Origin of the sequence: Streptomyces sp. B93, assembly GCF_018070565.1 — a bacterium.
Taxonomy (GTDB): domain Bacteria; phylum Actinomycetota; class Actinomycetes; order Streptomycetales; family Streptomycetaceae; genus Streptomyces.
The window spans coordinates 1-56148 of the sequence record NZ_JAGPXL010000003.1 but is presented as its reverse complement, the minus strand read 5'-3'; the positions used below and the strand labels follow the sequence as shown (position 1 = coordinate 56148).

Genomic DNA, 56148 nt, shown 5'->3' with positions numbered 1-56148 from the left:
CGCCTGCTCTACGGCAGCGTGCGCCGCATGGGCACCGCCCTGCGCTCCGCCCTGTGCACACGGATGCAGCAGCTCTCCATCGGCTACCACTCCCGGGTCAGCGCCGGTGTGCTCCAGGCCAAGGTGGTGCGTGACGTCGAGACGGTCGAACAGATGGTGCAGCAGACCGCCGAGACCGGCCTCGGCGCGGGCACCGTCCTGATCGGCGGACTGGTGATCATCGGCGTGCGCACACCCGAGTTCCTCCCCGTCTTCCTGGTCGTCGTGCCCGCCGCGGCCCTGGTGGTGGCCCGGCTCAGGGCGCGGCTGCGCACCCACAACGAGCACTTCCGGCACGAGGTGGAGACGCTGTCCTCCCGGGTGACCGAGATGACCCGGCTGATCCCCGTCACCCGCGCCCACGGCCTGGAGGGCAAGGCCCTCAACCGCATGGACGGCACCCTGCGCCGCCTGCTCAGCTCCGGAATGCGCCTCGACCTCGTCAACGGCCGCTTCGGCTCGCTGGCCTGGGTGGTGCTCAACGTGGTCGGCGTGCTGGTGCTCGCGGGCGCCGCACTGATCTCGTACTACGACGTCTGGGGCGTCACCGCGGGCGACGTCGTCATGCTCAGCGCCTTCCTGACCACCCTCACCAACTCCGTGACCACGCTGGCGGGACTGGCCCCGGTGATCACCAAGGGCCTGGAGTCGGTCCGTTCGGTCGGCGAGGTGCTCCAGGCGCCCGAACTGGAGGACAACGAGGGCAAGGCCGAACTCACCGCCGTGCGCGGCGCCGTCACCTTCCAGGACGTGGAGTACGCCTACGACGACGGACGGGCCGCCGTACGGGACTTCACCCTCTCCGTCGCGCCCGGCGAGACCGTCGCGCTCGTGGGTGCCTCCGGGGCGGGCAAGTCCACGGTGCTCAACCTCGTCATCGGCTTCATCCGCCCCACCTCGGGCCGTCTGCTGCTGGACGGTACCGACATGAACACCCTGGACCTGCGCACCTACCGGCGGTTCGTCTCCGTCGTGCCCCAGGAGTCCATCCTGTTCGACGGCACGATCCGGGAGAACGTCGCCTACGGCATGGACGACGCCGACGAGGACGCCGTACGGGCCGCGTTGCGGGACGCCAACGCGCTGGAGTTCGTCGACCGGCTGCCCGAAGGGCTGGACACCCTCGTCGGCGAGCGCGGCGCCCGGCTCTCCGGCGGGCAGCGGCAGCGGCTCGCCATCGCCCGCGCGCTGATCCGGGACCCCAAGGTGCTGATCCTGGACGAGGCTACCTCCGCGCTCGACACCCGTTCCGAGGCGCTGGTGCAGCAGGCGCTGGCCCGGCTGCTGCGCGGGCGCACCACGTTCGTGGTCGCCCACCGGCTCTCCACGGTGCGTGGCGCCGACCGGATCGTGGTGATGGGCGACGGCCGGATCCTGGAGACCGGCGGCCACGACGAACTGCTGCGCCGCGGTGGCGCCTACACGGAACTGCACAGCGGGCAGGCCGTCTGAGGCGCCCGGCACCCGTCTCCGGTGTGGGCCGTCGGCGGGGGAGCGGGCCGTCGGCTCAGCGCGTCGCGCTTCTCGGGCGAATGACCCACGGTATTAGGTCACTTGGGAGGAAAGGGCCGGAGGGCAGGAATGTTCCGGTGCTCCCCGGGCACACGCCAGCCGAAGATCGAGAGAGGGGCGCGCCGTGATCATTCCGGACCCGAAGGTCGTCAGGGAACTGCTGACCCGATACGCATCGCTGCGGATCGCGCAGGCAGAGCATGCGGTGCCCGCGGTGGCGCGGGAGTTGGAGGACGTGAGCTACACGCTGTGTGTGATGACGGGCACCAGGGGCATCCGGGAGGCGATCGCCGCCGCGGACGCCCTGCTGCTCGAGGAGGCGCGGCACAAGGAGAAGGAATCGGACGGGGAGGGCGATCTCTCGCTCGCGGTGTGAGACCCGTGCGCCGGTGTGAGGGGCGCGCGCGGAGACGGGTGTGCTCCGGGGCGGCTCCGGCGGTTTGACGCCATCCGCACCGAGGTGTGTCCGGTCGCCTACACTCGGCAGTCATGCCCATGTTCATGGGCCTCCGACTGAAAGGCGCGTTGCCGGGTGTTCCAGGATTCCCCGATCTACGACCGACTCGTGGCGGAACGCGGAGACGTTCCCGCCCACGTACGCAGCGAGGCCGAACGCGTCGGCAGGGAACTGGAGCTGGTCATGCGCCCGCTGCGCGGCCCGGGCACACCGCCCGGCGCGGAGCGGGCTGCCGCCCCGGGCGCGGGCTGGCAGCGCCAGGGGATGCTGCCCGGCCCGCGCCCGCACTGAGCCCGCCGGGGTGGCCGTGCGCTCAGCGCGCCGTGCTGTTCATGTCCTCGGCCCGCGGCGGCCGGTCCCCGGGCGGGCGGGACAGCCACTCGGCGATGGCGGCGGCGATGGGCTGACCGGTCTCCACCTCCACGAAGCCGAACTGCCCGGACTGGTTGCACTCCAGGAACCACCAGAGCCCGTCGCGGTCCTCGACGAAGTCGAAAGCGCCGTACGCCAGTTCGGCCTCCCGCAGGTAGGCGCGCACGGAGTCGGCGATGCGGTGCGGCACCTCGGCCGGGCGCCAGGGCGTGGGGGACCGGTCGAAGCGGACGTCCACCTCCTCGGGGTCGGTGTCCGCGGTCGCGTCCTTGCGGGCGGCCAGCAGCCGCTCACCGACCACGGTGAGCCGGATGTCGGCCCGCTTGGCGATCCGCCGTTGCAGCAGTGTGGGGCCGTAGGCCACCGCGGCGAAGTCCGTGTCCGGCGCCACCCGGCTGGTCGGCACCGCCCGGGGCGGCTCCTGCGGGTGGGCGCCCGAGACCGGCTTGACCACCAGGTCGGGGAAGCGTTCGGCGAACTCGCGGGCGGCTCCCGGGAAGGTGGTGATCAGGGTGGCCGGGACGGGCAGCCCGCTGTGCTGGGCGAGGCGGAGCTGCCAGGGCTTGTGACGGGCCCGGCGGGCGGCGTCGGGATGGTTCATCCAGCGTGCCCCGGAGCTGCGCAGCATGCCGTACAGCGCCTGGGCGGACTCCTCCGTCAGCCACGGCGAGGGCTGGGCGACGCGGGTGGCCGGGGTCCCCGGTCTGCGCACCCAGACCGACCGCAGGCCGTCCATGGTCAACAGACGGCCCGCGGACCAGAGGTGACCGCGGAACGAGCCGTGCACGTACTCGCCCGAGAGGGCCACCCCGCCGGTGAGATCGGCGGGGTCGAGCCGGACCACCGGGACGCCGGACGCGTTCAGGTGGACGACCACCATGTCCGCCGTCACATCCTCCTCGGAGGTCAGGATCAGTACGGTCATCGTCGACTGTCCGTGGTCAGTCGTCGAAGTGCGTCTTCGAACCGGCGGTGGACGTGGTGGTGCCCAGCTCCCTGAGCAGGGCGTGGTCGCTGGCGGCGATACGGCCGTCCATGAGCACGTTCAACTGAAGTCCGGGGTCGTAGGCGTACGGAGTGGTCACGTCCAAGTCCGCCGCCGGGCGTGCGTAGTTGAGCGCGAACGGTTGCATCGTCTCTCCCTCTTCGGTGCTCCCCCGGTCAAGGCGACGGCATGCCGTGTCGTCGCTTGGCCCGCTGGATCTCCAGGCTTTCCATGGACTTATACGAATCGAACGAGTGAATGGTTTCCCTACTCTCCGTAGTCATGGGCGAGTTGGGCCATCTGCAACCTGAGACGGTGGAGCCCCCCTTGTCGGTTGACTGTTTGTGACATGGAGCACTAAGGGGACGTGCGGTTGGTGCGCGGCGCTCACACGGGGTGACGCCCCCCGTGCCCTGAGCGTTCAGACGGCGTCCGTGGGACGCCCGGTGAGCGGGGCGCGCAGGGTGCGCAGGGCCAGGAGCAGTACGCCGACATCGTCCAGATAGACCGGATCGGGCAGCAGATCGGTGGGCAGCAGGAAGTACAGGACCGCGCCCCAGAACACCCAGCGCGGTCCGGTCGGCAGCCCGGCCCGCCGCAGTACGCGCCGCGCCCGCACCAGGCGTACCAGGAGGGCCACGGCGGCCACGAGCAGAAGCGTCGCGAGGACCAGAGCGACGACGACGAGCACTACGGTGGTCGAATCCACGGGCCCTCCTCAGTCCGGTGTCCGCTCGACGCGGGCCCCGTCTTTGTGGATTCCCGGATACGGCCCTGGTATGGCCGACGGAATACGGCCACCCACCCGAACGGGTGTATGTCCCCCGTCCACGGGGCTACTTGGGCGCCGCCCCGTCGTCGGTGCCGGGCGTGGCACGCTGCCCCTTGGGCCCGCCCCTGAGCCGCTCGAAGGTGCGGGTCAGCTGCTGGAGCGGGGAGGAGGGCTGGGCGTCGGGCCGCGGCTGCTCCGGGGCGGGCGCGGAACCGTCGCGGTAGGCGGCGAGCGCCTCATGGGCCCGTTCGGCGGCCTCCCGGTACAGGTCCCGGGACTTGGTCATCGCCTCCAGCGCCTCGGCGTACATGGCCACCAGCCGCCGCTCGCGGGCCAGCTCCTCCTCCAGCGTGAGCAGGTGCCAGTCCTCGCGCAGCGCGGTGACCGCGGCCTCGGCGCCCTCGGGCAGCGGCCTCGGCAGGGCGGCGAAGCGCGTGACGGCGTCGATCAGTTCGGTGGGTTCGGAGCCGTCCAGGAAGACCGTACGTACGGCGTAGTCCTCGGCGGTCCAACCGGTCGGGGCGGGGTCGCCCGGGAGTACTACGGCACCACCGCGCGGGACCTGGACACCGGACTCCCGCAGCGCCCAGTTCACCGGGCGGAGCTGATGGGGCGCCGCGCGGTGCTCGACCACCCGGTGCGCGAGGCCCGGCGGCAGCACGGCGGCCAGCGGACGGCGGCCCCGCTCGTCCGGGGTCATCGCCTCGTGGACGACGACGTGCACCGTCCAGGTGGCGCGGCTCGCGCCCCGCAGCAGTCGGCGCAGGTCCTTCTCGTCGGAGGGCAGGGGATTGATGTCCCGCAGGCGCAGCCCCGTGCCGGACTCGTGGTCCCAGCCCGCGTCGGCGTCATCCGGCCAGAACACGGTCGCCGGTGAGGGCCAGCGCGGGTCCCAGGCCCGCTCCGCCTCGGCCGCCAGCACCCACTCCCGGTCGTGCACCGACAGCCGGGCGCGCACGGTCACGTCCCCGGAGACCCGCCAGCGGGCCTCGAAGACGTGCGCCCCGTCCGGGTCGGCGCCGGGCGGCTCCAGGTGGCCGTCGATGGTCCCCGAGTCCCTGTGGTGCCGCAGGGCGCGGCGGACGGCGTCGGGTCCGTCGGCGCCGGTGTGACGGCCGCGGGCCAGCCACAGGGTGGGGGCAGTCGGGGGCGGGGTGGCGGCGGGACTCGGCATGGCTCCAGCTGGGAACGGGGGTGTCGGCTGTCAGCCAGTATCGCCGCTCGGGGCGGCCGAGATCACCAGGGGGCACGCGGACCGCGCGGCGGGTCCCGTGCGCCGGGAGCCGCTGTCCGTACGGTGCTCGATCCCGCGACGACCTGCCACGACCCCGCGGCGATCAGAAAGGGACAGGTCCTGGCATATTCCGAACGAAAGTGCCGAAGCGCTCCCCGTAGGTCCGACCGTCCGTAGCGTCGTCGTTCTCGCGTTCGCCGTACGGCCGTACCAGGGGGAGGGAATCCAGCGTGCCCGGAATCGACGAAAGTCTGCTGGACGCCATGCGACTGCCGGGTGCCCGGGGCGCCTCGGTCGTCGACTGGATCAGCGGGCTCGCTCTCGGAGCCGTCGGCGAGGCGCCGGGCGGCGATGGGGAGGTTGCCGCCGCGGAGACCGCCGAGCTGGCCCGGCTCGCCGCGGAGAGCGGTGCCTTCCGGCGGGCCACCGCGGGCGACGCCGCCGAACCCGGCAAGGAACCACCCGTCCAGGACGTGATCATCACCACACCGGACGACTACCACGTCATACGGTTCGTCGTCACCCCGTTCGACAGCAGCGTCGCCCTGCACCTCTGGCTCGGCCGCGCCGAGGGCAACCTCGCTCTCGCCCGGATCCGGCTCGCCGAACTCGCCCAGCGGCTGGTGCTCGGATGACCACCGCCCTCGCCCCCCGGACCACCGCAGCGGCCTCCCTGGGAGCCCTCGCCGAACGGCACGCCACCGGCGTCCTGATCGGGGCCACCGGCACCGTCTACCTCGCCGAGGGCCGCGTCGTGCACGCCGAGTCGCCCGCCGCGCCCGACCTCGGCGCCTTACTCACCCGCAGCGCCGCCGTCGACCCCGACGGCTGGCAGGACGCCCTGGACCGGGCGGGCGCCCGCCGCGGCGTCGGCCGCCACCTCGTCGACAGCGGACGGCTCGCCGCCGGAGCGCTGGAACTGTGCCACCTCGGCGCCCTGTTCGACGCCGCCTACTTCGTCCTCGGGCCCGAGGGGCCGGAACCCCGGTTCCGTCCGGGCGCCGCGCACTGGATCGGCGCCGTCCGCCCCGTACCCGTGGACGTCCTGGTCCGCGAGTGCGCCCGCCGCCGTGCCCTGCTCGACCGGATCTGGCCCCGCCCGGACGTCGACGGCGCCCCGCTCGCCCGGGTCACCGGCGGCCGGGCCCGCGCCCGCACCCTGCCCGGGCGCCGGCGACGGATCCTCGCGGAGATCGACGGTGAGCGTACGGCGGCCCAGATCGCCTCGGCCCTCGGCTGCCGCACCTTCCACACCCTCGTGGAGCTGCGCCGGCTGGCCGCGGACGGACTCGTCACCCCGGTGCCCCGGCGGGCCGCCCCCCAGGCGCCTCCGGCCGACCGGCTCCCGCCACCGGTGGACGACCCCGACACGGCGCTGCTGCGACGGCTTCGAGACGCCTTGGAGGCCCTGTGATCCGCGCGCGACGACAGCGTGCCGAAAGGAGACTGCTCATGGCCGTCGAGGCCGACGTCCTGGACGAACTGCGCCGCCTGCGCTCCCGCCTGCCCCAGCTGACGGGCTCGCTGGCCGCCAGCGTCGACGGCCTCGTCCTGGCCCAGGACACCCCGGGCACCGAACCGGAGGGCCTGGCGGCGCTCACCGCGGCGGCCCTCGGGGTGGCCCAGCGGGTGGCCGACGCCACGGCCCGCGGCGCCTTCCGCGAACTGCTCCTGCGCGGCGCCGACGGCTACGTCGCCACCTATACGGCAGGCCCCTCCGCGGTGCTCACCCTGCTCGCCGACGACCGGGTCAACGTGGGACGGCTGCATCTGGAGGGCCGTCGCAGCGGCGCCCGGATCGGCGAACTCGTCGCCGCCCGCATCGGCCCGTCCGACGACGCCCGGCACACCACCGCCGCCGTCGACGAGCCGGGGCGCCCGATCGGCACCCTCCCCGTCCGCGCCCCCCAGCGGCCCCAGTCCCGGAGCCGGGCCCGGCCGCAGCCCGAGACCGGCGGCTGAGCCCCGCCCCCGACCTCATCTCCCGGCCGCAGGGCCCCCCTCACCGGGGCACCGGCCCGACCATCACCACCGCTCGAAAGGACACCACTCCATGGCCAACCTGGAAACCTCGCTCAAGGAATGCCTCAGCTCCATCGAGGGGGCGAGCGCCGCCGCGCTCGTCGACTACACGAGCGGCATGGCCCTCGGCACCCTCGGCGGCAGCAAGACCTTCGACCTGGACGTCGCCGCCGCCGGGAACACCGACGTCGTACGGTCCAAGCTGCGCACGATGGAACACCTGGGCCTGAAGGAGGAGATCGAGGACATCCTCATCACCCTCAACAGCCAGTACCACCTGATCCGCCTGCTCAAGGGACGCGGCGGTAAGGGCCTGTTCCTCTACCTCGTGCTCGACTCCGGCCGCGCCAACCTGGCGATGGCCCGCCACCAGCTGCGCAAGATCGAGGCCGACCTGGAGGTCTGACCGCGGCACCGGAAAGCGTCCGGTGCGGCCCCCTCGCCGGGGGTCCGCACCGGACGCTTCTCCCTGGCTGCTACGCCCCGCTCTCCCGGAGCATGTCCTCGCGCTCCACGATCTTCACGCGCTCACGGCCCTGCGGCTCGCCGAGCGCCTTCTCCGCGGCGTCCAGCTTGTACCAGCCCTCCCAGGTGGTGAAGCGGACCTCGCGCTCGGCGAGGAAGGCGTCGACCGCCTCGGGCGCGGGCGCCGACGGCTCGTGCAGCCGTCCGTGGGCGAAGTCGTCCAGGAGGTTGGACACGGTCTCGTTGGCGTCGCCCTTGGTGTGACCGATCAGACCGACCGGGCCGCGCCGGATCCAGCCGGTGACGTACACCGACGTCAGGTGCGCGCCGCTCTCCTCGATGACCCGGCCGCCCTCGTCGGGAACCGTGCCCGAGTCGATGTCCCAGGGCAGCTTGGGCAGCTTGTCGGAGAGGTAGCCGACCGCGCGGTAGACGGCGGTGACGTCCCAGTCCTTGAACTCGCCGGTGCCCTTGACGTTGCCGGTGCCGTCCAGCTCGGTGCGCTCGGTGCGCAGCCCGACGACCTTGCCGTCCTCGCCGAGGATCTCGCTGGGCGACTCGAAGAAGTGCAGGTAGAGCTTGTGCGGACGGTCGCCGGCATCGCGGATCGCCCAGTTCTCCAGGGTCTTGGCGACCATGTCGGCCTGCTTGTTGCCGCGCCGGGTCTGGATCGAGCCCGCGTCGTAGTCGATGTCCTCGGGGTCGACGATGACCTCGATGTTGGGGGAGTGGTCCAGCTCCCGCAGCTCCATCGGGCTGAACTTGGCCTGCGCCGGGCCACGGCGGCCGAAGACGTGCACCTCGAGGGCCTTGTTGGCTTTCAGGCCCTCGTGGACGTTCGGCGGGATCTCGGTCGGCAGCAGCTCGTCGGCGGTCTTGGCGAGGATGCGGGCGACGTCCAGGGCGACGTTGCCGACGCCCAGCACGGCGACCTTCTCCGCCTCCAGCGGCCAGGTGCGCGGGACGTCCGGGTGGCCGTCGTACCAGGAGACGAAGTCGGCGGCGCCGTAGGAGCCGTCGAGGTCGATGCCCGGGATCGGCAGGTGGCGGTCGGCCGTCGCGCCGGTGGAGAAGATCACGGCGTCGTAGAACGAGCGCAGGTCGTCCAGGCTGATGTCGGTCGGGTAGTCGACGTTGCCGAAGAGGCGGATCTGCGGCTTGTCGAGGACCTGGTGCAGGGCGGTGATGATGCCCTTGATCCGGGGGTGGTCGGGTGCGACGCCGTAACGGATGAGGCCGAACGGCGCCGGCATCCGCTCGAAGAGGTCGATGGACACACCGGGGTCGGCGGCCACCTCGGACTTGAGCAGGGCGTCGGCGGCGTAGATCCCGGCGGGGCCGGCTCCGACGATGGCTACCCGCAGGGGGCGGGGCATGATCAGGTTCCCTTCGAGCGATGACAGACGACTCGAACGGGAAGCCTAAGCTAAGGCAAGCCTAAGTCGGTACGCGGGTTCGATCTATGGACTCATAAGGCGATCTTATGGGCAGTCGGCGACCCGCTTATGGCCCGGTGCTCAGGGCGTGCCGCGCCGTGCCACCGCCGGATGGCGCTCGGCCAGCTGCACCATCAGCAGCAGGAGCAGGGCGGCCAGCGAGGCCAGTGAGGCGCATACGGCGGTCAGGCCCGCGCTCCAGGGCGGGGCGACCATGATGCCCAGGGCCTGGGAGAGCTGGGGTGCCCGGAGCCAGTCCTCGAAGATCACCGCCGCCGCGGGCACGGCGGGCACCAGGACGCCCGCGAGCAGCACCGGAGCGGTGGCGCGGCAGGCCACCACGACGGCCAGGACCACACAGAGTCCCGCCATCGCCAGCGTCGCCGCGTAGACCCGCAGGGGCACTCCGTCCCGGTGCAGCGGGAAGTGCGCCGCACCGCACACCACCAGCGCCGCGGCGGCGAGCCAGCTCGGCCAGAAGGCCGGCCGCCCGGACCGTTCGGCGTGGCGCTCGCGCCGCACCTCCACCGGACGGAGCCCCGCGGTGACCGGGGGCGCCTCATCGGGAACGGCGGCCGGGAACCCGGGGCCGGCCTCCAGTGTGGGGGTGACGCCGTGCCGCTCCTGCGCCAGGCGTCCTATCAGCTGCACGAGTTCCTCGACGGGGCGGCCGGTGGCGGCCGCGCGGACGGCCTCCTGTCCGCAGTGCGGCTGCACGGGCGTCCGGTGCAGCAGCTCCATCAGCCGCGACACCTCCTCGACCGTGCGGTTCTCGATCGCCGTACGGATCGCGACGTCCGCGCTGCCGGGGTCGCGGGGCGGGCGGGTGAGTTCGGTGATGAGGCGGGCCACGTCGTCCACGGGACGGTCCACCGCGACGGCCCGCAGCACGTCGACGACGGACCGCCCGTACTCGGGCGACTCCTCCAGCAGGGTGACCAGCCGTACGACCTCCTCCAGCGGGCGGTCGCTGACGGCCGCGTGCACCAACTCGCCGATCGCGTCGGCCTGGACGTCCGCCTCCTCCTCGGGCGGCGGGTCCAGCGTCGGCGGCGCCACCGGCCTCGCCGGAACCGCCGGGGCCTCGCCCACGGTGGGCGCCTGGGCGGGACGGGGCGGCGGCTCGGCGGCCGGGACCGGTTCCGTGGTGGGCACCGGCTCCGTGGGCACCGGCTCGACGGGGCCCGTCTCGGCGGGCGCCAGGACGGCCGGGTCGGCAGGGCGGGGTGAAGAGGGCGTCGTCATGCTGCGCTCCAGGGGGAGTGGTACGGCCGCCCCCTGCCCCTCCCGAAGGCGGCACTGGTGCTTACCCTGCCCATTACTAGGGCCCCCTCGGAGGCGGCGCCACCTGGGTGAGGCGCAGGTATGACGACGGGCGCCCCCGGTTCAGTACAGCTTGTTGACGGCCCTGACCGTGGTGGCCTTGAAGTCGGCGACCGGGGCGTCCCGGAAGGCGCCCATCTGCGACCACTTGACGACGGTCACCGTCCTGCCGTCCCGGCCGACCGAGAACAGGGCGATGTCGGAGGCGCCCCAGGAGGTCTCGGTGTGGATGCCGTAGACATGGGCGCCCTCCTCGGCCTTCAGCCGTCCGTAGTACTTCTTCTCCGCCGTCAGCTCGGGGTACTGCCGCATCAGCTTCCTCGCGCAGCTCGCGAGGTCCTTGCGCAGCAGCGCCGCGAACTCCTTGGCGCGCCGGGCGTCCCGCTCGACCACGGTGACCTGGAGGGCGTTGGTGTCCAGCTCGGTCCAGTAGGCGCGGTGCACGGAGACGGACGGCAGGGCCTCGCCCACGCAGATCGGCAGCGGGTCCGGCTGTCCGGCGGTGACCGGACCGGCGTACCAGGGCGAGGTGGGGTGCGGCGGCAGCTCGCCCGGCTTCAGGAAGCGGGGAGCGGAGGCGGTGGCCGGTGCGGTGGCCACGACGACGGCGGCCCCGGCGGCGACCGCGGTGACGGCGAGCCGGGCACCTCTGGTGCGGATGTTCATGATGAGCCCCCTGTGACGTTCGTGCGGGTTTCTGGGTCTTGTATGTCCTACGACCCGTGATGGCGGGGTTTCGTTGTGCTCCCGCCGTGCCACAGCTCTGTCACGGCGTGGGCGGCTTGCGGCCGGTGGCGGCGGGACGGCAGGGTGCGTTGCGTGGCCACCTTGCTGATCGTGCATCACACGCCCTCCCCGAACTGCCAGACGCTCTTCGAAGCCGTCGTCTCGGGGGCGACGGACCCGGACATCGAGGGGGTGCGGGTCGTACGGCGGGCCGCGCTGGCCGCCACGGCGTCCGATGTGCTCGACGCCGACGGGTACCTGCTGGGCACCCCGGCGAACCTGGGCTATGTCTCCGGCGCCCTCAAGCACTTCTTCGACCAGGTGTACTACCCGTGTCTGGACAGCACGCGCGGCAGGCCGTTCGGCTACTACGTGCACGGCGGGAACGACGTCACGGGCGCCGTCCGCGCCATCGAGTCGATCACCACGGGCCTCGGCTGGCGGCGTGCGGCGGAGGCCGTGACCGTCACCGGCGAGCCGCGCAAGGACGATGTGGAGGCCTGCTGGGAGCTGGGAGCGACACTCGCCGCCGGACTGATGGACGAGGGCCGCTGACACGCGGCCCCGGCGGAGAACCGCCGGGGCCGCCGTGCGCCCGGTGGCCGACCCGGTGGGTCAGACCGTGATCGTGGTGCTGTCGAAGCGGGTGAGGCTGAAGCAGGCGTCCTCCAGGGTCGTCTCCTTCGCCTCCCGCAGCAGACCGATCGCGATCTCCTCGCCGAGCCGGACCGAGGCGCTGTAGTCGGAGCGCCAGTGCACTCCGCCCATGTTGCGGCCGATGGCGATGTTGGCGGCGGTCTTGTTGAGTTCGCCGCCGACCGTCAGCCGTCCGGCGTCCGGGCCGGTGTACGCCTTCAGCCCCTTGCCGTCCTTGGTGGGCACGACCGGGTCGGCCAGCACATGGCCCTCCTCGAACCAGGCCTTGAGCACCGTCACACAGGCGCCCGCCACGGTGGCGTGCCCGGCGCCGTAGGCCGGGTGGGTGGGGCTGCCCTCGGGGAAGGCCTGCGGCAGCAGATAGGTGCCGTACTTCTTGACGACCCGGTCGACGGCGGTGGAGCCGAGGACGCCGGAGTCGATCGGGTAGTCGCGGGCGTTGCTGAGGTGCTGGTGGACCCGGCCGCCGAACTCCTCCGGGCGCAGCCGCCGGTGGACGTACCACTTCTGGAACCAGACGGCCTTGAGCGCGCGGGTGGCCACCTCGGTCACCAGGGACAGCACGTGCGGTCCGCCGTAGGTGCCGAAGCCCTCCTGGTTGTGGGAGTAGCGGTAGGGGTTGCCCGCGTCCACCGGGGCGTCCAGGCCGAGCAGGATCAGCGCGGCGTTGAGGTAGGCCTCGTACAGCGCGTCGAAGTGGACGTAGTGGGCGAGGTCGCGCGGCGTCTGGAGGTACCGCCGGGTGGTGGGGTCGCGCCGGTCGGGGACGGTGGTGTCGCCGTTCTGCACCTCCAGCCAGTCGTCCCAGGTGGTGAGGTGGTCGACCGGGCGGACCAGGGTGTCCTGGCGCTGCTGGATCAGCAGGGTGCCGTACGGGATGTCCTTCAGCAGGAACTGGGAGACGTACGGACCGGCGAGGTCGCCCGGGGTGCTCCCGCGGAAGACCGTGCCCGGGGTGACCTCACCGCCGAGGGTGGGTCCGCCGAGCGCGGGCATGGTGGTCAGCTCGGCCGCCGCGTCGGCGATGTCCTGGCTGACGGCGAAGTCGGTGAAGGGCACGTCGCGGCAGAGGGCCATCCAGTACAGCTCGACGGCCTCGGCCGAGCCCCGGGCGCTGTCGATGCGCGGGGCGGGCGGCACGGTCAGCGCCTGCGGGTCCGGGCCCTGGGTGTCGAAGGCGAGCCCGGCCTGCGGGTTGACCAGTTTGCGCGGTCCGCCCAGCGGGATCCGCTCGAAGTCCTCGGCCCGGCCCGTGTGCAGGGCGCGGCGCAGCAGGTTGTAGGCCGCCGGGTCCACCTCGCCCTGGGCGTTGTGCGGCAGTCCCTTGGAGTAGCTGGCGATGAACGGCAGCGGCGCGTAGTCGGACTCCTCCCCGTTCGCCGCCTGTACCGGTAAGTGGCGCTGGAATTCCGCTTCGGCCGCCCGGACGCGTAGCTCCCGTGCGGCAAATCGGCGGTCACTCATACGAATCCCCCGGTTCTCCCCGTGAACGTGGCGCGGACTCGGCGCCACTGTCCGGAAGACGTCTCGGGACAGGGTGAAAGTTCCGGGTGAATCGGTAGTTCCGGGACTTTTCACAACTGGAAGGCGGACTTCGGTCAGTGGGGTTCCGGTGTGGCCGGAGGCGGGCGTTCCGTCCGGTCCGTTCATCGGTTCAAGGACCGCCGGAGGCACTGTTGTTGACGTCCATTCATGTGTTTGTCCGGTGATACGATCACCGCGTTTGCGGAGCGGGCGGACGGGTGCAACGACGGCATCTTCCGACTTCAGGGACAGCCCGGGCGGCAACCCCGGTGCGGGCGGTCCGCCGGCCCGTTCGCACATGACAGGAACTCGGCAAGCGGGCCGTCAGTCGCCTGAAGAGAGTCTTATGACGGAATACATAGTGATAGCGGTGCTTTTGGCACTGCTCGCTGTCATCGTTGTCGCCGTCGCACTCGTTGTCCGCCAGCGCAGGGCGGCACGGAATCTGCGACAGGAGATCCAGGGCCTCAAGGCTCACTACACGGAGCTGGAGAACGATTACGCAAAGTCGGTCCGCGCGGCCCAGGAACAGGCCGAGGACGCGACGAAGACCGTGCTGAAGTCCGCGATGCGGACGCTTCAGGGTCTCGCCGCCGAACAGCAGCTCGTCCTGACCCGGCTCCAGACCAAGTACGGCGACTCCGCCATGCTCGAGGACCTGCTGGAGATCGACCACACCAACTCGCAGTTCGGACGGCGTGCCCAGTCCATCGCCGTGCTCTGCGACGGCTGGCTCGGCGGCCGGCGCGACGTGGCCTCGGTCTACGACGTGGTCCGCAGCGCCCAGGGCCGGATCCGGCACTTCCGCCGGGTCGAGATCCTCTCGCAGGCCGACTTCGGCATCACCAGCCGGGCCGTCGAACCCGTCGCCCTGGCCCTCGCGGAGCTGCTCGACAACGCCACCAGCTACTCCAGCCCGGACACCGTCGTCGAGATCAACATCCGGCCGGTGCCCAAGGGCATCGTCATCGTCGTCGACGACGCCGGTGTCGGCATGAGCGACGAGGAGCGGGTGCGCGCCCAGAAGCTGCTCTCCAGCGAACGCGCCTCCGGCGTCTCGGAGCTGGGCAACCCACCGCAGTTCGGCTTCGCGGTCATCGGAGTGCTCGCCGAACGGTTCGGCTTCGAGGTGGCCGTGGACTCCACCTCCCCCTACGGAGGTGTACGCGCCGTCGTCCTGCTGCCGCACGATCTGCTCACCGGTATGCCCGAGAAGAAGGCACCGGTCCCGAACCCGGCCGCCGCCCACGGCGGGGGACCCGAGTCCGCGCTGACCACCGGCTCGACCTCCGACGGGCTGCCGCGGCGGCGCCGCAAGCGGCCGATGGCCATCGTGCCGGGCACCAGCGCCGAGGACTCCGGCTCGGCCGCCCGCTCCGGCGCCGAGACCGCGGCGATCATGGGGGCTTTCCAGCGGGGCACGCGCTCCGGGCGGGCGGCACAGCGCGACACGGGGGACCAGACGAGCCGCACACGTGAAGCAAGCAGCGAAGGACATGAGATCTCGTGAACGATCTGTCGTGGATGCTCGACAGCGCCCTGGAGATTCCCGGCGCCCTGCACGCGGTTCTGATATCCGCCGACGGTCTGCTGATGGCCCGTACGAAGGACTTCGACAAGGACGACGCCGACCGCGTCGCCGCCGCGATGAGCGGGGTGCAGTCGCTCAGCCGGTCCCTGGGGTTCTTCTGTGAGGACCCCGGCCAGCGGTGGCGGCAGACGCTGGTCGAGTTCGACGGCGGCTGGGTCTTCCTGATCTCCGCCGGTGAGGGCGCCTACCTCGGGGTCTCCGCCACGCCGGACGTCGACATGGCCGACATCACCTTCCGGATGCAGCAGTTGGTGGGACGGCTGGGCAAGGAGCTGACCACGCCGCCGCGCGAGAACCTCGGCGCCCGGTCATGACGGGGCAGCAGGAGTGGGAGCCCGAGGGCGTCGAATTAGTGCGTCCGTACGTCATCACCAAGGGGCGCGGTCTGCCCCAGGAGGAACAGCTCTCCCTCATCACCCTGGTCACCGCCGCGGAGGACAACACCCAGCGGCCGACCAGGCTGTCCCCCGAGGAGCAGAGCCTGCTGGACATCTGCTCGGCCGGCTACCTCTCGGTCGCCGAGGTCGCCGGGCACACCCGGCTTCCCCTGGGCGTGGTGAGGATCCTCCTCGCCTCGCTCGCGGAGGGCGGATACCTCATCACCCGCCCGCCGGTGGCGCGGGCGGCGCTCGCCGAGCGGCAGATCCTGGAGGAGGTGCTCAATGGGCTCCGCGCCAAGTTTGGGTGAGCGGGACTACGTGCGTGGCGGGGCCGAGCAGACGGCGGTGAAGATCCTGGTCGTCGGGCACTTCGCGGTGGGCAAGACCACGTTCATCGGCTCGATCTCCGAGATCGAGCCGCTGTCCACCGAGGAGACGATGACCCGGGCCGCCGAGTCCGTCGACGACCTCAAGGGCGTGCACGGCAAGACCACCACCACGGTCGCCATGGACTTCGGCCGCCTCACCATCAGCGACCGGGTCGTGCTGTACCTGTTCGGCACCCCCGGGCAGCTGCGGTTCGTGCAGATGTGGGAGGACATGGCACGCGGCGCGCTCGGCGCGCTGGTGCTGGTCGATCCCGAGCGGCTGGCGGACTCCTTCGCCGTGATCGACCTCATCGAGCAGTACGGCCTCGACTACGCCATCGCCGTCAACCACTTCGACGGGTCACCCGACCGCACCGAGGCGGCCCTGCGGGAGGCGCTGGACCTGCTCGACGACACCCCCGTCGTCACCTGCGACGCCCGCGACGAGAAGTCGTCGGCCGCCGCGCTGACCACCCTCGTCCGCTATTTGCTGGACCGTGCCCACTAGGAAGCTGAGAGCACATATGGACGCTCACCCCACCACCCCGGTTCCCCCGCCGGGGTGCCCGGCCCACGGCTCCGGCGGTCGTGTGCCGCTGTACGGGCCGGAGTTCGCGGCCGACCCGCAGGCGTACTACGAGTTCCTGCGCCACTACGGCCCCGCCGCCCCCGTGGAACTCTCCCCGGGAGTCGAGGCCACCCTGGTCACCGACTACGCCGCCGCGCTGCAACTGCTCCAGGACTCCGCCTCGTTCCGCAAGGACGCGCGTCGCTGGCGGGCCTTCAACGAGGGCAAGATCAGCCCGGACAGCCCGGTCGCCCCGCTGCTGGCGTACCGGCCCAACTGCATGTTCGCCGACGGTGCCGAGCACATCAGGCTGCGGCAGGCGGTGACCGACAGTTTCGCCCGCGTCGACAGCAGGCGGCTGGCCCGTTCCACCGAGCAGGTCTCCGACTACCTCATCTCCCAGTTCGGCACCCGGGGTTCGGCGGACCTGCTCGGCGACTACGCCAAGCAGCTGCCGCTGTTCGTCTTCAACGAACTGTTCGGCTGCCCCGCCGACATCGGCGACCGGGTCCTCTTCGGCATCTCCGGCATGTTCGACGGGGTCAACGCCGAGAAAGCGGTCGGGGTGCTCTTCCAGGCCGTCGGCGAGCTGGTCGCGATCAAGCGGTCCCGGCCGGGCGAGGACGTCACCTCCTGGCTGATGCAGCACCAGGCGGCCCTCACCGACGAGGAGATGGTCCACCAGCTGGCGCTGCTGCTGGGCGCGGGCGCCGAACCGCTGCGCAACCTGATCGGCAACACCCTGCACCGGCTCCTCACCCATGACCGGTACGCCCGCGAGGGCGGACTGATCGAGGAGGCCATCGACGACACGCTGTGGGAGAACCCTCCCATGTCCAACTACGCGCCGCACTACCCGGCCACGGACATGGAGTTCGCCGGTCAGCGGCTCCAGGCGGGCGACCTGGTGCTGGTCGGCTTCGCCGCCGCCAACACCGGCCCGGCGCTGACGGCCGCCCGCAAGGCCGGGAGCAACCGCGCCCACCTGGCGTGGAGCGCGGGCCCGCACGCCTGCCCGTCGAAGGAACCGGCCCGGCAGATCACGGTGACGGCCATCGAGAACCTGCTCAACCACCTCCCGGACATCGAACTCGCCGTCCCCGAGGACAGCCTGACCTGGCGTCCGGGACCCTTCAACCGGGCCCTGGCCACCCTGCCCGCGCGCTACACCCCCATCCGCCCGCTGCGGCAGCCGGCCCCGCAGCCCCGCGTGGATGCCCCGGCCGTCGCGCAGACTCCCGCCCCGGCGGCCGCCAGGCCCGAGCGCGGCGGACTGTGGAGCAACTTCCTCAACTGGATCAAGGGGTGACGCAGTCCACATCGCACCAACTTTCGCTTATCGCATGAATGTTCAACTGCACGGGTAGTGAGCATCGCGGCATCCGAACGCTTACGAGGCAGAGGAGGCGTGATGCGTCACATAGCTGTCGATGTCGCTTATCGTCGCGGCAGACCACATCCCGGCCCGTTGGACCGCACCCCGGTACCCGCCCCACCAGGCGGGTATCTTTTTGCGCCGGTGGACCCGCAGCGGGCGGCCCGGTGACCGCCCCGCGGGGCCGTCTCCGGGAGGAGCCCGGCATAGCCACCCTCGGCGCCCTCACCGCGGGACAGCTGCAACGGCTCGGCGAGGTCGCCGGTCTGTCCGGGGCCGACACCGAGGCCTACGCGGACGTCCTGACCGGGGCGCTGGGAGCGGTGGCCGCCCGGCCGCTCGACCTGCCGCCGCCCACCCCCACATTCCTGTCCGACGACCACACACCGGTGGAGTTCTCCCTCTCCTTCCGGCCCGGAACGGCCCCCGCCCTGCGGGTGCTCGTGGAACCAGGCTGCGGCGCAGGCAGCCTGGCCCGCAATGGCCGTATCGGTCTGAAGGCCGTCCGTGCCATGGCCGAGCGCTGGAACTTCGCCACCGACCGCCTCGACGACCTCACGGACCTCTTTCTGCCCGAGTCGCCCAAGGGCCCCCTGGCCCTGTGGATCGCGCTGGAGCTGCGGCCCGGCGGAGTGCCCGCGGTGAAGGTGTACCTGAACCCGGCCGCGTCGGGGCGCAAACGCGCGGCCGACACGGTGCGCAAGGCCCTCCGCCGGCTCGGCCACCGACGGGCCGCGGACGTCCTGCCGGAGGCGGACGGCCACCCCTTCCTCGCCCTGGACCTCGGCGACTGGGAGACCCCCAGGGTCAAGGTCTACCTCCGGCACGACAACCTCTCGCCCACCGGGGCGCCGGGACTGTGCCGGACGGACGGCGGCCCGGACCCGGCGGCCGTGACGGAGTTCTTCCGTACGGCGGCGGGCACCGGCCCGCGGAGCCTGGACCGGCGCCCCGCGCTCACCTGCCACGCGCTGACCGACAGCACGGCGGACCGCCCGACCGGATTCACCCTGCACATCCCGGTCCGGGACTACGCCGCGCACGACGGTGAGGCCCTGGCGCGCGCCCAGCGCGTGCTGCTCGGCCAGGGCATGGACCCGGCGCCCCTGGCCAGGGCCCTGGCCGCCGTCACCGACCGGCGCCCGGAGGACGGCGTGGGACTGATCTCCTACCTGGCCCTCGTCCACCAGGAGGGCGGACCGCCGCGGGTGACGGCGTATCTGTCCAGCGAGGCGTACGGCGTCCGGCCGCCGAACGGCTCGGCCGTCACCCCGCTGGCGGCGGCGCGCGGCTGACACACGGGAGGCTCCCGGCGGACCGGCCGCCGGGAGCCTCCCGTCATGACCTCGCGGTGGGGCCGACCGGCTACACGGCCTGCAACTCCCGCAGTTCCCCGAGGTAGGGGCCGACGTCGACCTGGATCGAGGCGCCCTCGGCACGGCCGTAGCGCCGTACGATCCCGTCGAGGTAGCCGTCGATCTCCTGGCGCATCACCTCGGCGGGCGGCAGTGCCGTCTCCCCGGTGATGACGCGGGCCAGCCATCGCGCCTGGGCCTCCACCAGCCGGGTGATGGCGCCCAGCGGCCGGACCAGCCCGACGAAGGACAGTCCCGGCCGGTCCGGGGCGATCGCCCGCTTGTAGAGGCGGACCGCGCCGTCCGGCCCGGCCGGGCAACCGGCGGGCAGGAAGGGGAAGTCCATGCGGAACCCGGTGCAGTAGACGACGGCGTCGGCCTCGGCCGAGGTGCCGTCGGTGAAGTCGACCCGGTGGCCGTCGAAGGACGCGATCGACGGCTTCGGGGTGACCGTGCCGTGCCGGATGCGGCTGAGGATCTCGTCGGAGATGGTCACGGCGGAGGAGAAGACCGGGTGGTCCGGCTCGGGCAGCCCGTAGTCGCCGAGCCTGCCCCGGACCACCAGCAGGGTCTGCTCCACGAACCGGCGCTGCTCGTCGAAGGGCATCGCGGTCCACCACGGCGCCTCGGCGATCTCGTCGAGGGACATGCCGAACAACTGCTTGGGCAGGATGTGCAGCCCCCGGCGGACCGACAGCAGGGTCCGTGCCGCGTGCCGGGAGAGGTCGGCCGCGATGTCCACGGCGGAGGCGCCGAGCCCCACGACGACGACGCGCTGCCCGGTGAAGTCGCTGCCGTCGCGGTAGTCCAGCGAGTGGAGAATCGTTCCGGCGAAGGTGTCGGCGCCCGGCGGCAGCGGAGACGGCATCGAGGGCATCGCGTTGTGCCCGGAGGCGACGATCACCTGGTCGAACCGCCGCGCGGCCATGCCGCCCCCGGCGTCCCGGCTGACGACCGTCCACCGCCCGTCCGCCCGCTCGCGCACCGACACCACCTCGGTGCGCAGTTCGACGCGGTCGAGCACCCCCGCCCACTCGGCGAAGGACCGCAGATAGGCGGCGACCTGGTCGTGCCGGGGGTAGAGGGCGTAGGAGTCCGGCATCGGGAAGTCGTGGTAGGCCGTCAGCTGCTTGGCCGTGTTGAGGTGCAGCGACCGGTACCCCGGCCCCGGCTCACCGGCGCCCGGCTGCCGCCAGATCCCGCCGACCTCGGGGGCCTTCTCCAGACAGACGAACTCGATCCCGCGGTCCTTCAGCGCACGCGCCACAGCCAGCCCGGACAGACCTGCACCGATCACGCACACGCGCACGGCATCCCCCACACGACCGACACCAGTTCGTTTCGCACGGGCATTGACTGCCCATGCGTCCGTGTGTTCACACCCGGCGGGACTGTCGCCCAGGTCACCGCACCACCGTCCGTCGCGCTCAGGCCGCCCGCGCCGTCTGGTGCCTCCAGTAGCCGGAGAAGGTGATGCGGTCCTTGGGCAGACCAGCGGCGTTCAGGTGTCTGCGGCCCTCGGCGGCGAGCGCCGACTCCCCGACGACGTAGGCGTATCCGGCCGGGTCGACCGTGGTGTGGCGGCGCAGTTCGGCGAGGGCGGCCGTGCCGGGGACGGTGCTCGTGGCGTCGCGGACCACCCAGGTCACGGTCAGTCCGGCGGGCGCGTCGAGCGGGCGGCGGTCGCCAGTGTCGGGGACCTCCTGGATGAGACGGCCGACGGTGTCACGGGGCAGGGAGCGCAGGATGCCTGTGGTGGCGGGCAGCCCGCTCTCGTCGGCGACGACGATGACCTCGGAGGCGTCCGAGGGGCGGTCGAACAGCAGCCCCTGATCGAGCACGGCGAGGGCGTCGCCGGGTCGGGCGCGGCAGGCCCAGATGGCCGCGCCGCCTTCAGGCTCGCCGGCCGGTCCGTGGTGGACGACGAAGTCGATGTCCATCTCCGCGGCGTCGGCACGGAAGTCGGCGACCGTGTAGTTGGCGCAGTGCGGACGCTCGTCCTCGGGGATGGCGAGGTACGGCTGCCACCAGCGGGTGCCCTCGAACTCCGGCAGCCGCAGGGCGCTTTGGTGGGGCAGCCGCAGGAACAGCCGGAACCAGTGGTCGTAGCCGAGCCAGGGGAAGCGGGTGAGGTCGGGGCCCGTGACGGTCACCCGTTGCATGGAGGGTGAGACGCGTGCGGAGCGGACCACTTCGGCCCGGTATAGCTGGGGGTCGTGCGGCATCAGCGGCCGTGTTGTCGCCATGTGGGCCAGGTTAGCCTAACCTTAGTACCGTCTCATCCGATCCCGGCCCCTGATCGCGTCGTAATTTAGGTTAGGCTAACCTCATTGTGTGAGTGCAGCTGAAACGGCCGGAACGGCCCCCCAAGTACGCGGTCGCCGTCTGGCGGCCCGGAACGTGACCGTCGCCTACGACGGCGCCGACGTCGTCCACGACGCGGCGCTCACGCTCCGGCCCGGCGAGGTGACCGCCCTGGTGGGCCCCAACGGCAGCGGCAAGTCGACACTGCTGCGCACCCTGGCCCGCCTCCAGCGGGCGCGCGGCGGCACGCTCACCGTCGGCGCCGACGACGGCGGCGAGAGGGACGGCCTCGCTCTGACCGCCCGCCAGTTCGCCCGCTACGTCGCCCTGCTGACCCAGGGACGCCCCACGCCGAACGGTCTGACCGTACGGGACGTAGTGGAGTTCGGCCGCTACCCGCACCGCGGGCGCTGGGGCCGCCCCGACCCCGACGGGCCCGCCGCCGTGACGCGCGCCCTGGCCATGACCGGTGTCGAGGACCTCGCCGGACGCGGCGCCGACCACCTCTCCGGCGGCCAGCTCCAGCGCGTATGGCTGGCCAGCTGCCTCGCGCAGGAGACCGGCGTCCTCCTGCTCGACGAGCCCACCACCTACCTCGACCTGCGCTACCAGGTCGAACTGCTCGACCTGATGCGGGACCTGGCCGACGAGCACGGCATCGCCGTCGGCGTCGTCCTGCACGACCTCGACCAGGCGGCCGCCGTCGCCGACCGCATCGCCCTGCTGCACGCCGGACGCGTGGTCGCCGACGGCCCGCCCGAGGACGTGCTCACCCCCGACCGGCTCACCGAGATCTACGGCATCCGGATCGAGGTCGGCACCGACCCGCTCACCGGCCGGCTGCGCACCCGCGCCATCGGCCGCCACCACGCACGCACCGAAAGGCTCAGCACCACCTCATGAGACGCTCCCTCCTCGGCGGCGCCGCCTGCGCCGCCGCCCTCGCCCTCGCCGCCTGCGGCACCACCGAGAACACCGGCACCACCTCCGACAAGGGCACCGAAGGCATCACCCTCACCGACGCCGGCGGCGCCGAGGTCACCCTCGACGGGCCCGCAAAGAAGGTCGTCGGCACCGAGTGGAACGTCGTCGAGAGCCTCGTCAGCCTCGGCGTGGACCCGGTCGGCGTCGCCGACGTCAAGGGCTACACCACCTGGGACACCTCAGCCCCGCTGAACAACGACCCCAAGGACATCGGCACCCGCGGCGAGCCCAGCATGGACACCATCGCCGCGCTCAACCCCGACCTCGTCGTCGCCACCACCGACCTCCCGGCCGCCGCCGTCAAGCAGCTGCGGAAGATCGCCCCCGTCCTCCAGGTCCGCTCCGCCGACGCCGCCGACCAGATCGGGCGGATGAAGGAGAACCTCGACCTGATAGCCGAGGCCACCGGCACCACCGAGGAGGCGGCCAAGGTCAAGGCCGCCTTCGACACCAAGGTCGAGGAGGGGAGGAAGGCCCTGGCGGACGCCGGACTCGACGGCGCCGACATCGCCTTCGCCGACGGCTATGTGATGTCCAACCAGGTCTCCATCCGCCCCTACACCAGCGGCTCCCTCATCGGCGACGTCAACGAGGCGATCGGGCTGAAGAACGCCTGGACGATCGAGGGCGACGAGAGCTACGGCCTCGGCGCCACCGACGTCGAGGGCCTCACCGAACTCGGCGACGTCCAGTTCGCCTACATCGGCAGCGACGGCGACGGCGCCAGCGACCCGTTCGGCAAGGAACTCGCCGACAACTCCGTGTGGAAGTCGCTCACCTTCGTGAAGAAGGGCAATGTGCACCGGCTGCCCGACGGCATCTGGATGTTCGGCGGCCCCGAGTCCATGTCGGCGTACGTCGACGCCGTCGTCGACGCCCTGACGAAGTAGCGGCATGGCCGTCACCGCAACGACCCCCGCCGTCCGTCCGCAGGAACGCACCGCCAGGACGGGCGCGGCCGCGGTGACGGCCGGGCTCGTCCTCCTGGTGGCCGCCCTCGCGGTCGTCGACATCACCCAGGGCACCGCCGCCGTCGGCCCGGCCGAAGTGTGGAGGGCCCTCACCGGGCGGGCCGACCCCGCCGACGCCTCCGTGGTGATCGCCTCCCGGCTGCCCCGGATGACCGCCGGTCTCCTCATCGGCGTCGCGCTCGGCATGGCGGGCGCCGTCCTCCAGGCCGTCAGCCGCAATGTGCTGGCCGCGCCCGACACCCTCGCCGTCAACGCCGGTTCCTACCTGGCCCTCGGCATGCTCGCCGCCACCGGTGTGTCGCTGCCGCTGCTGGCCTCCTCCGGCGTCGCGTTCCTCGGCGGGCTCGCCGCCGCGGCCGTCGTCCTCGCCCTGTCCGGCCTCGGCGCGGGCACCGTACGGCTCGTCCTCGCGGGCAGCGCGCTGACGCTCGGACTGACCTCCGTCACCGAGGGCCTGCTGCTGCTCTTCCCGGAGCGGACCGAGGGCCTCTACCAGTGGCACCAGGGCAGCATCAGCCAGAACGGCTTCGACGGCATCCTCCAGATGGCGCCGCTCGCCGTCCTCGCCCTGGCCGGGCTGCTGCTGACGGCCCGCAGGATCGACGCGCTCGCCCTCGGCGACGACACCGCCCGCGGCCTCGGCGTGCCCGTGCGCGCCACCCGCGTCACGGCCGTCGTCCTCGCCGCGCTGCTCTCGGCTGCGGCCGTCACCCTCGCCGGGCCCATCGGCTTCGTCGGCCTGTGCGCCCCCGCCCTCGTGAGGCCTCTGGCCCGCCGCTTCCCGGCGTACCGCCGCACCCGGGTCACCATTCCGGTCGCCGGGCTGGTCGGCGCCGGACTGGTGCTGGGCGCCGACGTCCTGCTGCGCGCGCTGGTCACGGCGGAGTCCGCCGTCGCCGTGCCCACCGGCGTCGTCACCAGCCTGCTCGGCGCGGTGTTCCTGGTCACGATGGCGGTACGGGCCCGTGACACCGGCGGGGCGAGCGCACCGGACCGACTGCGCACCCCGAGCCGTGCCGTCTTCCTGACCACCACGGCCGTGCTCGTCGCCGTGGTGGTCGGCGTGACCCTCGGCGGGGTGCTGCTGGGCGACGCCAAGCTGCTGCTCGGCGATGTCGTCAACTGGGCGCGGGGCGCGGCCGGTCCGTCGGTCTCCTTCGTCCTCGACACCCGGGTGCCCCGGGTCCTCGCCGCCCTGCTCGCGGGCGCGGCGCTGGCCCTGTCCGGCACGCTGGTGCAGGCCGTCACCCGCAACCCGCTCGCCGAACCCGGCATCCTCGGCGTCTCCGGCGGCGCCGCCCTCGGGGCCGTCCTGCTGGTCACCACGGCACCGCTGGCCGGGTCGTGGGCGGTCGCGGGCGCAGCGCTCGGCGGGGCCGCCGTCAGCGCGGTCGTCGTGTTCGGGCTCGCCGCCCGGGGCGGCTTCCAGCAGAACCGGCTGGTCCTCGTCGGCGTCGGTGTCTCCGCCGCCGCGACCGCCGTCATCAGCCTGGTCATCGTGCTGACCGACCCGTTCAACGCGACCAAGGCGCTCACCTGGCTGTCCGGCTCCACCTACGGCCGTACCACGGCCGACACCCTGCCCGTCGCCGCCGCGCTGGTGCTCGGTGTCGCGGTGGCGGTGGCCCGGCGCACCGAACTCGACCTGGTCTCCCTCGACGACGACACCCCGGCGCTCCTCGGACTGCGGCCCGCCGGTGCGCGGTTCGGCTTCCTCGTCGTCGGTGTGCTGCTCAGCGCGACCGCGGTGGCCGCCGCGGGCACCATCGGCTTCGTCGGCCTGGTCGCCCCGCACGCGGCCCGCGCCCTGGTCGGCCGACGGCACGTCAGGGTCGTACCGGTGGCGCTGCTGCTCGGTGCGGCCCTGGTCGGCACGGCCGACCTCGTCGGACGCACCGTCATCGCCCCGGCCCAGCTCGGCGCCGGACTGATGACGGCGGTCATCGGAACGCCGTACTTCCTCTATCTGCTCATCCGCACCCGGCGGTAGGGCGACGCCCTACCGCCGGGTGCGGTACCGGCGGGTCCCACGGGCCCGCCGGTACCGCCGCCCGGTCAGGCCGTGTGCAGGCGCAGCCCGTAGCGGTTGAGGATCTCGTTGACCGGCTGGTGCCAGGTCTGGCCTCCGGTGGAGCAGTTGCCCCAGCCGCCGGAGGTGACCCCCTGGGCCTGGTCGCCGCTGATGAACGAGCCGCCCGAGTCACCGGGCTCGGCGCAGACGCTGGTCTTCGTCATCTGGTAGACCGCGCCCTGGCTGTAGTTGACCGTCTCGTTCTTGGCCAGCACGGTCCCGCAGTGCCAGCGCGTGGTGGAGCCGGAGCGGCACACCGAGGCGCCGATCGGGGCCTCGGCCGACCCGCGGACGAGCTGGTCGGGGACGGTGCCCCAGCCGAGGACGACCGGCACGGTCCACCAGCCGCTGCCGACGCTGACCCAGGCGTAGTCGTCGCCCGGGAACGACGAGCCCTGGAACGTGCCGATGTACGTGCGGTCCCAGCCGCTCACCCCGGCGCCCGCGCGGCCGCAGTGCCCGGCGGTGACGAAGCCGCCGTGCACCGAGAAGCCGATGGAGCAGCGGACGTTGCCGGTGTAGTACGGGTCGCCGCCGACCGTCCCGGCCGCGAAGGTCCGGGGAGCCGCCGCGACCGTCCGCACGGTCACCGGCCCGGCCTCGCGGGCGCGGGCGACGAACCGTCGGACATCGTTGTCGGCGCGCTCGCCCTCGACCACGTTCACGACCACGGAGTTGGCGGCCGGGTCGACGTGCCAGCTGCTGACGCCCGAGGGTGCGGAGAGGCGGTCGACCCGGGCCTTGGCCGCGTCCAGCTGCCGGGCGCTGTGCTCGACGGTGCGGACGTCCGTCCCGGCGTCGCGGAGCGTGCGGACCGTCTCCTTGCCGGCGTCGGGGGTGACGGCGACGGTCAGCTTCCCGCTGTCGGCGTCGAACCACGAACCGGCGTAGGCGGATCCGGCGGCCCGGCGTGCCGTGGGTTCGAGGCCGGTGGCGCGGCGCTCGGCCGTCAGCCGGGTCGTGGCCTCGGCCGGGGAGAGCCCGAGGTCCCGTTCCATCGCGGTCAGGAGGCCGGGGGAGAGGCCGGCGGGCGGGGAGTCGTCGGCCGCCGCTGGCAGGGTGCCCGCCGCGGTCCAACTGCCCACGACCATCAGTGTGGCCAGGCCGAAGTGTCGGATGGTGCGTCTGAGGGGGATGCGTCTCATGGGTGGGTTGCCCTTCGTCGTTCCCGGAGTGGGGGTGGAACAACAGCGTTTTGAGAGCGCTCTCACCGTGCTGGACCGGGAGCTTAGCGGCTTCCGCTGAACAGGTCCATGCCAATCACACACCGCCCTGGGACTGATGGGCCGTCAGCCGCTTGCGCCGACGGCCCTCCGGCGGCGCGGGGCCGCCCGCCCCGCTCAGCCCGGCAGGGCCGCCAGCCAGTCGGTCAGGATGCGGTTGACCTCGGCCGGGCGCTCCTGCTGGATCCAGTGCCCGCAGCCCTCCAGGAGGTGGGAGGAGACCAGACCGGGGAGCGTGACGGGGTAGGCGTCGATGGCGTCCTTGAGCCAGGTGGTGGAGGCGTCCAGCAGACCGCCCGCGAAGAGCGACGGCTGGGTGACCGGGGCGCCGTCGACGGACGCCAGGTCCTCCCAGTCGCGGTCCATGTTGCGGTAGCGGTTGAGCGCCCCCGTCAGACCGGTCCGCTCGAACTCACCGGCGTACACGTCGAGGTCGTCCTCGCCGAGCCAGGCGGGCAGCGGGCCGGTGGGGAAGCGGTCGCGCAGTGTCCCGCCGGGGCCGACGAAGTGCGGGTCGGCGGCGTCCGGCGTGGGCATGGTGTCGGCGGACAGGGCGGCGTAGAACCCGGCGAGCCAGCCGCGCACGTCGGGTTCGATCTCGGCCTCGGCCCGGCCGGGGCGCTGGAAGTAGGAGACGTAGAACTCCTCCTCGCCGCCCAGCCGGGCGAAGATCTCGCTGGGGCGGGGACCGCCGCGCGGGGTGTAGGGGACGCTGAGCAGCCCCACCGCGCGGAAGACGTCCGGGCGCAGCAGCGCGGAGTTCGCGGCGATGGTCGCGCCCCAGTCATGGCCGACGATCACCGCCGTCTCCTCACCCAGGGCGCGAACGACCTGCGCGTTGTCCTCCACGAGGTCCAGCATCCGGTAGGCGGCCGGGTCAGCGGGGCGCGAGGAGCGGCCGTAACCGCGGACATCGACGGCGACCGCGCGGTACCCGGCCGCGGCAAGCGCGGGCAGCTGGTGGCGCCAGGAGTACCAGGACTCCGGGAAACCGTGCACCAGGAGCACCAGCGGGCCGGTCCCCTGCTCCACCAGATGGATCCTGCCCGCTGGTGAGGCGACCAGGCGGTGGGTGAAATCCTTGACGTGCGCTTGCATGGGTCCTCCGGGTACGTCGGTCTGCTCACGGCCGATCATGCTGCCGGGCCACGGGCGGGGCCGAGCGGCTTTGCCGTTCCGGCAAACGCCGTCGGGCGGGAGTGCCGGGTACGGGCCGCGGACAGTGGTACTCCGTACGACACGACGGGCACGCCGTACGGCGCACACCGTTTCGGCGGCCGACAGTGAGGAGTCGCGGTGCGAGCACGGACACGGCCGCCGAGCGGCGGGCGGGAGGCCGAGCGGGTGCAGGACGGGACCGATCCCCGGCGCTGGAAGGCGCTCTGGGTGACGCTGGTGGCCGGGTTCATGAGCCTGCTCGACGTGACCATCGTCGCCGTCGCCCTGCCGACCATGCAGAAGGACCTGCACGCCTCGGCGCCCGCCATCCAGTGGGTCGTCTCCGGCTACGCCCTCGCCTTCGCCCTGGTCCTGGTCACCGCGGGCCGCCTCGGCGACGCGATCGGCAGGCGCCGGATCTTCCTGCTGGCCCTCGGCGGCTTCGTGGTGTGCAGCGCGGCGGCGGGCGCCGCGCCCGGGATCGGCCTGCTCATCACCGCCCGTATCGCCCAGGGGGTGTGCGCCGGATGCCTGGCGCCGCAGAACTCCGCCCTCATCCAGCAGATGTTCCGCGGCGCCGAGCGCGGGCGGGCCTTCGGCCTGTTCGGCGCCACCGTCGGCATCTCCAGCGCGGTGGGCCCGGTCACCGGAGGACTCATCCTCGCCCTCGCGGACGGCCCCGGGGGCTGGCGCTGGATCTTCTACGTCAACGTCCCCGTCGGCGTCATCGCCCTGGTCCTGGGCCTGCGCCTGCTGCCGCGCACCCGGCCGACCGGCAGACAGCGTCTCGACCTGCCCGGGGTGGCCCTGCTCGGCACCGGTGTGCTGGCGCTCATGCTGCCCCTGGTGCTCGCCGAGTCGGGAGGGATCGCCAGGGTGTGGTGGCTGTTCCCCGCCGGGCTCGCCCTCCTCGCCGTCTTCGCGCGCTGGGAGCGCCGGGTCGCCGTCCGCGAGGGGCAGCCGCTGCTCGACCCGGCGCTGCTCACCGACACCCGCGGTTACGCCACCGGGGCGGCCATCGCCACCCTGTACTTCGTCGGGTTCAGCGGGGTGTGGCTGGTCTTCGCGCTGTTCTTCCAGAACGGCCTGGGGTACTCGCCGCTGCGGTCCGGCCTGGCGGTCACGCCGTTCGCGGCGGGATCGGCGCTCGCCGCCTTCGTGGCCGGGCGGCTGGTGGAGCGGCTGGGGCGGCTGCTGACGGTGTGCGGTCTCGCCGCGGTGACGGCCGGCCTCGGCGGGGCCGCGCTCGTCCTGCACTGGGCGCCCGCCGGCCTCGCGACCTGGCTGCCCGCGCCCGCCCTGTTCCTCGGCGGCGTCGGCAGCGGCTGCGTGATCTCGCCGAACGTCACCATGACCCTGCGCAACGTACCGGTGCGGATGGCCGGTGCCGCGGGCGGCGCCCTCCAGACCGGGCAGCGCCTCGGCGGCGCCATGGGCACGGCCGCCCTGCCCGGCCTGTTCTACCTGGTCCTCTCCCAGGACCACGACGACTACCGGGCCGCGGTCACCGTCGCCGTCGGCTGTGGCATCCTGCCCGTGGTGGCCGCGTTCGGCCTCGCGGTACGGGACTGGCGAGGACACCGCCGGGACACCCGGCGCCCCTGTCCCGAGGACGCCTCGCACAGCCACACGCACGCCGGGCAGGGCTGACCGACGGACGGGGGCGGGCTGTCCGCGCGCTTTCGGGGAAGGTTCTCCGGAGAACGGCGGGAGAGGCCCGCGGGGAGGGAACCGAGTGGTACCGGTGGTCAGGATGGGTACGCACCGCCGTCAGGCCTGGGCGGCCCGCATGGCGCTGGTGGCCGCGGCCGCGGCGCTGCTGCTGCCGCTGGTCGAGGGCGGCGTCACGGGCCTGCTGCTGCTCCTGCTCGGCGTCGCCGGGCTCGCCGTCACCTTCGCCGCGCTGTGGTGGACGCTGTCCCGCCGCGGTGTCCCGCGCATGGCGGCCGCGGCCGTCGCCCTGTTCACCCCCGTCGCCGTCATCACCCTCTTCGCCCGCGCGAACCTCCTGTGGGTCGTCCTCCTGTCCGCGCTGCTGTGGTCGGCGGCGGTGGGCAGCGGCCGGTACGCGCTGCGCACCACCGGACTGCGCCGCAACCGGGCCAGGGAGTACCGCACCCCGCCCCCGCGCCGCCCCTTCGTGCTGCTCAACCCCCTCTCCGGCGGCGGGAAGGTGGAACGGTTCGCGCTGCGGGAGAAGGCCGAACGACTCGGCGCGCGCGTCGTCCTGCTCGACCCGGACCGGCCGCGGGACGTGGCCGCGCTGGCCCGGGCGGCCGTGGCGGACGGCGCCGACCTGCTCGGCGTCGGCGGCGGCGACGGCACCCAGGCCCTGGTCGCCGCGGTCGCCGCCGAGCACGGACTGCCGTTCATGGTGATCTCGGCCGGCACCCGCAACCACTTCGCCATGGACCTCGGCCTGGACCGCGACGACCCCGCCGCCTGCCTGGACGCGCTCACCGACGGCGTCGAGATGCGCGTGGACCTCTGCTTCGCCGGGGACCGCCCCTTCGTCAACAACGTCTCCTTCGGGGTGTACGGGGCCGTGGTGCAGAGCCCCGGCTACCGCGCCGACAAGGTCGGTACGGCGCTGGAACTGCTGCCCGACCTGCTCTCCCGGCAGCACGGCCCACGGCTCACCGCCCGCGCGCACCGCAAGGTGTTCGATGACCCGCACGCCGTCCTGGTCAGCAACAACCCCTACCGCGTCGACGAACCCTTCGGCTTCGGCCGCCGGGCACGGCTGGACTCCGGGCGGCTCGGCGTCGTCGCGGTGAAGGTCGACAGTGCCGTCGACGCCGCCGAACTCCTCCTCGCCCCGGGCGGCTTCGCCACCACCACCTCCCACGACGTGGTCATCGAGGCCGACGCGCCCGAGGTGGAGGCCGGACTCGACGGCGAGCCCGTCACCCTGCCCACCCCCGTCCGCTGCCGCATCGAACGCCGCGTGCTGCGCGTCCGCGTCCCGCGCGAGCGGCCCGGCATCCCCGAACCGTCGCCCCGGCTGGACTGGCGCAGGCTGCGCAAACTGGCCGCCGCTGTGGGCCGTACGGCCGCGCCCCACCGCTCCCACCGCTCCCGCCCCCAGCCCCCGGCGCCTCCCGCGACCCCTCCCGTGGCCTGACCGTGCCGCCGCCCGTCGGCTGCCGTCCCGTCAGCCCTCGCCGACCGTCGCCGCGGCGCGCTGTTCGAGCCGCCGCAGGGCCAGCTCGCCCCACCGCTGGTTCTCCCGCGCGAACGCGATACCGCCCAGCAGCGTGAGGTACGGGCCGACGCGCTCGGCGGTGGCGAAGAACTCGTCCTCGCCGCGCCCCGCCAATAGCCGCGCCCGCATCCGCTCGAAACGGGCCAGCTTGGCGGTCGCCCACTCCACCCGCTCGGCGATCGCGGCCCGCACCGCGTCGATGTCACCGACGTCGACGCACTGCACCTTGACCATCAGCTCGTCACGCAGCGCCGTCGGCTTCGCCGGCACCTCGGCGACGTAGGCGCGCACGGCGGCCCGTCCGGCGTCGGTCAGCGAGAACAGGCGCTTGTTGGGCCGCCGCTCCTGCTGTACGACACGGGCGGAGACGAGGCCCTCGCCCGCCATGCGCTCCAGCTCCCGGTAGATCTGCTGCGGAGTGGCCATCCAGAAGTTGGCGACCGAGGCCTCGAATCCCTTCGCGAGGTCGTACCCGGACGCCTCACCCTCCAGAAGCGCGGCCATCACCGCGTTGCGCAGAGCCATGGATCACAACGTAACACCGAGTTGACTAGTCAACGCGTCCACCATGGACCGCCCGCCGTGCGCGCACCGCGGTGGCGAAGTTGGCCACCAGTCGGCGTGCCGCCCGGCGCGCTTCGGGTTCCGCCGCCGTGGCCGCCGTCCGCAGCGCCGCCACGTCCAGCCCCGTGTCCGCCAGCGCCGCCTCGTCCCAGTCGGCGAGCCGCTCGGCGCCGACCTCCGGGTGGAACTGCACACCCCAGGCGTGCTCGCCCATCCGGAACGCCTGCACCGGGCAGTTAGCGCTCTGGGCCAGATGCACGGCGCCGGGCGGCAGCGCGGTGATCTGGTCGCGGTGGTTCTGGATCACGGGGAACACGTCCGGGAGCCCGGCCAGCAGCGGGTCGTGCGCGGCCTCCGGTCGCCGTACGACGGTGCAGGACCCGCGTTCCGGCCGACCGTGGGCGCCCTTCACCTCGCCACCGGTCGCCAGCGCCAGCACCTGCGCGCCCAGACAGATGCCGAGCAACGGCACCCCGTCCGCCACGCACCCGCGGGCGAGGTCGCGCTGCGCGGGCAGCCAGGGCGCGTACGTGTCGGCGTCGGGCAGGAAGGCGCCGCCGAGCAGCACCACGGCGGCGTACCCGGCCGGGGTGGCGGGCGCCGACCGTCCCGGCAGCTCCGTCACCTCGAGACCCTCCTCGCGCAGCCACTCCACCAGCCGCCCCGGTCCGCTGCGGGGCGCGTTGACCACCAGCAGCACCTTCATCGTCGTATCAGCCATGCGTCCAACATCATCAGAGCCCGCCGTCCTGGGCAACGGTGCGCGTCACCCCGGTTCGTGTCCGCTCAGCGGACGGCCGTGACCGGATACAGCTCTTGACCACCCGTCCACATCTGGCTGAACATCAGGCGCGCACTTCGCACCTCCGACGCACGACAGTCGGCGTACCGCACTCGCACCGCTCTGGCACCACCGTTCCAGGCACCCCTCGGACCCGACGAGTCCGAGACCCCACCGACGAGAAAGTGCGGCCCCCCACATGAGCTTTGGGACCACCAGAAGAATGCCCCGGACCACCTCCAGACGCGCCGCCGCCGTGGCCGCGCTGGTCCTCGCGGGCCTGCTCGCCGCCCCGGCGGCCACCTCCTCCGCCGCCCCGACGGCGCTCGCGGCCCCGGACATCCCGCTGGCCAACGTCAAGGCGCACCTCACCCAGTTCCAGTCGATCGCCACCGCCAACGGCGGCAACCGTGCCCACGGCCGCACCGGCTACCGGGCCTCCCTCGACTATGTGAAGGCCAGGCTGGACGCGGCCGGATTCACCACGACCGTCCAGCAGTTCACCTCCTCCGGCAGCACCGGCTACAACCTGATCGCCGACTGGCCCGGCGGCGACCCCGACCAGGTGCTGATGGCCGGTGCGCACCTGGACTCCGTCACCTCGGGCGCGGGCATCAACGACAACGGCTCCGGTTCCGCCGCCGTCCTGGAGACCGCCCTCGCCGTCTCCCGCGCCCAGCTCCAGCCCACCAAGCACCTGCGGTTCGCCTGGTGGGGCGCCGAGGAACTGGGGCTGGTCGGGTCCCGGTACTACGTCAACAACCTGCCGGCCGCCGAACGCGCCAGGATCTCCGGGTACATCAACCTGGACATGGTCGGCTCCCCGAACCCCGGCTACTTCGTCTACGACGACGACCCGGCGATCGAGAAGGTCTTCAAGGACTGGTACACGGGCATCGGTGTGCCGACCGAGATAGAGACCGAGGGCGACGGCCGCTCCGACCACGCCTCCTTCAAGAACGCCGGCATACCCGTCGGCGGTCTGTTCACCGGTGCCGGCCGCACCAAGACGGCGGCCCAGGCGAGCAAGTGGGGCGGCACCGCGGGAGTGGCCTTCGACCGCTGCTACCACTCGTCCTGCGACACCACGGCGAACATCAACGACACCGCCCTGGACCGCAACAGCGACGCCCTCGCGCATGCCGTCTGGACCCTGGGAACGGCCGCGCCGCCGCCCCCGGGCGACGTCTACGAGACCACCACCGACGTGGCCATCCCCGACAACGGGGCCGCCGTCACCTCGGCGCTGACGGTATCCGGGCGCACCGGCAACGCCCCCGCGGCGCTGCGGGTCGGCGTGGACATCAAGCACACCTGGCGCGGTGACCTGGTCATCGACCTGCTCGCCCCGGACGGCAGCGCCTACCGGCTGAAGAACTCCAGCGGCTCGGACTCCGCGGACAACGTCATCACCACCTACACCGTCGACGCCTCCAGTGAGGCGGCGAACGGCACCTGGCGGCTGCGGGTGCAGGACGTAGCCGCGCAGGACACCGGCTACATCGACAGCTGGAAGCTGACCTTCTGACGGAGCGTCGGCGCGGCGGGGAGCGGACTGTTGTCAGTGGCATGGGGAAGACTTCGATCAAGCGTGACCGACCCGGCCGGACCGGGCGGGCCGCCCCGAAGTCCCGCTCGAAGAAAGGCCGCTGGTGAACTCCCGCTCCTCCGCCCCGGTCGGCCGGGCCGCCGCCGACGTCCTGCGCATCGTCTCCGACCCCGGTACACCGGTCTTCGCCACCGTCCAGCACGAGGGCGGGCGCCGCAGATACGGCTACTGGCGGCCCCTCGGCTCCGCACCCGGGCAGGGCGCCTGTTACGTCGCCCTGCCCACGGCCGTGTGCGACGAGTTGCACGCCGCGCGGCGGATCGTCCTCGGCGAACCCCTCGTCGACCCGGCCAGGACCACCTACCGGGTCCGGGCCGCCCGCGCGGTCACCCCGGCCGCGGCGCCGCGGCGGACGGCGGCCCGGGTGACGCCCCTGGCGGCGTGAGCGGTCAGCCGAGCCCGAGGGTGTCCATCGTGTGGCGTGCCATGCGTGACTCGCCGAGGGCGTTGGGGTGGACGGGCACCAGGCTGGTGCCGAAGAGGAGCGGCTCGATCCACCGGGTGCCGCCGGGCTTGCAGGCGTCATGGCCCTCGGAGACCTCGGAGAAGTCCACGAAGGTGGCGCCGGTCTCCCGGGCGGCGCGCTCGACGGCCGCGTTGAGGTGGGCCTGGATGTCCCGCAGATAGGGCACGTCGCCGGAGGCGACCGGCAGTTTGGCGAAGCAGGACGGATCGGCGGTGGGTGGCATGATCCACGGGTAGCCGAGCGCGGCCACCCGTGCCCCCGGCGCCTTGTCCCTGACGTTCCGCAGGGCGGCCTTGAGCGCCGGATAGGTGTTCGTCTCGATCTGGTCGACGAAGCCGCTGCCGTACCGGTCCTTGCAGGGGCTGCCCTTGCCGCCGCTGAGCAGGCCCGCGGTGCCGCAGGCGGTCATGGCGTTGATGAAGGTGCCGTTGTCGTTGCCGCCGATGGTCAGCGTCACCAGCTCGGTGTCCGGGCCGAGCGCCGCGACCTGGGGCGGCACGCCCGGGTACTGGGACGCGGTGAAGTCCTTGGTCTGGGCGGCGCCGCAGGTGACGTCCGTCAGCCGGGCACCGGTCCGGGAGGCGATGACACGCGGGTAGTTGGCCAGCGACCGCAGGCACAGCGGGGAGCTGAGGTCGACGGGCAGCACCCCGCTCCCGGCGCTGTAACTGTCGCCGAGCGCCACGTAGTTCAGGGGGGTGGCGGCGTGCGCGGCGGGGGCGGTGAGGCCGAAGGTGACCGCACTGAGCGCGGTGGCTGACGCGAGCATGACATTGCGGAGGGTCTTCATCGGCTCGGACTCTCTTCTCGTCGGGGGCACGGCGGCTCGGCGCGGGTTACCGCGCGGTTTTACTCATAGGTAATGTGCGGTCGGGCCGACGGGGCGTCAACATTGTTGACGCGACTTGTTGACGCGACTTCTCACGGCATGGGCCGGGGGCGGGGCCCTGATGGCCCTGCCCCTATCCTTTGTGCATGCCGCGAACCGGATCCGGTGCCACCACCCGCGAGGCCATCCACGCAGCCGCCGCCCGGCTGTTCCGGGAACGGGGTTTCGCCCGCACCACGGTCCGTCAGATCGCGGCGGCAGCGGCGACCGACCCGGCTCTCGTCATCCGGCACTTCCGCAGCAAGGAACTGCTGTTCCTGGAGACGATGCACCTCACCATCGACGACGAGCCGTTGCTCGACGTACCGCTGGAGCGCCTGGGGGAGACCCTCGCGGAACTCCTCGTGGACCTGGGCGGAGCCGCCCGCGGCATCTTCCTGGCCCTGGTCCGCGGCAGCAACGAGGCCCGGATCGAGGAGCGGCTGCGGGCCACCCACGAGACCCTGTTCGTGGCGCCGCTGCGGGCCCGGCTGACCGGCCCCGACGCCGACCTGCGGGCCCGGCTCGCGGGCGCCCTCGCCGGTGGGCTGCTGTACGCGCTCTGGGTGGCCAGAGACGAGGGCCTGCGCCGCACCGACCGGGGGGAACTCGTCTCCCGGTACGGCTCACTTCTCCAGGGTGTGCTGACGCCGGGTAAGTAGGCATGCCCCGGCTGGAGGAGGCGGCTTGCGCCGTCGGGGGGACATCTGTCCGTTTGTCGTCCTGTCATCGTCCGTCGGTGCCCGAGGCCGTGTCACAGTCCCGGTGTGATGATCGTGTCGAATGATGAACGCGCAGTGTGTCCCGGTGTCCGTGCCCGCCGCGGTCCACGGACCGTGCTGGCGGCGCTGGCCGTCGCGGTGACGCTCACCACGACCGGCGCTGCCGCGGCGCCGTCCGCCGGCCACGGCCCCGACTGGGACGCCATCGCCGCCTGTGAGTCCGGCGGCAACTGGAAGGCCAACACCGGCAACGGCTACTACGGCGGGCTCCAGTTCAAGACGTCCAGCTGGGCCGCCGCGGGGGGCCTCAGGTACGCCCCGCGCGCCGATCTGGCCACCCGCAAGCAGCAGATCGCGGTGGCGAGGAAGCTGGCCAGGATCCAGGGCATGGGAGCGTGGGGCTGCGGCTGAGCCGGGGCCGCGCGCACCGAAAGGCCCACGGGCCGGAGGCGCGGTCGGCTTCCGGCCCGTGGGCCCGTGTACGGTGCGGCGGTCAGCGGTCAGCGGTCAGCGGTCAGCGGTCAGCGCGTCTCGCGGAACGGGACGTGCGTCCCGGCGACGGGGTCGTACTTGCGCAGGACCAGCCGGTCGGGGTCGTTCAGCCGGTTCTTGCGGGTCACGTAGGTGACACCGGTCCCGGCCGTCGACCGGAGCGTGACGACCGGCCGTACGGTACTGCGGGCCATGGGTTCCTCCTTCCACCGGCTGCGCGGGCCGTCCGGTTCTGTGACCCGTGCATGCCAGCCATGTCTCCCCCAACGCACACCCCCGTCACCGCATTCCCGCCACCGCGTACGATCACCGGGTCCCCGCCCCCGCCAAGGAGTCCGGTCCGTTGCCCGCGCTCGTCCCTCCGCCCCGGTCCTCCGCCTCCGGGCCGCTCTCCGTCCAGTGCCTGACCCGCGTCGAGGGCGGTGAGGAACTGCCCGCCCTGCTGTGGTCCACGAAACCCGGCCGGCGGATGATCAGCAACGCGGTGCTGGGCGGCGGCATCGGCGAGCGCGCCTGGGTGCTGAACGCCCAGGTCGCCCACGGCTACCGGCGCACCGACCCCGACCGGCATCTCGCCGAGCTGGCTGACGGCCTCGGCCTGCCCCCGGTGGGCGTCGGCCTGATGACGGCCGCCGATGTGACGGCCTACGCCCACGCACACGACGGCGAGGTCGAGGCCGTGGTGACCGCGGGCGTGAGCGTGCGCGGCTGGGCGGCCACCGCGGCGGAGGGCACGGCGGCCCCCACCGCACCCGGCACGATCAACATCCTCGTCGCCGTCCCCGTGCCGCTGACCGACGCCGCCCTGGTCAACGCGGTGGCGACCGCCACCGAGGCCAAGGTGCAGGCGCTGCTGGACGCGGGGCTCGACTGCTCGGGAACCCCCACGGACGCGGTGTGCGTGGCCGCGCCCGTCGCCCGGCCGGGCACCCCGGTGCACGCCTTCGCCGGGCCCCGCTCCCTGTGGGGCGCCCGCCTGGCGCGCGCCGTGCACCGTGCCGTGCGCACCGCCGCGCGGACGGGGGGCGCCTGATCGGCGCACGGGCGCCCGCCGGGACCCGGCTCACCGCGGCCGGGGCGCACCCGGCCCCGGCCCCGGCGTGACGCTCCTGCCGGAGCCGGAGCCGGAGCCGGAGCCGTCAGGCGCCCACGTACGCCGCCAGGTGCTCACCGGTGAGCGTGGAGCGGGCGGCGACCAGGTCGGCGGGGGTGCCTTCGAAGACGATCCGGCCGCCGTCGTGACCGGCGCCGGGGCCGAGGTCGATGATCCAGTCGGCGTGCGCCATGACCGCCTGGTGGTGCTCCACCACGATGACGGACTTGCCCGAGTCGACCAGCCGGTCCAGCAGGCCGAGCAGTTGCTCGACGTCGGCCAGGTGCAGACCCGCGGTCGGCTCGTCGAGGACGTACACACCGCCCTTGTCCGCCATGTGCGTGGCCAGCTTCAGCCGCTGCCGCTCACCGCCGGAGAGCGTGGTCAGCGGCTGGCCGAGGGTGAGGTAGCCGAGTCCCACGTCCGACAGCCGCTGGAGGATGCGGTGCGCCGCGGGCGTCCGGGCCTCGCCCGAGCCGAAGAACTCCTCCGCCTCGGTCACCGGCATCGCCAGCACCTCGCTGATGTCCCGCCCCCCGAAGCGGTGCTCGAGCACCGACGCCTCGAACCGCTTGCCGTCGCACTCCTCGCAGGTCGTGGACGTCCCGGCCATCATCCCCAGGTCCGTGTAGACGACACCGGCGCCGTTGCAGGTCGGGCAGGCGCCCTCGGAGTTGGCGCTGAACAGCGCGGGCTTGACCCCGTTGGCCTTGGCGAACGCCTTGCGGATCGGGTCGAGCAGTCCGGTGTACGTCGCCGGGTTGCTGCGTCGTGAGCCGCGGATCGGCGTCTGGTCGACCGAGATCACGCCCTCGCTCGCCGGGATCGAGCCGTGGATCAGCGAACTCTTCCCGGACCCGGCGACACCGGTGACGACGGTCAGCACCCCGAGCGGTATGTCGACGTCGACATCGCGCAGGTTGTTCGCCGTCGCGCCCCGGATCTCCAGCGTGCCGGTGGGCTCGCGCACCGAGTCCTTCAGCCTGGCCCGGTCGTCGAGATGGCGGCCGGTGACGGTGTCACTGCGGCGCAGCCCCTCGACGGTGCCCTCGAAGCAGACCGTGCCGCCCGCCGTACCGGCGCCGGGGCCGAGGTCGACGACATGGTCGGCGATCTCGATGGCCTCCGGCTTGTGCTCCACCACGAGCACGGTGTTCCCCTTGTCCCGCAGGCGCAGCAGCAGGTCGTTCATCCGCTGGATGTCGTGCGGGTGCAGACCGATGGTGGGCTCGTCGAAGACGTAGGTGACATCGGTGAGGGAGGACCCGAGGTGGCGGATCATCTTGACGCGCTGCGCCTCACCGCCGGACAGCGTGCCCGACGGCCGCTCCAGCGACAGATAGCCGAGGCCGATCTCCACGAACGAGTCCAGGGTGTGCCGGAGCGCGGCCAGCAGCGGCGCCACCGACGGCTCGTCCAGGGCGCGCACCCACTCGGCGAGATCGCGGATCTCCATGGCGCAGGCGTCGGCGATGTTGACCTTGCCGATCCGGGAGGAGCGGGCCAGCTCGCTGAGCCGGGTGCCGTCGCAGTCGGGGCACCGGGCGAAGGTCACCGCCCGGTCCACGAACGCCCGGATGTGCGGCTGCATCGACTCGCGGTCCTTGGACAGGAACGTCTTCTGGAGCTTGGGGATCAGCCCCTCGTAGGTGAGGTTGATCCCGTTGATCTTGACCTTGGTCGGCTCCCGGTGGAGGAAGTCGTGCCGCTCCTTCTTGGTGTACTCGCGGATCGGCTTGTCCGGGTCGAAGAAGCCGGACTCCTTGATGACCCGCACCACCCAGCCGTCGCCGGTGTAGGTCGGGATGGTGAACGGGTCCTCGGCGAGGGACTTGGAGTCGTCGAAGAGCTGGGCGAGGTCGATGTCGGAGACCGTGCCCCGGCCCTCGCAGTGCGTGCACATCCCGCCGGTGCGGCTGAACGTCACCTTCTCGGTCTTCGTCTTCTCGGCGCCCCGGTCGACCGTGAACCCGCCGCTCGCCGACACCGAGGCGACATTGAAGGAGTACGCGCCGGGCGGGCCGATGTGCGGCTCGCCGAGCCTGCTGAAGAGGATGCGCAGCATCGCGTTGGCGTCGGTGGCGGTGCCGACGGTGGAGCGCGGGTCGGACCCCATCCGCTGCTGGTCGACGGCGATCGCGGTGGTCAGCCCGTCGAGGACGTCGACCTCGGGCCGGGCGAGCGTGGGCATGAAGCCCTGGAGGAAGGCGCTGTAGGTCTCGTTGATCAGCCGCTGCGACTCGGCGGCGATCGTGTCGAACACCAGCGAACTCTTGCCCGAGCCGGAGACACCGGTGAACACCGTCAGGCGGCGCTTCGGGATCTCTACGCTGACGTCCTTGAGGTTGTTCACCCGCGCGCCGTGCACCCGGATCAGTTCGTGGCTGTCGGCGATGTGCGGCTCCGCCGACTGCTGGGCCGTCCTCGTGGTCATGCTCTCCGTGTCTCCATCTGCTGGGGCGGGATCGGTCGTGGCGGCTTCGGCCGGGGTCAGCGCAGCTCCTGGATGCGGACCATGTTGCCCGCCGGGTCGCGGAAGGCGCAGTCGCGCACCCCGTAGGGCTGCTCGGCCGGTTCCTGGATGACCTCGGCGCCGCTCGCCTCCACCCGCTCGAAGGTGCCGTCGAGGTCGGTGGTGGCCAGCACGATGCCGCCGTAGGTGCCCTTCGCCATCATCTCGGCGATGGTGCGGCGCTCGTCGTCGGTGACGCCGGGGTCCGCGGCCGGGGGCGTCAGCACGATGGACGTGCCGGGCTGGTCCACCGGACCGACCGTGATCCAGCGCATCCCGCCGTAGCCGACGTCGTTGCGGACCTCGAAGCCGAGGGTGTCGCGGTAGAAGCCCAGCGCGGCGTCGGGGTCGTCGTGCGGCAGGAAGCTCGAGTGAATCGTGATGCTCATGGCGGTCACGCTAGTGCGGGCGGGCCAGCGCTGCTTCTCGATTTCTGACCGGTCTGGTGACCTGCTTGGCGACGCAGGACGGCAGCCCCGCCGTGGCGCTCGCGGCGAGGCGGCGGTAGGTGCTCGGGGGCATCCCGACCAGCTCGGTGAAGCGGGTGCTGAAGGTGCCCAGCGAGGAGCAGCCGACCGTGAAGCACACCTCGGTGACGCTGAGGTCGCCCCGGCGCAGCAACGCCATCGCGCGCTCGATGCGCCGTGTCATGAGGTACGAGTACGGCGACTCGCCGTAGGCGAGACGGAACTGGCGGCTGAGATGCCCGGCCGACATGTTCACGCCCCGGGCGAGGGCCGTGACGTCCAGCGGCCGGGCGTGCTCACGGTCGATCCGGTCGCGGACCCGGCGCAGCAGGGCGAGGTCGCGCAACTGCTGGTCCCTGGCGGTTTGGCTGCTCACCCGACCGATCGTGCCACAGGGCACTGACAGTCAGCCGTGAACCGGCTGCTCCACACAGAGGACCGGCACCCGCTGGACGAGGTTGTTGGCGAAACCGCCCCGGTTCCACGGCTGCTCCAGCGGCTGGGCGTGCCCGCCCGCGTCGTGGGCCCGGGCGCTGAGCACGTGCTCGCCGGGGACCGCGGGCCAGTTCCAGGACCACCGGCGCCAGGCCCACCGATGCCCCAGACCGGGTTCGAGGTCCGCCTGGTGCCAGGTCGTCCCGCCGTCGGTGCTGACCTCCACGGCCGTCACGGGAGCGCCTCCCGACCAGGCCCGCCCCTGGAGCGGCACCCGTCCCGGGGCGACCACGCGCGTCCGGGACATGAAGTCGGGAAAGCCGGGCGGGACCAGCAGCGCCCGGGGAGCGATCCGGGTGACGGGCACGCCCTCCTCCCACGGCTCCCGCCTGATCCGGTAGGCGACGGACTGCTGGAACCCGGTGAACCGCGTGTCCGTGACCGTGATCCCGCGCAGCCACTTCACCTGCGCCATCCCGTACCAGCCCGGCACCACCAGCCGCAGCGGACTGCCGTGCTGCGGCGGCAGCGGGGCGCCGTTCATGGTGTGGGCGACCAGCACCTCCGGGTCCTGCCCCGTGGCGACGTCGACCGGCAGGGCCCGCTGGTAGTCCTGCTCGACACCGCGCTCCACCCCGTGGTCCGCCCCGGTGCAGACGACGTCGACCGCCTCGGGGTCCACCCCGGCCTCGGCGAGGAGCAGCCGCAGCGGCACCCCGGTCCACTCCGCCGTACCGACCGCCTCGACCAGCCAGGGCTGGCTCACCGGGCGCGGCGTCAGCAGGGCCCGCCCGTTGCCCGCGCACTCCATGGTCACGCGCGTGGTGACCGCGGGTCGCCCGCGCAGCTCCGCAGGTGACAGGCTGAGCGCCCGCCGCACCCTGCCGTCCACCGTCAGCCGCCAGTCGGTGTCGTCCGGCACGTACGGGATGTCGTAGTGCGTGAGGACGTAGTGGAGGCCCGGCGGGGTGATGTCGTGGCGCATCGCCTCCAGCGGCAGCCCGTGGTTGCGCGTGGCGAGCGCCAGCTCGTCCCGCCCCACCCCCTCGTCGTCGGCGGCCAGCCGGGCGGGGGCGCTCACGTCGGCGAGTCGACGCCTCATCCCCTCATTATTCTCCGCGCCCACCGGCCCCGCACGGACGGACCGGTGGGCGCTGTACCGGGGCGGGGTCCGTGGACGTCACGTCCGGCGCTGGGCCAGGTCCTCCGCGCGGGGAGCCACGGGGGCCTCGGCCGGGGTGGGCCGGTCCAGGTGGATCTTGGGGAGCCGTCGTTGGAGGGGGCGTGGCAGCCACCAGGCGGCGCGGCCCAGCAGGGCCATCGACGCCGGTACGAGGACCATGCGGACGATCGTCGCATCGAGCACGACGGCCGTGGCCAGGCCCAGGCCCATCATCTTCACCAGCGGGGAGGGGTTGGCGACGAAGCTGAGGAAGACCACCGTCATGATCAGCGCGGCGGAGGTGATCACCCGGCCGGTGACCGCCATGCCGCGGGCCACCGACTCGACGGGGTCCCCGGTGGCCTCGTACTCCTCACGGACGCGGGAGAGCAGGAACACCTCGTAGTCCATGGAGAGTCCGAAGAGGACCGCGAAGAAGATCGTCGGCATGGGGGAGGCGATCGGCAGGGTCTCGTCGAGCCCGAACAGGCCGCCCAGCCAGCCCCATTGGAAGACGGCCACCACGACCCCGTAGGCGCCGCCGATGGACAGCAGGTTCACCACGGCCGCCTTCAGCGGCACCGCGACGGACCGGAACACCAGCATCAGCAGCAGGCAGGACACCACGATGATCGCCGCGATGAACACCGGCAGGGTGTCGGAGAGCTGCCGTGTCAGGTCGTCCGTCATGGCGGTCAGGCCCGACACGGCGACGTTGTCGGGGACCATGTCGCGGATCCGGGCGAGGGTGTCCGACGTCGCGGCGTCCGCCGGGGCGGTGGTGGGCAGCGTCGGGAGGACCACCGTGTCGCCCGCGGCGGAGACGCGCGCCTCGCCGACCGACGCCACACCGGGGTCGGCGGCGACGAGCCGGGACAGCGCGGGGACGCCCTCGGCGTCCACCCCGGGGGAGCGCAGATCGGCGACGATCAGCAGCGGGGCGTTGAAGCCGGGGCCGAAGCCCTCGGCGAGCAGTTCGTAGGCGCGGCGGTGGGTGCTGCCCGGGGCGTCGTCGCCCGCGTCGGGGAATCCCGTCTCCATGCGCAGCGACGGCAGCGCCAGCACCAGCAGCGCGGCGGACGCCGCCAGCAGATACGGCCACGGGCGGCCGGAGACCCGGTGCGCGAACCGCCACCACCCGCTGCCCTGCGGCTCCTTCACCCGGCGGGCCCGGGAGCGGCGCCGGCGCGGACCGGCGCCCCGGCGCCGGTGGACGCGGTCGCCCAGCAGGGACAGCAGCGCGGGCAGCAGCGTCAGCGCCGCCGCCACCGCGAACAGCACGATCAGTGACGTGCTCAGCCCGATCGACGTCAGGAAGCCCAGGCCGGTCAGCGCCAGCGCGGTCATCGCCACCACCACCGTGCCCCCGGCGAACAGCACCGCCGCGCCCGACGACGCCATGGCGTTCGACAGCGCGGTGCGGTGGTCCTGGCCCGCGGTCCGGTTCTCGCGGTAGCGGGCCACCACGAACAGCGCGTAGTCGATGCCGACGCCGAGCCCGATCATCGCGCCGATCGTCGGCGCGGCGCTGGAGACGTTCATGGTGTTCGACAGCAGCGTGATGCCGCCCAGACCGGCGGCCACGGCGACCAGCGCGAGCGCGATCGGCACCAGCGCGGCCACGACCGTGCCGAACGCGACCACCAGGATGACCAGGGCCGTCAGCAGCCCCGCCGCCTCCGCGCCCGACGTCGGTGTCTCCCCGTTGATGAACACGGCGTCGCCGCCGAGTTCGGCCACGACCCCGTCACCGCGCACGGGGGCGATCGCGCCCTCCAGCGCGTCGATGTGCTCGGGGTCCACCTCCATCGACGGGACGTCGAAGGCCACCTGGGCGTAGCCGATCCGGCCGTCGGAGGAGACCGTGACCTCGCCCCCCTCACCGAACGGGCCGGTGACCGCGGCGACGTGCGCCACCTCGGCGATCCGGGCGACCGCCGCCTCGATCGCGGGCCGGTGACGGTCTATCCGCTCACCCTCAGGGGCGGCGAACACCGCCATCGCGCTGCCGCCCGACGCCTCGGGGAAGCGCTCCTCCAGCAACTCCATCGCCTCCTCGCTCTGGCTGCCCGGGGCGACGAGGTCGTCCACGAACGAGGCACCGGCCAGACCGGCCAACGGCAGGACGAGGACGAGGGCGGCCACCCAGGCGGCGATCGTCACCCAGGGACGGCGGGCGCTCGCGTCGCCGATACGGCGAGTGAGTCGGTTCATGGCGTTGACTCCTGTGGGAAGGCGGAAGGGCCCCGGCGCGTCGGGCGGCTCCATCGTGGGCGCCGGACACCGGCGCCGTCGCCCGCCGCCCGGGGGGTTCGGCGCTCCCGCCCCAGGCGGGCGGAACCCGGCGACGCCTCCGTCCGGCGGCGGAGGTCCGCCTCCGCCCGCGGGCGGGTGACCGTCCCGCCGGGCCGGACTTACGATGGCGAGCCCGGTGCGCCCCGGCGGCCCACGCCGGGGCACCGGACGCCTCTGGTGGGAGCGACGATGAACCGCACGGTGCCGCACGCCGAGACACCGGACCGCGGCGTGCCGGGCAGGCGCCGCGGCCCTTTCACCCGCTGGCCGACGGGCGCGGACGCCGTCCTCGCCACCGTGATGTTCCTGCTGGTGGCGTTCCTGGAGGAGGGCCCCGGGGACACGATGGTGCTGCGGTCGCGGAGCGACCTGCTCCACCCCGCCCTGCTGCTCTTCGTCGCGGGCGCCGCCGCCCTGTTCTGGCGGCGGCGCAGGCCGGTCGTGGCGCTGGGGGTGACGATCGCCGCCTGGCTCCCGACGCTGGGCAGCAGTTACTCCACCATGGGCGGCCTGGTGATCATCACGCTGTACAGCGTCGGACGGTACGCCGACGACGCCCGGTGGGGTCCGCCGGGCATCGCCGCCGCCGCTGCCGCACTCGTCGGCGAGGGCGTCTTCCACGCCACGCCCTGGGGGGACGTCGGCTTCGGCGTCGTCGTCATGGCCGTGGCCTGGTACCTCGGGCGCCGACTGCGGCTGCGGGCCGAGCGCGCCGACCGGCTGCGCCGCGAACAGGCCGCCGAGGCACGGCGGATCGTGACCGAGGAGCGCACCCACATCGCCCGGGAGCTGCACGACGTGGTCGCCCACCGGGTGAGCATGATGACCGTGCAGGCCGGTGCCGCCCGGATGGTGGCGGCCGAGGACCCGCGCGGCGCCCTGGAGGCGATGGCGGCGGTGGAGGAGGCGGGCCGTCAGGCGCTGGACGAACTGCGCCACCTGCTGGGAGTGTTGCGGCCGGACGCCGAGCGCGACGGGCTGGGACCCCAGCCGGGGCTGGCCGATCTGCCGCGCCTGGTGGCCCAGGTGCGGGAGGCGGGTCTGGAGGTCACGGTGACGGGTGCGGTACGGGAGCCCCTTCCGGCCCGCGTGGACCTCTCGGCGTACCGCATCGTCCAGGAGGCGCTGACCAACGTGCTCAAGCACAGTGGACCGGGCACCCGCACCGAGGTGCGGCTGAGCGGTGAGGGCGACGCCTTCACCATCGAGGTGCTCGACGACGGAGGCGGCGACGCCGAGCGGGCGGTGGCCGACGCGCACGAGGGGCTGCCGGGCCACGGCATCGTGGGCATGCGGGAGCGGGCCCTGCTGCTCGGTGGCACGCTCGAGGCGCGGCCCCGGCCGGGCGGCGGCTTCCGGCTGGCCGCCCGGCTGCCCGCCAAGGGGGAGTCCGCGTGAGCATCCGCGTCGTCGTCGCCGACGACCAGGCGCTGGTACGCCGGGGGTTCGCGATGATCCTCCGGGTCCACCAGGACATCGAGGTGGTCGCCGAGGCGGGCACCGGCGTCGAGGCGGTCGAGGCCGCGCACCGGCACCGCCCGGACGTGATCCTCATGGACATCCGGATGCCGGAGATGGACGGTCTGGAGGCGACGTCCCGGATCCTGACGGAGGCCGACTGGGACGCGAGGGTGCTGATCCTGACCACCTTCGACCCGGACGAGTACGTCTACAAGGCGCTGCGCTCGGGGGCCAGCGCCTTCGTCCTCAAGGACATCCCTCCGGAGCAACTGGCCGCCGCCGTCCGCACGGTGGCCGAGGGCGGCACGCTGCTGGCGCCCTCGATCACCCGCCGTTTCATCGACCGCTTCGCACAGGGCCGGGTCGTCAACACCGCCGTCGCGGACCGGCTTCAGCGGCTCACCGGCCGGGAACGCGAGATCATGACGGCGGTCGCCCGGGGCGAGAGCAACGCCGAGATCGCCGAGCGGTTCGTCATCGGGGCCGCCACCGTGAAGTCACATGTGTCGAGCATCCTGACCAAGCTGGGGCTGCGGGACCGCATCCAGATCGTGATCTTCGCCTACGAGAGCGGTCTGGTCGAGGCGGGCGAGCACGACATCGGCCACTGACCGCGCACCCCGGCCGGTCCCCCGACGGTCAGCTCTCCACCGGGGTGAGCACCACGAAGTCCGCGTTCGCCGGGTCGAGACAGACGGCGAGCCGCCCCACGCCCTCCGCGTCGTCCGGGCCCATCTGCACACTGCCGCCGTTCTCGGTGACCTTGGCGACCGCGGCGTCGCAGTCCTCCACGGCGAAGACCGGGTGCCAGTACGGCCGTCCGTCCGCCAGGGCGAGGTTCTCCTTGGGCAGCTCCATCAGGCCGCCGTGCATCCGCTCCTCCGGCTGTCCCGCGGGGGTGATGAGGGCGTACGTGCCCCCGCCGCCCGGCAGTTGCATGTCGCCGAACTGCCAGCCGAAGACACCGCCGTAGAACTCCTTGGCGGCCGCCGCGTCGCTGGTGTACAGCTCCGTCCAGCACAGCGATCCCGGCTTGTCCACCAGCTCGACGCCCTTGGTGGTGCCCGGCTGCCAGACGGCGAACTGGCCGCCCAGGGGGTCGCTGTACTGCGCCATGCGGCCCCACTCGTCGAGGTCCATCGGCGCCACCCGCACGGTGCCGCCGCCGCGCTGGACGGCCTCGGTGGTGGCGTCCGCGTCGGTGACGCTGTGGTAGATCATCCAGGCCGGGCGGGCGCCCTCCTCGGTGAGCTTGCCGAGACCGGCGACGATTCTGCCGTCCTTGCGGAACATGCCGCCTTCCATGTCCTGGCCCTCGCCCATGGACTCGTAGTCCCACCCCAGCACGGCGCCGTAGAAGGCCGCGGCGGCGCGGACGTCGGGCGCGCCGAGGTCGAGCCAGCAGGGGGAACCGGGGACGAAGTCCGTGGTGATCATGACGATGATTCCCTTCCGCAGATCGTGTGTGCCCCCAGCGTGACACCGGCCACTGACAATCGCCCGTCGACCGGGCCCCCAGGGCGACCTAGCGGGCCCCGGCCGGCCCCCGGCGCGGTGCGACGGTCACGGGGGAGGGGAGGCCGGGCGGTGGGCCGGTGGCCTCCGTGATGCGGCCGTCGGCCACGGTGAGGACGCGGTCCGCGCGGGCGGCGACGTCGAGGCTGTGGGTGATGAGGACGACGGCGAGGCCCAGTTCCCGCCGGGCGTCGTCGAGCACCGTGAGGATCTCCGCCTCGGTGTCCGGGTCCAGGGCCGAGGTGCTCTCGTCGCAGACGACGACGCGCGGTCCGGCCGCCAGCGCCCGGGCCAGCGCGACCCGTTGCCGTTCGCCGCCGGACAGCTCACCGGGCAGCCGGTCCGCGTGCTCGGGGCGCAGCCGGACCGTGCGCAGCAGGTCGTCGACCTGGGCGGCGAGCCGTTCGCGGTCGGTGGTACCGCGCAGCAGCCGCAGGGGACGGACGAGGGCGGTGCGCACGGTCTGCCGGGGGTGCAGCGCCTCCGCCGGGTTCTGCGCGACCAGTTGCAGGGCCGCCCGCTGGGCGCGGTCACGGCGGCGCGCGTCCCACGGCACGGGTGTGCCGTCCAGCGACAGCGTCCCGGCGCGCGGCTGGTGCAGCCCGGCCAGACAGCGGCCGAGGGTGGTCTTGCCGGTGCCGGAGACCCCCAGGACGGCCACGCACTCGCCCGGGGTCACATCGAGGCCCACGTCGGACAGGACGGGGCGGGCGCCGGAGTAGCCGGTGGTGATGCCCCGCGCGCGGAGCACCGGTTCACCGGAGCGGACGACCCCGGCGTCCCCCGGCATCCCGGCGTCCCCCGGCATCCCGGCGTCCCCCGGCATCCCGGCGTCCCCCGGCATCCCGGCGTCCCCCGCCACCCCGGCGTCCCCCGGCACCCCGGTGGGCGCGGCGGCCGGTGTGACCGCTCGGAGCCGCCCCCCGTCCCGTACGGCGGACGGCCGGTCGCTCTCGACGCGTCCGGCCGCCATGGTGACCACCCGGTCCACCGACCGGGCCAGGGTGTCGACGTCATGGCTGATCCACAGCAGGGCCGTGCCGGAGTGGTGGATGCGCCGCAGTTCCCCGACGATGCCCTCCTTGGTGGCCGGGTCGAGGCCCGTGGTCGGCTCGTCGAGGATCAGCAGGGCGGGGGCGCGGCCGAGGGCCATGCCGAGGGCGACGCGCTGCTGCTGCCCGCCGGAGAGCTGGTGCGGGTAGCGGCGGGCGAAGTCCCGGTCGGTGGGCAGTCCCACGCGGGCCAGCAGTTCGGCGACCGCCCGGGGACGTTCCCGCCGCACGGGCTGCTCCGGCAGGGAGTCCAGCAGCGCCGCGCCGACGCGCCGGTACGGGTTGAGGGCGTGCCCCGGGTCCTGGGGGACGTACGCCACCGTCCGGCCGCGCAGCCAGGGCGGTGCCGGGAAGACCTCGTCGCCCCGGACGCGCACCGTGCCCGACGAGCGCAGCATCCCCTCGCGGAGGTGGCCGAGCACGGCCAGGGCCGTGGTCGTCTTGCCGCAGCCGGAGGCCCCGATGAGGCCCACCGCGGCCCCCTCGGGAACGGTCAGGCTGACCTCGTCCAGGACGACCCGCCCCGCGGCGGTGACGGTCAGCTCCTCGACGGCGACCAGGGGCCGCTGACCGGCGCTCATGCCTGGAGCGCCCGCGAGCGGCGGGCGATGTCGTCGGACAGGACGTTGGCGGCGACCGCCAGCAGGGCCACCAGCAGCACGGGCGCGGCGAGCGCCCACGGCTGGAGTTCAGCGCCGGGCAGGGCGTCGGCGATGAGGACGCCCCAGTCGGCGGTGCCGGTGCCGAGGCCCAGGAAGCCCGCGGCGGCGACGAGGTAGACGCTGAGGACGAAGCGGACCGCGGCGTCGGCCAGCAGCGGTCCCGCGACGAAGGGCAGCAGTTCGCGGACGACCAGCCAGGGCAGCCGTTCGCCCCGGGCGACCGCGGCCTCCACGTGGGCGCGCCGGGTGACCGGTCCCGCAGCCGCCCGCACCACACGCGCGGACAGCGGGAGACTGACCACGACGACGGCCGCGACGATGCTCCAGCGGCCGGGGGCCGCGGTGAGGAAGAGCAGGAGCAGCAGCAGCGGCGGGATGGCGAGCAGCGCGTCCAGGGGACGCATCACGAGGCTGTCCACCCAGGGGCGGCGCACCGCGGCGAGCGCGGCGGTCAGACCCACGGCCGCGCCCAGGACGGCACCCGCGACGGTGGTGACCGCGGCGGTCAGCAGCACGCCGCGCCCTCCGTGCAGCACCCGGGAGAGCACGTCGCGGCCCAACTGGTCGGTGCCGAGGAGCCCTTGGCCGGGCGCCGCGTAGGGCCGCCCGACGATCTCGGTGGGGGAGTGCGGCGCCAGCCAGGGCCCGACGAGGGCCAGCAGGGTGACGGCCGCCAGCACGGCGCAGGCGGCGAGCGCGCCCCACGACGGCCGGGGCGTGGTGCGGGAGGTCATGGCGCGGTCCTCTTCCAGGGCGTCGTGAGGGTGACGGCGATGTCCGCTGCGGCCAGCGCCAGGAGCGTCGCGCCGCCCAGCAGTACGGCGAGCGCCTGGGCGACGGGGATGTCGCCGGACTGCACCGAGCCGACGAGGAGTTCACCGATGCCCGGATAGCCGTAGACGCGCTCCACCAGGACGGCGCCGCCCACCAGGCCGATGCCGAGGACGCACCAGATCTGCGCGGCGACCGGGAGCACGGCGGGCAGCACGGCCCGGCGCAGCACGGCGCGCCGGGGCGTGCCGTTGAGCCCGGCGGTCTCGACGTGCGGGGCGCGCAGGGCGGCGGCCGTCGCCGCCCGGATGACCCGGACGGCATGGGCGAGCGACAGGGACAGCAGACTCAGCAACGGCAGGGTGAGCAGCCGCCAATCGAGCGGCAGTCCGTCGGACGCCGGGGCCACCGACACCGCCGGGAACCAGCCGAGCCACACCGACAGCACCAGGACGAGGACGCCCGCGACCACGTACTCGGGCAGCGCCACCAGGATGACCGCCGCGGTCGACACCGTGCGGTCGGGCAGCCGCCCGCGCCGCACCCCCGCCCAGACGCCGAGCAGCAGCGACAGCGGTACGACGGCGGCGAGCGTGAGCCCGGCCAGGAGCACCGAGTTGCCGAGCCGGTCGGCGATCAGCGAGCGGACCGGCACCCCGCTGAGCATCGAGGAGCCGAGGTCGCCCCGCAGCAGACCGCCGGCCCACTCGGTGTACCGCTGCCAGAGCGGCTCGTCGAGGCCGAGCCGGTCCCGGGCGGCCTCGAGCTGCTCGGGGGTGGCCCGGTCACCGAGGCGGCTGGTCGCCGGGTCGCCGGGCAGCAGGTCGACGCCGACGAAGACGACCAGGCTGAGCAGGGCGAGCAGTACGGCGCAGACGCCGAGCCGCCGGGCGGTGAACCGCAGCAGGCCGCCCCTCACGCCAGCCAGGCCTTGCCCAGGTACGGGTACTTGGCGGTGCCGCGGCCGGTGACGCCCCGCACCCGGTCACGCGCGAGGCTGAGGGTGTCGGCGAAGCCCCACACCACCCAGTTGCCCCGGTCGTGCATGGCGGTCTGCACCCGGCGCCAGGCCTGCTGCCGTTCGTCCGCCCCGCGCACCGCGATCGCGTCGGCCAGGGAGCGCTTGAACTGCGGGTCGTCGAAGGCGAGCGAGGGCCGCAGCGCGGTGCGGGTGTAGATGGCCTGCAACGGGAAGCCGTAGATGGCGAAGGTGACGGCGTCCACCGACTCCATCGCCTTGACGTCGAAGAACTCGGCGGCGCTGACCGTCTGCGCCTTCACCTTCAGCCCGATGTCCTTCATCTGCTCGGCGAACAGCTCGGCCGAGGCGTTGCAGCCGGTCTCGATCTCCGCCGACCGCACGGTGATCTGCACGCCCTCCGCGCCCGCGGCGCGCAGCAGGCTCCGGGCCTGGTCCACGTCACGGGCCAGGGGCTCCAGGTCGTCGGCGTAGTACTGCGCACCCGCGCCGTACAGGTCGTTGCCGACCTCGCCGTAGCCGAGGAGGACGGTGTCGACGAGGGACTGGCGGTCGACGGCGAGGCGGACGGCCTTGCGCACCCGGGGGTCGTCGAAGGGCGGGCGGCCGGTGGAGAGCATGAACCCGAAGCCGGTGCGTTCGTTGCGGGTGCCCTTGTGGACGACGGTGGGCCCGGCGCCGCGCCCCTTGGCGGCCTCCGTGTACGGCAGCGCGGCGGCGAAGTCGGCCTGGCCCGAGCGGACCGCGTTCACCCGCGCCTGCGGGTCGTTGAGGCTGAGCACCACCAGCTCGTCGAGGTAGGGGGCGCCGTCCCAGTGGTCGTCGAAGCGGCGCAGCGTGCTGGAGCGGCCGGGAGCGAAGTCGGTGACCTTGAGCGGTCCGGTGCCCATGACCTTGCCGGGCTCGAAGGCCTTGGTGCCGTCCTTGAGGACGAAGATCTGGTTGGCCGCGAGCAGGCCCGCCGGGTCGCCGATCGGGCGGCTCAGCGGCACCACGAGCGTGTGGTCGTCCTCGGCCTCGATCCCGGCGGGGTCGATGTAGCCGGACAGCTCGCTCGGGTAGGTGCGGTCGGGCGAGGTGACGTAGCGCAGGGTGAAGGCGACGTCCTTGGCCCCGAACGGGGAACCGTCGTGCCACACGACGCCCTTGCGGAGCTTGAGGGTGAACGAGGTGCCGCCCGGCGCGGTGGTCGCGGACAGGGCGAGGCCGGGCTGGACCTGGTCGTGTGCCGACCAGAACAGGACGTCGTAGATGACGCGGTTGCGGGCGAAGTCGGCGGGGCTGGCGGCGGAGAACGGGTCGAGGGACTCGGCCGGGCCGCCCCCGGCGAGGGCGGCGGTGAGCGTGCCGCCGCGCCGGGGTCTGGCGGGGGCGTCGTCGCGGGGCGTGGCCGCCTCGCCGGTGTCGTCGTCGCTGCATCCGCCCAGCAGCGGGAGCGAGAGGGCCGCTCCACCGGCCGCCGCCATGCCCATGGCGCGGCGCCTGCTGAGGGGGTTCGGGTGGACGGACATGGGTGGGACCTCCGGGGCCGCAGCGGTTGGGGCACGTCGGAGTCTGGTCACCGCCGGGCGCGGCCACCCCAGGGGTCGCCCCCAGCGCGTCCTCGGGGGCTGTGCCGGGAGCCTCGCCCCGGGTCGCGGCGAGGCGTCCCGGTCGGCCTCTTCCCGTAAAAGGCGATCTCCCGGATCCAGCCGTTCCGTAGATCCGTCTCATTTTCGATAAAGCAAAGCTCGAGCATTACTCAAGACGGGCGGGGGGTACGGCGCTGACGCCGTTCCCCCGCGTCATGGGTGCAGGGTCCCGCCGGAAACGGCGCCTGTCCACCGGGGATGCCCCCGGCACGGGCACCGGTGGCGTGGACCGGGGGCGATGCCGGGGGCATACCCCTGTCGTCACCCGGGTCAGGGGACGATACTGGCGGCACCGGGACCACGAGGAAGGGCGGACCACGGTGGTCAGGACCGTACCTGTCAAGTGCTGCTGATCGGCCAGGGCCGCTGACGAATCCTTGCCTGGCGTCGGCGCACCGGGGTTCAATGTTGAACGGCCGATGATATTGCGATGTCTTTGACGAATCCATCACTGACGAATCCATCACCAATGAAAACAAAAGCAGGAGGGGCTTTTTTTATGCGTCGGTAGTCCTTGAATGTTACTGATCCAATTTCTCGTGTCCATTTGTTGAAGATCTCTTTTCGTCATTCCACAGCGGCGTAGTCATGAGTCCAAGGGGGATGAGTTCGTGCGTCGAGAAAACCGACTACTGGAACGAGATCGCGAATTAGGGTTCGTGCAGTCGGCGCTGCAACAGGCCATGGGCGGCGACGGTGCCGTCCTGGCCTTCGAGGGCGCCGGCGGCCTCGGCAAGACCAGCCTGCTCCAGTCGCTCCGCGTCGCCGCGCAGACCCAGGGCTTCACGGTGCTGCACGCCCGCGGCAGCGAACTGGAACGCGACTTCCCCTGGACCGTCGTACGCCAGCTCTTCGAACGACTCCTGGCCGCCGACCCCACCGGAACCGGCGACGGCGCCGCGCTCACCGGCCCCGCCGCGCTGATCCGGACCCTCTTCGACTACGACCAGGACCACCACAGCGGCGGCCTCGCGGCGCTCGGCGACGACGAGCTGTACGCGACCGTGCACGGTCTGTACTGGCTGTGCTGCAACCTCTCCGCCCGGCAGCCCCTGCTGCTCGTCGTCGACGACGCCCAATGGGCCGACCGCTTCTCCCTGCACTTCATCAGCTACCTGATCAACCGGCTGGAGGGCGAGTCCGTCCTCGTCGCCCTCGCCCACTGCCCGGCCCCCTCCGCGCACGACGCCGCCCAGGACCTCATCATGTCCGCCCGGGCCTCGCCGCTGGCCACCGTCGCCCGGCTCGCCCCGCTCAGCGAGGGCGCGGCCCGCGAGGTCCTCACCACCCAGCTCGGCACCGCCCCGCACGACTCCGTCGTCCACCGCTGCATGGAGATCACCGAGGGCAACCCGCTGCACCTCACCGAACTGGCCAAGGAGATGGCGTTACGGGGCCTGCCGCCGACGGCGTCCGCCGTACCACGCCTACGGCTGCTCAGCCCCACCTCCATCGCCTGGGACATCCGGCGCAGCATCGGCCGACTGCCCGAACCGGCCGTCGCCCTCGCCCAGGCCACCGCCGTCCTCGACACCGACGCCGCGCCCCAGCACAGCGCCGACGTCGCGGGCCTCGACGAGAGCGGCGCCGACGAGGCCGCCAAGTACCTGCGCGACGCCGGGCTGCTGCGGTCCGGCACCCCGTACGCCTTCCACAGCTCCGTCGCCCGGCACGTCGTCTACGCCGACATGACCGCCCAACAGCGCCACCAGGCGCACCGTCGGGCCGCGGCCAGCCTGCACGCGGCCGACGCCGACCCCGCCGCGGTCGCCGAGCACGTCTGCCGCACCGGACCCGGGGTGCCCCCCTGGGCCGTGCGCGTCCTGCGCTCCGCCTCCAGCCAGGCCGTCCACACCGGCCAGCCCGTCACCGCCGTACGGTACCTGCGGCGCGCCCTCGCCGAGCCCACGCCCGACCCCGCCCGGGCGCACCTGCTCGCCCAGCTCGGCTCCGCCGAACTGCTGGCCCGCGACCGGGCGGCCGTCGGCCACCTCGCGGAGGCCATCCACCACTCCCGCGACCGCGAGGTCATCCGCGCCGTACGCCCGGAACTCGCCCTCGCCCTCGCCGCCGACGGCCGCTACCCGGAGGCGGTGGACGTCGCACGCCAGTCCTGCGGCACCGACGGGCCTCAGGACGCCGTCACCACCCGGGCCCGCCTCATCGAACGCGTGCTGACCCGGATGTCCAGGGGCGGCAGCCGCGCCACCCCCGCGTACGACCTGCCCCCCGGGGCCGTACGCGCCCACGCCGCCGTCGAGGCCTGGAGCCGCGGGCTGCCCGTCGGCCGGGTCGCCCGGTTCGCGGGCGCGGCCGTCGCCGACGGGGTACGCCTGCCCGACCAGGACGTCGAACTGCCGCCCGTGTCCCTCGCCGCCTGGATGCTCGCCCAGTGCGACGACCTGCCCGCCGCCGAACAGGTCCTCACCCGGGTCGCACGCCAGGCCTCCCGCCACGGGCGGCTGCTCACCGCGACCACGGCCGAGAGCATGCGCGCCCGGGTCCTGCTCGACACCGGACGGCTCGCCGAGGCCGAGACCGTGGCCCGGTCCGTGCTGCGGGACCACCACGCCACCGACCTCACCCCGGTCGGCGTCCCCGTCGCCGCCGCCGTCCTCGTGCACTGCCTCATCGAGACCGACCGGCCCGCCGAGGCCGAGGAACTCCTCAAGGCCACGGGCCTGGACGGGACGCTCCCCGACGCCGCGCCGTTCGTCCCGCTGCGCCTGGCCCGGGGGCGGCTCAGCATCCGCCTCGCCCGCGACGAGGACGGACTCCAGGAACTCCTCGCCTGCCGGGCCCTGGCCCTGGCCGAGGGCTGGCTCTACCCGTCCGCCACCACCGAGTACCTCACGGACGCCGCCCGCGCCCTCGCCGTGACCGGCAGTGTGCGCGCCGCCCGCGCCCTCGTCTTAGAGGAGGTCAACCGCTGCCGCGCCTTCGGTGCCGCCCGGCCCCTCGCGGTCGCCCTGCGGACGCTGGCCAGCGTCACCAGCGACAAGGGGCTGGCCCGCCTGGAGGACGCCGACCGGCTGCTGGAGGACGTACCGGACACGCTGGAACGCGCCCGCACCCTGGTCGAACTCGGCTCGGCACTGCGGCGGGCGGGCCACCGCACCCAGGCCCGGCAGCCGCTCACGGCGGGCCTCGAACTGGCCCACGGCATCGGCGCGGCCACGGTCGCCGCGGCCGCCCGCTCCGAACTCCGCCTCGCCGGTACCCGGCTGTCCCGGGTCGGCGACGGGCTCTGCACGGCCCTCACCCCCGCCGAGGAGCGTGTCGCGCAGAAGGCCGCCGAGGGGCTGAGCAACAAGGAGATCTCCCGCGAGCTGTACGTGTCCGTGAAGACCGTCGAATGGCACCTGGGCCAGGTCTACGCCAAGCTCGGCATCGCCAAGCGCTCGGAACTGCCCCGGGTCCTGGCCCTCGACGGGCCGCCGGTACGGCGCAGCTCCTGAGCCGGACGGACCCGACCCCCGGTCCGGCGCAGCCCGATCGCCCTCGCACACCCCGCGCCCCACCCTCCCCCCCCAC

53 protein-coding genes (1 of these 53 only partly in view) are annotated in these 56148 nt (G+C 73.2%); 27 read left to right on the top strand and 26 right to left on the bottom strand.

Features of this window, described 5'->3' with window-relative positions; genetic code table 11:
* The 3 genes from KBY47_RS04005 to KBY47_RS03995 all read left to right on the top strand — a co-directional run.
* Nucleotides 1–1491, top strand: the 3' portion of a protein-coding gene (locus KBY47_RS04005; protein WP_210919474.1) for an ABC transporter ATP-binding protein. The gene continues 276 nt to the left of window position 1, outside the view; only the last 1491 of its 1767 coding nucleotides appear in the window; its start codon lies off the left edge, out of view; the stop codon is at nt 1489–1491.
* A gap of 184 nt (nt 1492–1675) precedes the next feature.
* A complete protein-coding gene (locus KBY47_RS04000; protein WP_210919473.1) occupies nt 1676–1927 on the top strand; it encodes a DUF5133 domain-containing protein in 252 nt (83 codons plus the stop codon).
* Nucleotides 1928–2083: 156 nt separating this feature from the next.
* Nucleotides 2084–2299: a hypothetical protein gene (locus tag KBY47_RS03995; protein WP_210919472.1), complete on the top strand. Its 216-nt coding sequence runs from the start codon at nt 2084–2086 to the stop codon at nt 2297–2299.
* A 22-nt stretch (nt 2300–2321) separates the two neighbouring features.
* On the opposite strand, the gene tgmB is transcribed toward KBY47_RS03995, so the two are convergent.
* The 4 genes from tgmB to KBY47_RS03975 form a co-directional block, all read right to left on the bottom strand.
* Nucleotides 2322–3305 carry an ATP-grasp ribosomal peptide maturase gene (tgmB, locus tag KBY47_RS03990; RefSeq protein WP_210919471.1) on the bottom strand — a complete coding sequence of 328 codons (984 nt, stop codon included), beginning with the start codon at nt 3303–3305 and terminating at the stop codon, nt 2322–2324.
* Between the two features lie 16 nt (nt 3306–3321).
* Entirely contained in the window at nt 3322–3513 is a 192-nt protein-coding gene (tgmA, locus tag KBY47_RS03985) for a putative ATP-grasp-modified RiPP (RefSeq protein WP_210919470.1), read from the bottom strand.
* A gap of 273 nt (nt 3514–3786) precedes the next feature.
* Nucleotides 3787–4074: a DUF1232 domain-containing protein gene (locus KBY47_RS03980; protein WP_210919469.1), complete on the bottom strand. Its 288-nt coding sequence runs from the start codon at nt 4072–4074 to the stop codon at nt 3787–3789.
* Nucleotides 4075–4201: 127 nt separating this feature from the next.
* Nucleotides 4202–5311 (bottom strand): hypothetical protein, encoded by a 1110-nt coding sequence (locus KBY47_RS03975; RefSeq protein ID WP_210919468.1) that lies wholly within the window; start codon nt 5309–5311, stop codon nt 4202–4204.
* A gap of 290 nt (nt 5312–5601) precedes the next feature.
* On the opposite strand from KBY47_RS03975, the gene KBY47_RS03970 reads away from it, so the two are divergent.
* The 4 genes from KBY47_RS03970 to KBY47_RS03955 all read left to right on the top strand — a co-directional run bounded on the left by KBY47_RS03970 (nt 5602) and on the right by KBY47_RS03955 (nt 7799).
* Complete coding sequence (locus KBY47_RS03970; protein ID WP_210919467.1) at nt 5602–6006, top strand: hypothetical protein; 405 nt, start codon at nt 5602–5604, stop codon at nt 6004–6006.
* Nucleotides 6003–6785 carry a hypothetical protein gene (locus KBY47_RS03965; protein WP_210919466.1) on the top strand — a complete coding sequence of 261 codons (783 nt, stop codon included), beginning with the start codon at nt 6003–6005 and terminating at the stop codon, nt 6783–6785. Before KBY47_RS03970 ends, KBY47_RS03965 begins: the two co-directional genes overlap by 4 nt.
* 38 nt (nt 6786–6823) lie before the next feature.
* Nucleotides 6824–7333 (top strand): roadblock/LC7 domain-containing protein, encoded by a 510-nt coding sequence (locus tag KBY47_RS03960; RefSeq protein ID WP_210919465.1) that lies wholly within the window; start codon nt 6824–6826, stop codon nt 7331–7333.
* A 91-nt stretch (nt 7334–7424) separates the two neighbouring features.
* Nucleotides 7425–7799: a hypothetical protein gene (locus KBY47_RS03955; protein ID WP_210919464.1), complete on the top strand. Its 375-nt coding sequence runs from the start codon at nt 7425–7427 to the stop codon at nt 7797–7799.
* Between the two features lie 70 nt (nt 7800–7869).
* On the opposite strand, the gene KBY47_RS03950 is transcribed toward KBY47_RS03955, so the two are convergent.
* From KBY47_RS03950 to KBY47_RS03940, 3 genes are all read right to left on the bottom strand, one after another.
* The gene (locus tag KBY47_RS03950) at nt 7870–9234 is read right to left on the bottom strand and encodes an FAD-dependent oxidoreductase (RefSeq protein ID WP_210919463.1); all 1365 of its coding nucleotides are present in this window, start codon (nt 9232–9234) and stop codon (nt 7870–7872) included.
* Nucleotides 9235–9375: 141 nt separating this feature from the next.
* On the bottom strand, nt 9376–10539 hold the full coding sequence (locus tag KBY47_RS03945; protein WP_210919462.1) for a hypothetical protein: 1164 nt from the start codon (nt 10537–10539) through the stop codon (nt 9376–9378).
* Between the two features lie 141 nt (nt 10540–10680).
* Nucleotides 10681–11283 (bottom strand): hypothetical protein, encoded by a 603-nt coding sequence (locus KBY47_RS03940; RefSeq protein WP_210919461.1) that lies wholly within the window; start codon nt 11281–11283, stop codon nt 10681–10683.
* Between the two features lie 153 nt (nt 11284–11436).
* On the opposite strand from KBY47_RS03940, the gene KBY47_RS03935 reads away from it, so the two are divergent.
* Entirely contained in the window at nt 11437–11898 is a 462-nt protein-coding gene (locus tag KBY47_RS03935) for an NAD(P)H-dependent oxidoreductase (RefSeq protein WP_210919460.1), read from the top strand.
* A gap of 60 nt (nt 11899–11958) precedes the next feature.
* Here the strand turns inward: KBY47_RS03935 and KBY47_RS03930 are convergent, their stop codons facing one another.
* On the bottom strand, nt 11959–13464 hold the full coding sequence (locus KBY47_RS03930; protein ID WP_247694204.1) for a vanadium-dependent haloperoxidase: 1506 nt from the start codon (nt 13462–13464) through the stop codon (nt 11959–11961).
* A gap of 406 nt (nt 13465–13870) precedes the next feature.
* Here KBY47_RS03930 and KBY47_RS03925 point away from each other — a divergent pair, with 406 nt between their 5' ends.
* The 6 genes from KBY47_RS03925 (at nt 13871) to KBY47_RS03900 (ending at nt 19101) form a co-directional block, all read left to right on the top strand.
* A complete protein-coding gene (locus KBY47_RS03925) occupies nt 13871–15034 on the top strand; it encodes a sensor histidine kinase (protein WP_210919459.1) in 1164 nt (387 codons plus the stop codon).
* A 14-nt stretch (nt 15035–15048) separates the two neighbouring features.
* Nucleotides 15049–15429: a roadblock/LC7 domain-containing protein gene (locus KBY47_RS03920; protein WP_210919690.1), complete on the top strand. Its 381-nt coding sequence runs from the start codon at nt 15049–15051 to the stop codon at nt 15427–15429.
* Nucleotides 15426–15803 (top strand): DUF742 domain-containing protein, encoded by a 378-nt coding sequence (locus KBY47_RS03915; protein WP_210919458.1) that lies wholly within the window; start codon nt 15426–15428, stop codon nt 15801–15803. Before KBY47_RS03920 ends, KBY47_RS03915 begins: the two co-directional genes overlap by 4 nt.
* A complete protein-coding gene (locus KBY47_RS03910) occupies nt 15778–16371 on the top strand; it encodes an ATP/GTP-binding protein (protein WP_210919457.1) in 594 nt (197 codons plus the stop codon). Before KBY47_RS03915 ends, KBY47_RS03910 begins: the two co-directional genes overlap by 26 nt.
* A gap of 16 nt (nt 16372–16387) precedes the next feature.
* Nucleotides 16388–17740, top strand: a complete 1353-nt coding sequence (locus tag KBY47_RS03905) for a cytochrome P450 (RefSeq protein ID WP_210919456.1) — start codon at nt 16388–16390, stop codon at nt 17738–17740.
* A gap of 233 nt (nt 17741–17973) precedes the next feature.
* Nucleotides 17974–19101, top strand: coding sequence for a tryptophan dimethylallyltransferase family protein (locus KBY47_RS03900; RefSeq protein WP_308405032.1), 1128 nt, complete (start codon nt 17974–17976; stop codon nt 19099–19101).
* Nucleotides 19102–19171: 70 nt separating this feature from the next.
* On the opposite strand, the gene KBY47_RS03895 is transcribed toward KBY47_RS03900, so the two are convergent.
* Entirely contained in the window at nt 19172–20470 is a 1299-nt protein-coding gene (locus tag KBY47_RS03895) for an NAD(P)/FAD-dependent oxidoreductase (RefSeq protein WP_210919454.1), read from the bottom strand.
* A 118-nt stretch (nt 20471–20588) separates the two neighbouring features.
* Nucleotides 20589–21407 carry a siderophore-interacting protein gene (locus KBY47_RS03890; RefSeq protein WP_210919453.1) on the bottom strand — a complete coding sequence of 273 codons (819 nt, stop codon included), beginning with the start codon at nt 21405–21407 and terminating at the stop codon, nt 20589–20591.
* Between the two features lie 154 nt (nt 21408–21561).
* Between KBY47_RS03890 and KBY47_RS03885 the strand changes: the two genes are divergently transcribed.
* The 3 genes from KBY47_RS03885 to KBY47_RS03875 are packed head-to-tail and all read left to right on the top strand — an operon-like array spanning nt 21562 to nt 25410.
* Nucleotides 21562–22368, top strand: a complete 807-nt coding sequence (locus tag KBY47_RS03885) for an ABC transporter ATP-binding protein (protein WP_308405047.1) — start codon at nt 21562–21564, stop codon at nt 22366–22368.
* The gene (locus KBY47_RS03880) at nt 22365–23339 is read left to right on the top strand and encodes an iron-siderophore ABC transporter substrate-binding protein (protein WP_210919451.1); all 975 of its coding nucleotides are present in this window, start codon (nt 22365–22367) and stop codon (nt 23337–23339) included. Before KBY47_RS03885 ends, KBY47_RS03880 begins: the two co-directional genes overlap by 4 nt.
* Nucleotides 23340–23343: 4 nt before the next feature.
* Nucleotides 23344–25410, top strand: a complete 2067-nt coding sequence (locus tag KBY47_RS03875) for an iron ABC transporter permease (protein WP_210919450.1) — start codon at nt 23344–23346, stop codon at nt 25408–25410.
* Nucleotides 25411–25475: 65 nt separating this feature from the next.
* Here the strand turns inward: KBY47_RS03875 and KBY47_RS03870 are convergent, their stop codons facing one another.
* Entirely contained in the window at nt 25476–26636 is a 1161-nt protein-coding gene (locus KBY47_RS03870; RefSeq protein WP_210919449.1) for a S1 family peptidase, read from the bottom strand.
* 195 nt (nt 26637–26831) lie between these two features.
* On the bottom strand, nt 26832–27812 hold the full coding sequence (locus KBY47_RS03865) for an alpha/beta fold hydrolase (protein WP_210919448.1): 981 nt from the start codon (nt 27810–27812) through the stop codon (nt 26832–26834).
* Between the two features lie 198 nt (nt 27813–28010).
* Between KBY47_RS03865 and KBY47_RS03860 the strand changes: the two genes are divergently transcribed.
* The gene (locus KBY47_RS03860; protein WP_374103054.1) at nt 28011–29522 is read left to right on the top strand and encodes an MFS transporter; all 1512 of its coding nucleotides are present in this window, start codon (nt 28011–28013) and stop codon (nt 29520–29522) included.
* 103 nt (nt 29523–29625) lie between these two features.
* A complete protein-coding gene (locus KBY47_RS03855) occupies nt 29626–30996 on the top strand; it encodes a diacylglycerol kinase family protein (protein ID WP_210919447.1) in 1371 nt (456 codons plus the stop codon).
* Nucleotides 30997–31026: 30 nt separating this feature from the next.
* Here KBY47_RS03855 and KBY47_RS03850 read toward each other — a convergent pair whose 3' ends face one another.
* Nucleotides 31027–31602, bottom strand: a complete 576-nt coding sequence (locus KBY47_RS03850) for a PadR family transcriptional regulator (protein ID WP_210919446.1) — start codon at nt 31600–31602, stop codon at nt 31027–31029.
* A gap of 25 nt (nt 31603–31627) precedes the next feature.
* On the bottom strand, nt 31628–32362 hold the full coding sequence (locus KBY47_RS03845; RefSeq protein WP_210919445.1) for a type 1 glutamine amidotransferase: 735 nt from the start codon (nt 32360–32362) through the stop codon (nt 31628–31630).
* Nucleotides 32363–32645: 283 nt separating this feature from the next.
* Here KBY47_RS03845 and KBY47_RS03840 point away from each other — a divergent pair, with 283 nt between their 5' ends.
* The gene (locus KBY47_RS03840; protein ID WP_210919444.1) at nt 32646–33950 is read left to right on the top strand and encodes a M28 family metallopeptidase; all 1305 of its coding nucleotides are present in this window, start codon (nt 32646–32648) and stop codon (nt 33948–33950) included.
* A 124-nt stretch (nt 33951–34074) separates the two neighbouring features.
* Nucleotides 34075–34416 carry a hypothetical protein gene (locus tag KBY47_RS03835; protein WP_308405030.1) on the top strand — a complete coding sequence of 114 codons (342 nt, stop codon included), beginning with the start codon at nt 34075–34077 and terminating at the stop codon, nt 34414–34416.
* Between the two features lie 4 nt (nt 34417–34420).
* Here the strand turns inward: KBY47_RS03835 and KBY47_RS03830 are convergent, their stop codons facing one another.
* Entirely contained in the window at nt 34421–35287 is an 867-nt protein-coding gene (locus KBY47_RS03830; RefSeq protein ID WP_374103053.1) for an SGNH/GDSL hydrolase family protein, read from the bottom strand.
* 185 nt (nt 35288–35472) lie between these two features.
* On the opposite strand from KBY47_RS03830, the gene KBY47_RS03825 reads away from it, so the two are divergent.
* Both KBY47_RS03825 and KBY47_RS03820 read left to right on the top strand, forming a co-directional pair.
* A complete protein-coding gene (locus tag KBY47_RS03825; RefSeq protein WP_210919443.1) occupies nt 35473–36027 on the top strand; it encodes a TetR/AcrR family transcriptional regulator in 555 nt (184 codons plus the stop codon).
* Nucleotides 36028–36135: 108 nt separating this feature from the next.
* Entirely contained in the window at nt 36136–36498 is a 363-nt protein-coding gene (locus KBY47_RS03820; RefSeq protein WP_210919442.1) for a transglycosylase family protein, read from the top strand.
* Between the two features lie 110 nt (nt 36499–36608).
* Here the strand turns inward: KBY47_RS03820 and rpmG are convergent, their stop codons facing one another.
* Nucleotides 36609–36773 (bottom strand): 50S ribosomal protein L33, encoded by a 165-nt coding sequence (rpmG, locus tag KBY47_RS03815; protein ID WP_210919441.1) that lies wholly within the window; start codon nt 36771–36773, stop codon nt 36609–36611.
* Nucleotides 36774–36922: 149 nt separating this feature from the next.
* Between rpmG and KBY47_RS03810 the strand changes: the two genes are divergently transcribed.
* A complete protein-coding gene (locus KBY47_RS03810) occupies nt 36923–37612 on the top strand; it encodes an adenosylcobinamide amidohydrolase (protein WP_210919440.1) in 690 nt (229 codons plus the stop codon).
* Nucleotides 37613–37718: 106 nt separating this feature from the next.
* Here KBY47_RS03810 and KBY47_RS03805 read toward each other — a convergent pair whose 3' ends face one another.
* From KBY47_RS03805 to KBY47_RS03785, 5 genes are all read right to left on the bottom strand, one after another.
* A complete protein-coding gene (locus tag KBY47_RS03805) occupies nt 37719–40106 on the bottom strand; it encodes an excinuclease ABC subunit UvrA (RefSeq protein ID WP_210919439.1) in 2388 nt (795 codons plus the stop codon).
* A gap of 56 nt (nt 40107–40162) precedes the next feature.
* A complete protein-coding gene (locus KBY47_RS03800; RefSeq protein ID WP_210919438.1) occupies nt 40163–40573 on the bottom strand; it encodes a VOC family protein in 411 nt (136 codons plus the stop codon).
* Nucleotides 40574–40583: 10 nt separating this feature from the next.
* Nucleotides 40584–41027, bottom strand: a complete 444-nt coding sequence (locus KBY47_RS03795; RefSeq protein WP_210919437.1) for a helix-turn-helix transcriptional regulator — start codon at nt 41025–41027, stop codon at nt 40584–40586.
* Between the two features lie 30 nt (nt 41028–41057).
* On the bottom strand, nt 41058–42188 hold the full coding sequence (locus tag KBY47_RS03790) for a sulfite oxidase (RefSeq protein WP_210919436.1): 1131 nt from the start codon (nt 42186–42188) through the stop codon (nt 41058–41060).
* 78 nt (nt 42189–42266) lie between these two features.
* Nucleotides 42267–44462 (bottom strand): MMPL family transporter, encoded by a 2196-nt coding sequence (locus tag KBY47_RS03785; RefSeq protein WP_210919435.1) that lies wholly within the window; start codon nt 44460–44462, stop codon nt 42267–42269.
* A 270-nt stretch (nt 44463–44732) separates the two neighbouring features.
* Here KBY47_RS03785 and KBY47_RS37140 point away from each other — a divergent pair, with 270 nt between their 5' ends.
* Entirely contained in the window at nt 44733–45941 is a 1209-nt protein-coding gene (locus KBY47_RS37140; protein ID WP_210919434.1) for a sensor histidine kinase, read from the top strand.
* Entirely contained in the window at nt 45938–46615 is a 678-nt protein-coding gene (locus tag KBY47_RS03775; protein ID WP_210919433.1) for a response regulator transcription factor, read from the top strand. Before KBY47_RS37140 ends, KBY47_RS03775 begins: the two co-directional genes overlap by 4 nt.
* Before the next feature lie 28 nt (nt 46616–46643).
* Here KBY47_RS03775 and KBY47_RS03770 read toward each other — a convergent pair whose 3' ends face one another.
* From KBY47_RS03770 to KBY47_RS03750, 5 genes are all read right to left on the bottom strand, one after another.
* Nucleotides 46644–47441 carry a VOC family protein gene (locus KBY47_RS03770; protein WP_210919432.1) on the bottom strand — a complete coding sequence of 266 codons (798 nt, stop codon included), beginning with the start codon at nt 47439–47441 and terminating at the stop codon, nt 46644–46646.
* 88 nt (nt 47442–47529) lie between these two features.
* The gene (locus KBY47_RS36940; RefSeq protein ID WP_210919431.1) at nt 47530–49152 is read right to left on the bottom strand and encodes an ABC transporter ATP-binding protein; all 1623 of its coding nucleotides are present in this window, start codon (nt 49150–49152) and stop codon (nt 47530–47532) included.
* Nucleotides 49149–49967, bottom strand: coding sequence for an ABC transporter permease (locus tag KBY47_RS03760; protein WP_210919430.1), 819 nt, complete (start codon nt 49965–49967; stop codon nt 49149–49151). The genes KBY47_RS36940 and KBY47_RS03760 overlap by 4 nt, the downstream gene beginning before the upstream one ends.
* A complete protein-coding gene (locus KBY47_RS03755; RefSeq protein ID WP_210919429.1) occupies nt 49964–50923 on the bottom strand; it encodes an ABC transporter permease in 960 nt (319 codons plus the stop codon). The genes KBY47_RS03760 and KBY47_RS03755 overlap by 4 nt, the downstream gene beginning before the upstream one ends.
* Nucleotides 50920–52494 carry an ABC transporter substrate-binding protein gene (locus KBY47_RS03750; protein WP_210919428.1) on the bottom strand — a complete coding sequence of 525 codons (1575 nt, stop codon included), beginning with the start codon at nt 52492–52494 and terminating at the stop codon, nt 50920–50922. Before KBY47_RS03750 ends, KBY47_RS03755 begins: the two co-directional genes overlap by 4 nt.
* Before the next feature lie 731 nt (nt 52495–53225).
* On the opposite strand from KBY47_RS03750, the gene KBY47_RS03745 reads away from it, so the two are divergent.
* Entirely contained in the window at nt 53226–56072 is a 2847-nt protein-coding gene (locus KBY47_RS03745) for an AAA family ATPase (RefSeq protein ID WP_308405027.1), read from the top strand.
* The last annotated feature ends 76 nt before the right edge of the window (nt 56073–56148 follow it).

Bases quoted from the DNA above. Each gene is read 5' to 3' on its own strand.
- tgmB (WP_210919471.1), bottom strand. From the start codon at position 3,305: ATGACCGTACTGATCCTGACCTCCGAGGAGGATGTGACGGCGGACATG.
- tgmA (WP_210919470.1), bottom strand. From the start codon at position 3,513: ATGCAACCGTTCGCGCTCAACTACGCACGCCCGGCGGCGGACTTGGAC.
- KBY47_RS03975 (WP_210919468.1), bottom strand. From the start codon at position 5,311: ATGCCGAGTCCCGCCGCCACCCCGCCCCCGACTGCCCCCACCCTGTGG.
- KBY47_RS03965 (WP_210919466.1), top strand. From the start codon at position 6,003: ATGACCACCGCCCTCGCCCCCCGGACCACCGCAGCGGCCTCCCTGGGA.
- KBY47_RS03960 (WP_210919465.1), top strand. From the start codon at position 6,824: ATGGCCGTCGAGGCCGACGTCCTGGACGAACTGCGCCGCCTGCGCTCC.
- KBY47_RS03955 (WP_210919464.1), top strand. From the start codon at position 7,425: ATGGCCAACCTGGAAACCTCGCTCAAGGAATGCCTCAGCTCCATCGAG.
- KBY47_RS03950 (WP_210919463.1), bottom strand. From the start codon at position 9,234: ATGCCCCGCCCCCTGCGGGTAGCCATCGTCGGAGCCGGCCCCGCCGGG.
- KBY47_RS03945 (WP_210919462.1), bottom strand. From the start codon at position 10,539: ATGACGACGCCCTCTTCACCCCGCCCTGCCGACCCGGCCGTCCTGGCG.
- KBY47_RS03940 (WP_210919461.1), bottom strand. From the start codon at position 11,283: ATGAACATCCGCACCAGAGGTGCCCGGCTCGCCGTCACCGCGGTCGCC.
- KBY47_RS03930 (WP_247694204.1), bottom strand. From the start codon at position 13,464: ATGAGTGACCGCCGATTTGCCGCACGGGAGCTACGCGTCCGGGCGGCC.
- KBY47_RS03925 (WP_210919459.1), top strand. From the start codon at position 13,871: ATGACGGAATACATAGTGATAGCGGTGCTTTTGGCACTGCTCGCTGTC.
- KBY47_RS03920 (WP_210919690.1), top strand. From the start codon at position 15,049: ATGCTCGACAGCGCCCTGGAGATTCCCGGCGCCCTGCACGCGGTTCTG.
- KBY47_RS03915 (WP_210919458.1), top strand. From the start codon at position 15,426: ATGACGGGGCAGCAGGAGTGGGAGCCCGAGGGCGTCGAATTAGTGCGT.
- KBY47_RS03910 (WP_210919457.1), top strand. From the start codon at position 15,778: ATGGGCTCCGCGCCAAGTTTGGGTGAGCGGGACTACGTGCGTGGCGGG.
- KBY47_RS03905 (WP_210919456.1), top strand. From the start codon at position 16,388: ATGGACGCTCACCCCACCACCCCGGTTCCCCCGCCGGGGTGCCCGGCC.
- KBY47_RS03890 (WP_210919453.1), bottom strand. From the start codon at position 21,407: ATGGCGACAACACGGCCGCTGATGCCGCACGACCCCCAGCTATACCGG.
- KBY47_RS03880 (WP_210919451.1), top strand. From the start codon at position 22,365: ATGAGACGCTCCCTCCTCGGCGGCGCCGCCTGCGCCGCCGCCCTCGCC.
- KBY47_RS03875 (WP_210919450.1), top strand. From the start codon at position 23,344: ATGGCCGTCACCGCAACGACCCCCGCCGTCCGTCCGCAGGAACGCACC.
- KBY47_RS03870 (WP_210919449.1), bottom strand. From the start codon at position 26,636: ATGAGACGCATCCCCCTCAGACGCACCATCCGACACTTCGGCCTGGCC.
- KBY47_RS03865 (WP_210919448.1), bottom strand. From the start codon at position 27,812: ATGCAAGCGCACGTCAAGGATTTCACCCACCGCCTGGTCGCCTCACCA.
- KBY47_RS03855 (WP_210919447.1), top strand. From the start codon at position 29,626: ATGGGTACGCACCGCCGTCAGGCCTGGGCGGCCCGCATGGCGCTGGTG.
- KBY47_RS03850 (WP_210919446.1), bottom strand. From the start codon at position 31,602: ATGGCTCTGCGCAACGCGGTGATGGCCGCGCTTCTGGAGGGTGAGGCG.
- KBY47_RS03845 (WP_210919445.1), bottom strand. From the start codon at position 32,362: ATGGCTGATACGACGATGAAGGTGCTGCTGGTGGTCAACGCGCCCCGC.
- KBY47_RS03840 (WP_210919444.1), top strand. From the start codon at position 32,646: ATGCCCCGGACCACCTCCAGACGCGCCGCCGCCGTGGCCGCGCTGGTC.
- KBY47_RS03830 (WP_374103053.1), bottom strand. From the start codon at position 35,287: ATGAAGACCCTCCGCAATGTCATGCTCGCGTCAGCCACCGCGCTCAGT.
- KBY47_RS03825 (WP_210919443.1), top strand. From the start codon at position 35,473: ATGCCGCGAACCGGATCCGGTGCCACCACCCGCGAGGCCATCCACGCA.
- KBY47_RS03820 (WP_210919442.1), top strand. From the start codon at position 36,136: ATGATCGTGTCGAATGATGAACGCGCAGTGTGTCCCGGTGTCCGTGCC.
- rpmG (WP_210919441.1), bottom strand. From the start codon at position 36,773: ATGGCCCGCAGTACCGTACGGCCGGTCGTCACGCTCCGGTCGACGGCC.
- KBY47_RS03805 (WP_210919439.1), bottom strand. From the start codon at position 40,106: ATGACCACGAGGACGGCCCAGCAGTCGGCGGAGCCGCACATCGCCGAC.
- KBY47_RS03800 (WP_210919438.1), bottom strand. From the start codon at position 40,573: ATGAGCATCACGATTCACTCGAGCTTCCTGCCGCACGACGACCCCGAC.
- KBY47_RS03790 (WP_210919436.1), bottom strand. From the start codon at position 42,188: ATGAGGCGTCGACTCGCCGACGTGAGCGCCCCCGCCCGGCTGGCCGCC.
- KBY47_RS03785 (WP_210919435.1), bottom strand. From the start codon at position 44,462: ATGAACCGACTCACTCGCCGTATCGGCGACGCGAGCGCCCGCCGTCCC.
- KBY47_RS37140 (WP_210919434.1), top strand. From the start codon at position 44,733: ATGAACCGCACGGTGCCGCACGCCGAGACACCGGACCGCGGCGTGCCG.
- KBY47_RS03770 (WP_210919432.1), bottom strand. From the start codon at position 47,441: ATGATCACCACGGACTTCGTCCCCGGTTCCCCCTGCTGGCTCGACCTC.
- KBY47_RS36940 (WP_210919431.1), bottom strand. From the start codon at position 49,152: ATGAGCGCCGGTCAGCGGCCCCTGGTCGCCGTCGAGGAGCTGACCGTC.
- KBY47_RS03760 (WP_210919430.1), bottom strand. From the start codon at position 49,967: ATGACCTCCCGCACCACGCCCCGGCCGTCGTGGGGCGCGCTCGCCGCC.
- KBY47_RS03750 (WP_210919428.1), bottom strand. From the start codon at position 52,494: ATGTCCGTCCACCCGAACCCCCTCAGCAGGCGCCGCGCCATGGGCATG.